The sequence below is a fragment of the Streptomyces sp. SA15 genome (assembly GCF_002291145.1).
Classification (GTDB): domain Bacteria; phylum Actinomycetota; class Actinomycetes; order Streptomycetales; family Streptomycetaceae; genus Streptomyces.
The window spans coordinates 114,549-171,233 of sequence record NZ_NTGE01000211.1 but is presented as its reverse complement, the minus strand read 5'-3'; the positions used below and the strand labels follow the sequence as shown (position 1 = coordinate 171,233).

Sequence of the window (56,685 nt, the reverse complement as noted above, 5' to 3'; positions counted from 1 at the left end):
GCGCACGTCCTCGGCGGCCGCGGCATGCAGTGGCCCCCCGGGTGACCCGAAGGACGTAAGCCACCGTGTCCGTACGTGAACTGGTCGTCCTCGGCACCGCCAGCCAGGTCCCGACCCGGCACCGCAACCACAACGGCTACCTGCTGCGCTGGGACGGCGAGGGCATCCTGTTCGACCCCGGCGAGGGCACGCAGCGGCAGATGCTGCGCGCCGGGGTCGCCGCCCACGACCTGAACCGGATCTGCGTCACGCACTTCCACGGCGACCACTCCCTGGGCCTCGCGGGCGTCATCCAGCGCATCAACCTCGACAAGGTCCCGCACGAGGTCACCGCCCACTACCCGCGCTCCGGGCAACGCTTCTTCAACCGGCTGCGGTACGCCACCGCCTACCGCGAGACGGTCGAGTTGGTCGAGGCACCGGTGGCGTCGGACGGGGTGATCGCCGAGACCGGCGGCTACACCCTGGAGGCCCGCAAGCTGTCCCACCCCGTCGAGTCCTACGGCTACCGCCTCATCGAGCCCGACGGCCGCCGCATGCTGCCCGACCGCCTCGCCGCGCACGGCATCAAGGGCCCGGACGTCGGCCGTCTCCAGCGCGAGGGCGTACTCAACGGCGTCTCCCTCCAGGACGTCAGCGAGACGCGCCTCGGCCAGCGGTTCGCCTTCGTCATGGACACCCGGCTGTGCGACGGCGTGCACGCGCTGGCCGAGGGCTGCGACATGCTGGTCATCGAGTCGACGTTCCTCGACGAGGACGTGGCACTGGCCGTGGAGCACGGTCACTTGACGGCCGCTCAGGCGGCCCGCGTCGCCCGGGACGCCGGCGTACGGCACCTCGTGCTCACCCACTTCAGCCAGCGCTACTTGGAGCCGGACGAGTTCGAGCGACAGGCGCGGGCCGCCGGGTTCCAGGGCGAGCTGACCATCGCGCACGATCTGCTGAGGGTGCCGGTCCCGAAGCGTCGGTGAAACCGCCGTACGATGCTTCGATGCCCCTCCCCAAAGCAGAACTGCACCTCCATATCGAAGGCACGCTGGAGCCGGAGCTGGCCTTCGAACTGGCCGCCCGCAACGGCGTCGAGCTGCCGTACGCCGACACCGACGAGCTGCGCAAGGCGTACCAGTTCGAGGACCTCCAGTCCTTCCTGAACCTGTACTACGAGCTCATGGCCGTCCTGCGCACCGAGCGGGACTTCGAGGACCTCGCGAACGCCTACCTCGCCCGCGCCGCCGCGCAGGGCGTCCGGCACGCGGAGATCTTCTTCGACCCGCAGGCCCACATCGCGCGGGGCGTCGGCATGGGCACGGTCGTGGAAGGACTGTGGCGGGCGCTGGGGAACAGCGAGGCCGCGCACGGCGTCTCCACCCAGCTGATCATGTGCTTCCTGCGCGACGAGTCCGCCGCCTCGGCCATGGAGACCCTTCAGGCGGCCCGGCCGTACCTCGACCGGATCGTCGGCGTCGGCCTCGACTCGGCCGAGGTCGGGCATCCGCCGGTGAAGTTCCGCGAGGTGTACGAGGCCGCCGCCGCCCTGGGCCTGCGGCGCGTGGCGCACGCCGGTGAGGAGGGGCCGCCGGAGTACATCACCGAGGCGCTGGACGTGCTCGGTGTCGAGCGGATCGACCACGGGCTGCGGTGCATGGAGGACGAGGCGCTGGTCGCCCGCCTGGTCCGGGACCGAGTCCCGCTGACCCTGTGCCCCCTCTCCAACGTCCGGCTCCGCACGGTCGACGTCCTCGCCGACCACCCGTTGCCGGCCATGCTCGACGCCGGGCTGCTGTGCACGGTGAACTCCGACGATCCGGCCTACTTCGGCGGGTACGCCGGGGACAACTTCGACGCGGTGCGGCAGGCGCTGGGCCTGGACGAGGACGGGTTGCGTGAACTGGCCCGCAACTCCTTCGTCGCGTCCTTCCTGGAGCATGACGAGGAGCGGCGGGGGAGGTACCTCGCCGAGGTGGAGGCGTACGAGTTCGGGTAGCCCGTCGCGCTGCGCGGCACGCCCAGCGGACGGGGCCACGTTCGCCTATCTAATCTCAATCTTCATACATGGATGACGTCTACATGGGGAGATGACACCTGGCCGACCTGAAGCGGCTGCTGACCACCGGACTCGACCTCGTAGGAGCCGCACTGTGAACCTCGCCATTACGGACGTACGGCTGACCCCGATCCTGGTCGCCGACCCGCCGCTGCTGAACACGCAGGGCGTGCACCAGCCGTACACGCCCCGGCTGATCGTGGAGGTCGTGACGGCGGAGGGGATCACGGGGGTCGGGGAGACGTACGGGGACACGAAGTACCTGGAGCTGGCCCGGCCGTTCGCGGAGAAGCTCAAGGGACGCCAAGTCAGTGATCTGAACGGCCTGTTCCTGATCGCCGACGAAGTCTCCGTGGACGACTCCCGCGTCTTGGGCCAGGTCGACGTCGGCGGACTGCGCGGCGTCCAGACCGCCGACAAGCTGCGGCTGTCCGTCGTCTCCGCCTTCGAGGTCGCCTGCCTCGACGCCCTCGGCACGGCGCTCGGCCTGCCCGTGCACGCGCTGCTCGGCGGCAAGGTGCGGGACGCGGTCGAGTACAGCGCGTACCTGTTCTACAAGTGGGCCGACCACCCTGAGGGCGTGACGGCGGAGAAGGACGACTGGGGTGCCGCCGTCGACCCGGCCGGGGTCGTCGAACAGGCGCGGAAGTTCAAGGAGCGGTACGGCTTCACCTCCTTCAAGCTCAAGGGCGGTGTCTTCCCGCCGGAGGAGGAGATCGCGGCCGTACGGGCGCTGGCCGAGGCGTTTCCCGGGCATCCGCTGCGGTTGGACCCCAACGGCGCCTGGAGTGTGGAGACTTCCCTGAAGGTGGCGAAGGAGCTCGGGGACGTCCTCGAATACCTGGAGGACCCGGCGCTCGGCACGCCCGCCATGGCCGAAGTGGCCGCCGGCACCGACGTGCCGCTCGCCACCAACATGTGCGTGACGACCTTCGCCGAGATCAAGGAGGCGTTCACCCGCGATGCCGTCCAGGTGGTGCTCTCCGACCACCACTACTGGGGCGGGCTGCGCAACACCCAGCAACTGGCCGCCATCTGCCGCACCTTCGGCGTCGGGGTGTCCATGCACTCCAACACCCACCTGGGGATCAGCCTGGCCGCGATGACCCACGTCGCGTCCACCGTCCCCAACCTCCACCACGCCTGCGACTCCCACTACCCCTGGCAGTCGGAGGACGTCCTCACCGAGCGGCTGACCTTCGACGACGGCAAGGTCACCGTCTCCGACGCGCCCGGCCTAGGCGTCGAACTCGACCGCGACAAGCTGGAGTTCCTGCACCGGCGGTGGCTCGACGACGACGGTTCGCTGCGCGAGCGCGACGACGCGGCGGCGATGCGGGTCGCCGACCCGGAGTGGGTCACGCCGTCGGTCCCTCGCTGGTAGCGGGGCGGCTCCGGGAGCTGCCGGGACCCCCGCCCGGGCCCTGCGGCGACCTCACGCGAGGTGCGGTTCGGTAATGAGCGCGGCACTGTTGTCAGTGGTGTGGTGCAGACTGACCTGATCGGCACCACGTCATGGGAGCGCACCGTGATCGCGTCCACCGCATCCCTCGGAGAGGACCACCGCAACCGGCCCCAGGTCGACCCGCTGGCCGCCCTGCGCAGGCCGGACGATCCGCCCTGGGACGTGTATCTCACGGGCACGGTCTTCCTGGACATCATCTTCACCGGGCTCGACTCCGCCCCGGTGCGCGGGACCGAGTCCTGGGCGCGCGGGATGGGGTCGAGCCCCGGCGGCGTGGCCAACATGGCGACCGCGCTGGCGAGGCTCGGCCTGAGAACCTCGCTGGCGGCCGCGTTCGGCGACGACCACTACGGCGACTACTGCTGGGACGCGCTGGAGACCGGCGAGGGCATCGATCTCGCCCCGTCCCGCACGGTCCCCGGCTGGCACTCCCCGGTCACCGTCTCCATGGCGTACGAGGGCGAGCGCACGATGGTCTCGCACGGCCACGAGCCGCCCCCGGAGGAGCCCGCGCCCGACTGCCCCCCACGCGCGCGTGCCGCCATCGCCTCCCTCACGCCCGGCACCAGCGCCCCCTGGATCGCCCAGGCCGCGAGCAAGGGCGCCCGGGTCTTCGCCGACGTCGGCTGGGACGACACCGGGGCGTGGGACCTGGCGAGTCTGGCCGACCTCGCCCACTGCGAGGCGTTCCTGCCGAACGCGGAGGAGGCGATGCGCTACACGGGCGCGACCTGCCCGCGCGCCGCCGCACACGCGCTCACCGAGCACGTACCGCTCGCGGTGGTCACCCTCGGCGCGGAGGGCGCGTACGCGGTGGACCGGCAGACCGGCGAGGCCGCCTCGGTACCGGCCATCGCCGTAGAGGCCCTCGACCCGACCGGCGCGGGGGACGTCTTCGTGGCGGGCTTCGTCACCGGCACGCTGGCCGGCTGGCCGCTGGCCGACCGCCTGGCCTTCGCGGGCCTGACGGCCGCGCTCTCCGTCCAGGAGTTCGGGGGGTCACTGTCGGCGCCGGGTTGGTCCGAGATCGGCGCGTGGTGGCGCAAGGTCCAGTCCCTGGACCAGCAGGATCCGGCGGCCCTCAGGCGGTACGCGTTCCTGGCGGGACTGGTACCGCAGGAGGAGGCGGCGCGGCCGTGGCCGCTCAGGCGGGCGGTGCCGACGATCGGGTTCCGCAGGTCGGCCTGAGGAGGCCGTGAGAAGTCCGGCGTGAGGAGGCCATGAAAAGGCCTACGGCGTTGTCAGTCCCCCGGCGTACTCTGGAAATCACCAAGCCCCCAGTGGCGGGGGAGTCGATCGAGGAGGACGAGCAAGGCCTACAGAGCCGGCCCATGACTCAGACATCCACAGCTCACACACCCGCGCAGGGGCAGGCGAGAGTGCAGTTCACCGTCCCCGCCCAGCACCCCATGGTGACCGTGCTGGGGTCCGGCGACTCCCTCCTGCGCGTGATCGAGAAGGCCTTCCCGGCGGCCGACATCCACGTCCGGGGCAACGAGATCAGCGCGGTCGGCGAACCCACGGAAGTCGCCCTCATTTCGCGCGTGTTCGACGAGATGATGCTGGTGCTCCGCACCGGGCAGCCGATGACGGAGGACGCAGTGGAACGCTCGATCGCCATGCTGAAGGCGAGCGAGAACGGGGAGAGCGACGGCCAGGAGACCCCGGCCCAGGTGCTCACGCAGAACATCCTGTCCTCGCGCGGCCGCACGATCCGCCCCAAGACCCTCAACCAGAAGCGGTACGTCGACGCCATCGACAAGCACACGATCGTCTTCGGCATCGGCCCCGCCGGAACCGGCAAGACCTACCTCGCCATGGCCAAGGCGGTGCAGGCCCTGCAGTCCAAGCAGGTCAACCGCATCATCCTGACCCGTCCGGCGGTGGAGGCGGGCGAGCGCCTGGGCTTCCTGCCCGGCACGCTCTACGAGAAGATCGACCCGTACCTGCGCCCGCTGTACGACGCGCTGCACGACATGCTGGACCCGGACTCGATCCCGAGGCTGATGGCGGCGGGAACCATCGAGGTCGCACCCCTCGCCTACATGCGAGGCCGCACCCTCAATGACGCCTTCATCATCCTGGACGAGGCCCAGAACACCAGCCCCGAGCAGATGAAGATGTTCCTCACCCGCCTCGGCTTCGACTCGAAGATCGTGATCACGGGCGACGTGACGCAGGTCGACCTGCCGACCGGCACCCATTCGGGTCTGCGCCAGGTCCAGGACATCCTGGAGGGCCTGGACGACGTCCACTTCTCCCGGCTGTCGTCCCACGATGTCGTACGGCACAAGCTGGTCGGCCGTATCGTCGACGCATACGAGGAGTACGACAACAAGCACGGCACCCAGAACGGCACGCACAAGGGCCGGGGCAAGTCCGGGCACAAGGGGAAGTAGACCGAGCACCACCATGTCGATCGACGTCAACAACGAGTCCGGAACCGAGGTCGACGAGCAGGCGATCCTCGACATCGCCCGCTACGCGCTCGCGCGGATGCGCATCCACCCGCTCTCCGAGCTCTCGGTGATCGTCGTGGACGCCGACGCCATGGAACAGCTGCACATCCAGTGGATGGACCTGCCCGGCCCGACCGATGTCATGTCCTTCCCCATGGACGAGCTGCGCCCGCCGTCCAAGGACGACGCCGAACCCCCGCAGGGGCTCCTCGGCGACATCGTGCTCTGCCCCGAGGTCGCCGCCAAGCAGGGGACGGAAGCGCCCACGCAGCACTCCATGGACGAGGAGCTCCAGCTCCTGACCGTCCATGGAGTGCTGCACCTGCTGGGCTACGACCACGAGGAGCCGGACGAGAAGGCCGAGATGTTCGGCCTCCAGGCGGCCATCGTGGACGGCTGGCGTGCGGAGAAGGGCCTGACCGGCCCGTCCCCGGCCCCGACCGTGTCATGAGCCCGACCCTCGTCTCGGGCGCGATCGCCCTGGTCGTCGTCGCGTGGCTCGCCGCCTGCGCGGAGGCGGGCCTCGCGCGCGTCTCCAGCTTCCGCGCCGAGGAAGCCGTACGCACCGGCCGCCGGGGCAGCGCCAAGCTGGCCCAGGTCGCCGCCGACCCGACCCGCTACCTCAACGTGGCGCTGCTGGTCCGCGTCGCCTGCGAGATGGCGGCGGCCGCCCTCATCACCTACGCCTGCCTCCAGGAGTTCGCCGGCACCACCGAGGCCCTTCTGATCGCGATCGGGGTCATGGTCCTGGTGTCGTACGTCGCGGTCGGCGTCTCCCCGCGCACCATCGGCCGCCAGCACCCGCTGAACACGGCGACGGCGGCCGCGTACATCCTGCTGCCGCTGGCCCGTGTCATGGGCCCGATCCCCTCCCTCCTCATCCTCATCGGCAACGCGCTGACCCCCGGCAAGGGCTTCCGCCGCGGCCCGTTCGCCTCCGAGGCGGAGCTGCGCGCGCTGGTCGACCTCGCCGAGGCCGAGTCCCTGATCGAGGACGAGGAGCGCCGCATGGTGCACTCGGTCTTCGAGCTGGGCGACACGCTCGTACGGGAGGTGATGGTCCCGAGGACCGACCTCGTCGTCATCGAGCGCTACAAGACCATCCGCCAGGCCCTCACCCTCGCCCTGCGCTCCGGCTTCTCCCGCATCCCGGTGACCGGCGAGAACGAGGACGACGTCGTCGGGATCGTGTACCTGAAGGACCTGGTCCGCAAGACGCACATCAGCCGCGACGCGGAGTCCGAACTGGTGTCGACGGCCATGCGCCCGGCCGCCTTCGTCCCCGACACCAAGAACGCCGGCGACCTGCTGCGCGAGATGCAGCAGGACCGCAACCACGTCGCCGTCGTCATCGACGAGTACGGCGGCACGGCCGGCATCGTCACCATCGAGGACATCCTCGAGGAGATCGTCGGAGAGATCACCGACGAGTACGACCGCGAGCTGCCGCCCGTCGAGGACCTCGGGGAGGACCGCTACCGGGTCACCGCCCGCCTCGACATCACCGACCTCGGCGAGCTGTACGGCCTGGAGGAGTACGACGACGAGGACGTGGAGACGGTCGGCGGCCTGCTCGCCAAAGCCCTTGGCCGGGTCCCGATCGCCGGCGCCTCGTCGGCGGTCGGCCTCCCGGACGGCCGGGAGCTGCGCCTGACGGCGGAGGCCGCGGCGGGCCGCCGGAACAAGATCGTGACGGTGCTGGTGGAGCCGGTGGGCCAGCTGGATCCGCCGGAGGACGAGGACAAGGAGGCGGAGTGACCCCGCAGGAGCTGCGCGCGTTCTGCCTGTCCTTCAACGCGGCCGTGGAGGACTTCCCGTTCAACCCGGAGACCTCGGTCTTCAAGGTCCAGGGCAAACTCTTCGCCCTCACGAACCTGGACGCCCGCCCGCTCACGATCAACCTCAAGTGCGCCCCGGAGGACGCGATCCGCCTGCGCGGCGAGCACCCCGGCCTGATCATCCCTGGCTGGCACATGAACAAGCGCCACTGGAACACGGTGACGGTAGACGGCGACCTCCCGGACCGGCTGGTCCGCGAGCTCATCGAGGACTCGTACGACCTGGTGGTGGCGGGCCTGCCGAGGGCCGAGCGGCTCCGCCTCGACCGGCCCTGAGGGCGGCGCGGGACACCCCTGGGACCTCCGGGAGTGCGGCTACGTATGCTCGGGGCATGACCGACAGCAGCGCGCTTGACCCCGAGGACCGCAAGATCATCACTCTGGCCCGTTCCGCCCGGGCCCGTAACGGTGTGCCGGAGGGGGCGGCCGTGCGGGACGAGACGGGCCGTACGTATGTCGCCGGGACCGTTGCCCTTGAGTCGCTGCGCCTGAGCGCGTTGCGTACGGCGGTGGCGATGGCGGTGGCTTCGGGGGCGAAGTCGTTGGAGGCGGCGGCGGTGGTGACCGAGGCGGAGGAGGTTTCGGCCGAGGACCGCGCTGCGGTACGGGACCTTGGGGGGCCGGGGACGCCGGTGCTGGTGGCCGGGCCGGACGGGGTGGTACGGCTGACGGTCACGGCGGACTGAGGTTCCTGGGGGATCCGCTTTCGGCCTCCGGCCGAACCGTGGGCAAAAACAGCCCTTGTCAGCTGTCGGCACTCGCGCATCAATGGAATCGGTAGTTCCGACGGGTCGTCAGATTCGTGCCTCGCCCGGCGCTCCGCACCGCGCCCGCGAGGCAGTCGTCCGTCGGAGCTTTCCTCTCCCGTCCATCCCCACATGGCAATCCTGGGAAGGGAATCGGATCCCATGAGACACAAGCGAACGACATCAGGTGCGGCACTCGCCGTCGGCGCCCTCGCGATCGCCGGACTCGCCCTCGCCCCCACCGCCGTGGCCGTCACCCCGGACACCGCGACGATCACCGCCGACTGCGGCACCTTCGGCGGCGGCGAGGCCACGCTGACGGCGACGCAGGACGGCACCGCCGCCACGATCACCGTCAACTCCTCCGCGATCACCGCGCCGATCGCGCTGGGGGAGGACTCGATCTCGTCGACGCTCACGCTGGTGACGGCGGGCGGCGGCACCACCGCGTTCACCGGCACCGAGAACCCGGCCATGGCCGCCGGCGACCCCGTCACCGTCGGCCCGCTCGCCGGGACCGTCGCCTCCGGGGACAGCCTGGAGGCGTTCGGTGGTTCCCTGCGCATGACCGTCATCGGGATCACCATCACCTGCACGGCGACCGGACCGCAGTCGCCGGGCCCGTTCGTGTTCGACTGACGTCCTGACGCGCGCGGTCCCGGCGTCGCCTACAGCGCGTAGGGGCCGCGCTCGCCCGTCCGCACCCGTACGACCGTCTCCACCGGCAGCACCCACACCTTCCCGTCCCCGATCTTCCCCGTCTGCGCGGCCTTGACGAGCGCGTCGATGACGGCGTCCGAGTCGGCGTCCTCGACGACGACCTCGATACGGACCTTGGGGACCAGGTCGACCTGGTACTCGGCGCCGCGGTACACCTCGGTGTGGCCGCGCTGACGGCCGTAGCCACTGGCCTCGGTCACGGTCAGGCCGTGCACGCCGAGTTCCTGGAGGGCGGTCTTGATCTCGTCGAGGCGGTACGGCTTGACGATCGCGGTGATGAGCTTCATGCCTGGTCTTGACCTTCTGGGGGGAGGGGACGGGGAGGCGGTGACGGGCGCCGTGGCCCAGGACGCCGTGATCGTATGACGGTCTCGGCGTGCTCCGTAAGGTCCGGGCCGGTGTGCTCCCGCTCCGCGCGGCGAGGGGCACGGTCGGTCTGTTGTACGGCGGGGCTCTGTGGATCAGGGAGAATGGGCGCCATGAGCGTTCGCAGCCAGTCATCCGAGCCGTCGGAATCGTCGGAGGCCGTCCACCGGGCGGGCTTCGCCTGTTTCGTCGGCCGCCCCAACGCGGGCAAGTCCACCCTCACGAACGCTCTCGTCGGGCAGAAGGTGGCGATCACGGCGAATCAGCCGCAGACGACGCGGCACACGGTACGGGGGATCGTGCACCGCCCGGACGCGCAGCTGATCCTGGTGGACACCCCGGGTCTGCACAAGCCGCGCACGCTGCTGGGTGAGCGGCTGAACGACGTGGTGCGGACGACCTGGGCAGAGGTGGACGTCATCGGCTTCTGTCTGCCGGCGAACGAGAAGCTGGGTCCCGGCGACCGCTTCATCGCCAAGGAGCTGGCGAGTATCCGGAAGACCCCCAAGGTCGCGATCGTCACGAAGACGGACCTGGTGGACTCCAAGACCCTCGCCGAGCAGCTGATCGCGATCGACCAGCTGGGCAAGGAACTGGGCTTCGAGTGGGCGGAGATCGTCCCGGTGTCGGCGGTCGGGGACAAGCAGGTGAGCCTGCTGGCGGACCTGCTGGTCCCGCTCCTCCCGGAGGGCCCGGCCCTCTACCCCGAGGGTGATCTGACGGACGAGCCCGAGCAGGTCATGATCGCGGAGCTGATTCGCGAGGCGGCCCTGGAGGGCGTACGCGACGAGCTTCCCCACTCCATCGCGGTCGTGGTGGAGGAGATGCTGCCCCGCGAGGACCGGCCGGCGGACAAGCCGCTCCTCGACATCCACGCCAACCTCTTCATCGAGCGGCCCAGCCAGAAGGGGATCATCATCGGCCCCAAGGGCAAGCGGCTGAAGGACGTCGGCATCAAGTCCCGTAAGCAGATCGAGGCGCTGCTGGGGACGCCGGTGTTCCTCGACCTGCATGTGAAGGTGGCGAAGGACTGGCAGCGGGATCCCAAGCAGTTGCGGAGGCTGGGGTTCTGACTCTCCGGCGCGTCAGACGGGGCGGAGTGGCGGGGCGGACGCTGTCAGCTGCCCGGTGGCCGTGAGGGCGAGCCGGGAGAACAGCGTGCCGGAGAATCCGAACAGCAGGGCCATGGCCAGGGCGATCGGACGCTCGGGTGCGCCCCAGGAGTTCTCCAGGAACACCTGGCCGAGCAGGTTCAGCTCGGGGTCGGCGAGCATGCGGACCAGCAGGAGGCCGCCGACCGCGGCGAGCGCGCCGCCGACCGGTGCGAGGACGAGCACGCCCCAGGACGACGGCCGCTGCGAGCGCATCACTCCGATGGCCGGTGACAGGAAGCCACCCAGCGCACCGAGGAGCATCGTCTCCCGGTGGTCCAGCACGGTGCCGATCAACAGGACCGAGCCGAGGCCGATCGTGGCCAGCCAGAGGGCGATGCGCTGTTGTTCGTAGTCCTGCTCGGAGACGCTGTCCTCCAGGTCGTGGACGTGTTGGGCGGCGGCGAGCAGGAGGGCACGCGCCTCGGGCGTGTCCGGATCAGCGGCCGGTTCCGCGGCGAGTTTCTCGGCCAGCTCGGTGTCGGCGGGGTCTGAGGAGGCAGCGAGCCGGTGCAGCAGCCACTGGCGCTGGGCGAGGGCCTCTGTCGGAGGCTCGACGCCGAGCAGCCGACGTTCCGCGACGTGCAGGGCCCGCCATGCGGCGGCCAGCTTCGACAGCGGGATCGCGATCACCCCGAAACGGGAGTTCAGCCGCCAGACCACCGTGCCGCCCCGTTCGAGGTCGTCGAGCCGGGTCGTCACGGCGGTGAGAGCCGCTTTCCGGGCCGGATCGTCATCGTGGAGGGCGGCCAGGGCCGTCGCCCTGGCGCGGCAGTCGCGCAGACGTGCCAGCAGCAGACGGTAGCGCGGGGCGGCGATCAGGCCTCGGCTGGTGATGTAGACGATCAACAGGTAGCAGGCGCAGACCAGTTCGAGTCCCCAACCGCTGTCACGCATCATGTCCTCCCCGGTTGTGCCACGATGCGTGGATCATCTTCCCCCATCACCCGGCCGGAGGCGTGGCCAACGCCGCACTGAGCACAGGGCTCAGCGCGGCGGCCCGGTCGGGGCGGACGGCGAGCAGCGCGGCGATCTCGGACACGGCGAGGTTGCGCTCCTCCGCGCTGGGCTCCCGCTGCTGGGCCGCGGTGGCGAGGACGGCCGCGGGGGCGGAGGCCGCCTGGCCGTCGGATCCGTCGGACCCGTCCGACCCGTCGAAGCCCTCGGACCCGTCCGACAGGGCCTGCGCGGTCAGCCGGTGCACGGCGGATGCCCACGGTGCCCCGAACACACCCTCCTCGATCACCGCGAGCCACCCAAGGACTTCTCCATCCGCGGCGCTCACCGCGTCCCGCACACCTCCCAGAAACGCCCGCCGGTCCATGACGAGGCGGTAGGCGGCTTCGATTCCGTCCCGGGTGGCCAGCGCCAGGATGGCCCGGTGCACCTGGACCAGCAGATCCATGCCGGGCCCGGATGCCGTCGCGTCGGCCAGTACCAGGGCGGCGTCCGGCGTGAGGAGGTCGGTGGCATGCGCTGTCAGGCAGGCCGCCGAGCCGGCCCAGTCGGTTCCTTCGGCGCTGCTTCGGAACCACCGCTTGAGGCAGTCCTGCAGGATCAGCGGACGGTACGCCGTGTCGATCGGCGTGCCGCCCGCGATGTGCTCCAGCAGCTCCGTGTGGAGGTCGGCAGTCGTGTCGAGCAACGCCCATTCCCGTAGCGCCGGTACGGCTTCGCCGTCGAGCAGACCGGGATGGGCGTGCAGAAAGACACGGGAGTCCTCCCAGGTCGGGGCGGCGAGCCAGGCATGCGTCAGTTCCAGTGCCGCATCCGTGACCTCCAGCCACTCCGGTGCGTGGTCCCCGTCGCCGCACAGGCGCACCACGGTCGCACGCTGATCGGGGTGGGACCTCGTTGCCTGGCGGAGGAGCTGGTGGGACCGGACGACGATCGGCGCGTCGTCGGGTTCGGGGCAGGCGACGAGCGAGCACAGGAGGTGCACGGCCGCGCCGTGAGCTTCGCGGCCCAGGAGGAATACGGCGAAATCGTAGGAGAGTCGCGCGGCGACAGGCGGTTGGGCTCTGAAGGCGTCGATCGTCTCCTCGTACCTCCGCCGGGCCTGTTCCTCCTGTCCGCTCTCGACCAGTCGACGCGCGAGGTGGACGAGTGAGTCGGCGAGGTCGGGTGCGTGGGCGGCGGGGTTGGCGCGGGTGAGATCGCGGCGGATGCGGACGGCCTCTTCCGCCGGTTCGACGGCTTCCTCCCTCCGTTCGACCGCCGCCAGGTGCACTCCGAGGTTGTTGAGTGCCATGGCGAGTCCGGGCAGGAAGGCGTCGGGGCCGGCATGGGCGAGTTCGCGGTAGATGCGGACGGCCTCTTCGGCCGGTTCGATGGCTTCCTCGAGCCGCCCGACCGCTGACAGTTGGCTGGCGAGGTTGTTGAGCGCCAAGGCGAGCTTGGGGCGGTAGGCGGCTGGGTTGTCGTGTGCGAGTTCGCGGCGGAGGCGGACGGCTTCCTGGGCCGGTTCCATCGCTTCCTCCGGCCGTCCGACGTTCCCCAGCCCCCGGGCGAGGTTGGTGAGTGCCATGGCGAGGTCGGGGAGGTGGGCTGCGCGGTTCTTGCGAGCGAGGTCGTGGTAAAGGGAAGCGGCTTCCTGGGCCAGTTCCATGGCATCGCCCCACCGTCCGACATCCCCCAGCCGCAGGGCGAGCGTGTTGAGCGAGTCTGCCAGGCCGGGGGTGTGGGCGGCCGGGTTCTTGCGGGTGAGGTCGCGGCGGAGGCGGACGGCTTCTTCGGCCAGGTCCACGGCCTCCTCACGCCGCCCGACGGCTGCCAGCCGCAGGGCCAGGGTGTCGAGCGTGTCCGCCAGGCCGGGTGTGTGGGCGGCGGGGTTGTCCCGGGCCAGCTCGCGGCGGATGCCGACGGCTTCTTCAGCCAGGTCCACGGCTTCCTGCCGCCGTCCGACCTCCCCCAGCCGCAGGGCGAGGTTGTTGAGCGAAACCGCGAGGCTGGAGAGGTGGGCGGCTGGGTTGTCGTGTGCGAGTTCGCGGCGGATGCGGACGGCTTCTTCAGCCAGGTCCACGGCCTCCTCACGTCGTCCGACCGCTGCCAGCCGCAGCGCGAGGTTGTTCAGCGAGTAGGCGAGGCCGGGGGTGTGGGTGGCGGGGTTGTCGTGTGCCAGTTGGCGACGGATGCGGACGGCTTCCTGGGCCGGCGCCACGGCTTCCTGCCGCCGCCCCACCGCCCTCAGCCGGTTGGAGAGGTTGCTGAGGGCCATCGCCAGCTTCGGTTGGTAGGCAGCCGGACTGGTACGCGCGAATTCCCGGTAGAGGAAGGCGGCTTCCTGGGCGGGCGCCACGGCTTCCTCCCGTTGTCCGACTTCCGCCCGTTGCGCTGCGAGGTTGTTGAGTGACGCCGCGAGGTCGGGCAGATGGGCGGCCGAACTGGTCATGGCGAGTTCGCGGTAGAGGGAGGTGGCTTCCTCGACGATGTGCACCGCTTCTTCCCGCCGCCCCGCTTCCGAGAGCTGTCTGGCGAGATTGTTGAGTGTGGCCGCCAGATAGGGGGTGTGGGCGGCGGGGTTGTCGCGGGCGAGTTCGCGGTAGAGGGAGGTGGCTTCCTGGACCGGTTCCAGGGCCTCGTCCAGGCGTCCGACGTCCGATGCGCGACTGGACAGAGTGTTGAGTGAGATCGCCAGGTCGGGCCGGTGGGCTGAGGGGTTGTCGTGGGCGAGTTCGCGGCGGATGCGGACGGCTTCCCGGGCCGCTTCCAGGGCTTCGTCCCGCCGCCCGGCCTCCCCAAGCTGGGCTGCGAGGTTGTTGAGCGAGGCCGCCAGGTCGGGCCGGTGGGCTGAGGGGTTGTCGTGGGCGAGCTCACGGTGGATGCGAACGGCCTCGTCGGCCAGCTCTACCGAGTCCAGAGGCAGTCCGGCCAGCCGGCAGTACACGGAGAGAGCGTGCAACGCGGACGCGAGAACGGGAACATACGCGGCGGAATTGACCGCCACGAGTTTCCTCAGCACGGCGATCCCGACGTTCGCCGCCGGCAGGGCGTGATCCGCCAGGTGCCGCCGCAGATAGCCGTTCGCCTCCTCCGGCTGCCTCCCACCCCCGGTCTGCCGCAGGACGAGCGCCACGAGCGCATCGATGACGGCCCACGGAGCCGGTGTCCTGCCCTCCGGCAGATCTCTCGCCCCGAAGCTCTGGAGATGAGCGACGAGCTCCCGGTGATAGAGCCGGTACACGGCCTGCTGCCCGTCGCTGTCCTCCACGATGTACCGGCCGTAGTGCGCCAGTACCCAGTCGATGTCCTCGGGCCCGTAGGCCGTACCGTCCCGGCTCACGGCTTTCGCCACCGTCTCCCACACACCGTGCGCGGGCATGCCGTTGCCGGCCGCCCAGGCCAGAGCGGTCAGCAGGTCGTCGGCCGCGTGCGGCACCCGGTGGCCGTCGCGGTGCCGCACCGCGCCGGCCGCGAGGTCGCGGTCGAGGGCGTCGGTGATGCCCTCCGGGATCTGCTCGCGCCAGGACCGGGTGGGATCCGAGGCGAGATGGCGGGCCAGCGCGGAGGCGACGATACGGGCGAAGAGGAATCCGCCCTTGCTGCCGACGGCTCGTTCGGCCACTACGGGAGCGATGTCGTCGGCCGTGCCCTCAGGAATGTCGTCGGCCACCAGCCGTCGGCGTACATACGCGGCGATGTCCTCGGTGGTGTCCTCCTCCTCGTCGAGGTCCAGCACGCGCACTGTGGCTCCGATGGTGCGGGTCAGTGCCGCGTTCAGGGTTTCGCCGGGCTCGCGGTGGGGCTGGAACGGGCGGTCGCGCGAGGCCAGAAGTACGGTGCACAACCGGCTCAGGGGGACGAGGAGCCGGTCGGCGATCGGACCGGCCTGGTCGGGGGCAGCCTCGTCCAGGCCGTCCAGCACCAGAACGTGGCGGCGTGCACCGCGGGCCTCCAGGCCCTCCAGTTCGGCGATCAGACCGGCCGGCGTCTCCGGCGCGGGCAGACCCAGCTGCTCGGCCAGCGCCTCGGCAAGGTCCTGCACGTGCATGCCCCGCAGGTGCAGAGCCGCCTCGACACTGCCCTCACCCGGGTCCGGATCGTCGTCGCCCAGAGGAGCATGGACGAAAAGGGCTCGGCGTTCCTCCGCGTGGGACAGAGCGGCGATACGTCCCGCCACCGCGGACTTGCCCGAGCCCGCGCTGCCCGTCAGCAGCAGCAGGCCCGCCTTCCCCTCCGCCAGCCAGTCCGTGATCTCCCGCAGGATCCGGTTGCGGCCGGTGAAGAACCAGCCCTCCTCCGTGGGGTCGATCCCCTTCGCCGCGAGGACCAGGTGTTCCACGAGGGCCTCGCCCGCGTTCGGGCGCCAGAGCGGGTTGCGGAAGATGCGTTCGGGGCGGCCGGCCGAGGCCCGTACGGGGATCTGTCCGCTGTCGGGCCAGTCCTCCATCACGGCCAGCGCCAGTGTCTCGCCGCTGATGCCCTGGTTGCGCACGCTCCACTCGTGCCGGTACCCGCCCTCGAGACGCGCGCTGCCCCGCGCCGGGCCGTGGCGCAGCACCCGCAGCACCGTCTCCAGCAGGAGGCCCCGGGCCCCTTCGGCCGGCTCGTGGGCCTGGCAGGCGGCGAGGATACCCAGCCAGGCCCGGCGGGGCTCCGGCAGAGTCCGTTCGGCCATGGCGTTCAACGCCTCTTCCAGGGCGGCCGGGGCACCCGCACCGGCGTAGCACGTGTCCAACAGGATCAGGATCTGGTCGGCCCCGGCCGACAGCGCACGGCCCGCGAGGCGTTCGGCCGTGAAGTACTGCTCCGCGTCCCGGAGATCCCTCGTCGCGCGGGTCACCAGACGCAGTTCGCCCTGACGGGTGATCTCGCCGTGCCCCGACCAGGCCGCCACGGCAGGCCCGTGGCCTCCGTCCGTCTTCCATGCCCCGGCCCAGTCGGTGAGTTCGTCGGACAGGGCTCGCTGCCCCAGATCGGCCAGCACGGTCGGCCGGAAGCCGAAGGGGCCCAGCGCACCGGCCAGATCGTCGATCTGTCCGACCGCGCCGTCCAGGGGCTGGAAGCGCGGATCGTCGTAGGCCTGGTACACGACGGCCAGGAACGTGCCCGTGGCGGCCTGTGGGTCGTTGGGAAAGCTGCTCATACGTCCCCCACCAGGACCAGCACCGTCACCCCACTGTCCGCGTCGTCCGCCACCGCGTGCACCGTGACGCTGTACGGCCCTGGGGCGAGGTCCGTGAACCGGCCTCCGTAGCGGCCGTCGCCGAGATTGCGCAGCGTGCGCTGCTGCTTGAAGCGATTCGGGCCCTTCAGCAGCGCCTGGACGGCCAGTTCGTCCGCTCCTTCCCGAGCCGTGGCGGCTTCCGCCCGTACGGTCAGCGGCTCGCCGGCGGGCACCTGATCCGGAACGCGCACGCTCATCGGGTAGGCGGGCTCGGCTCCACGCCAGACCCGTGGCTTGGGGGACAGATACTTGAGCAGGTCCCTGCGTACCTCCTTGTGGGCCTTGAGGGCACCGTGCGTGGCGTAGGACTCCCCGACGGCCGCACTCTCCAGGGAGACCTCGGCGGGGTAGGCCGCGAACCGTGGTACGCGCCCATCGCCGCCCTCCTCCACGCCCTCGATGGTTTCGCACAGCCGTAGCCGCTCACCGTCCAGGGCGGCGGTCGTCGGAGTCGGCTGACGTACCCCCACCACGGGCAGGCACAGCTGGTCGCTGCCGCCTTGCTCGACCCGGGCCTCGGCGGCCGTACGGATCTCCGTGTGGAAGTCGCCCGCGTCCCGCATGAGGTGCGGGTCCACCCCCGGCAGGCCACCGGCGACCTCACGGGGGTACACCAGCCCGGCGGGGCCCTCCAGGCAGGCGTAGTCGGGGATGAGCTGGTGCAAGGAGGGGAGGCTGCGGGCGAAGTCCGTCAGGATGCCCACCCTCGGTCCCCGCCCGCCGATACGGTGACCGCTCACCAGGGAGTCCAGCGCGCCGATCGAGCCCCGGTGCGGCGTGCCCAGGGTGATCAGAGTGCGGGTGACCTCCGCGCCGCCCAGGCACTCGACGTAGTAGCGGCCCACCAAGCCGCCCATCGAATGGCAGATCAGCCGCACCTGCGCGTTCGCGCGCCCGGGGGCCGATGCCCGCCACCGGCCCAGCGCCTCGTCGATCCGGCGGTGCAGGAGGCGGGCGTTGTAGCGGCACGACAGACGCCAGTCATAGGCGAATTCCACCAGGTTCCCCGGCGCGTCGGGCGTCGTCTCCCGCAGCGTGAACGTCCCCCGCAGCCACTCGAGCAGGCCGTCGTACCCGGCGATCAGCGGCCACACCCCGGGTAACGCGTGCAGTGAGCCGAACAGCCCGACCGGCTCGACGCCGTCCCCGGGATGGTCGTCGCCGATGTCCTTCGGCAGCCCGAGGTCCCGCACCGAGCCCGCGAACGTCCTGATGACCTCCCACACCGCCCCGGGCGAGGGACTCCACACCTCGCGTCCCGCCACCGCCAGGCGACTGCCCATGATCCCCGGGACGACCACCACCAGGTCCTCGACCGTGTTGTTCCGCACCGCGCCGCCCCCCGGTTCGCCGTGCGAACTGTCTAGCAGGCAGGTGATGCCCAGCGGAGCCACATGAGCAAACAGTGACAAGAGGGTAAGGCTGGACGGCGGTCGGTGCCCCGGCCGTTCAGTCCCGGCCCGCCCCACTCCCGCTGGGGGACATGTCCTGCAGGCCCACCACCCGCAGCAGTTGGAGGCGCTCGTAGGACTCCGTGCCCGGGCAGGCCGTGTGGACGATCAGCAGGTGATGGTGCTCGTGGCTGAGCAGGACCTCGCACTCCAGCTCCAGCAGGCCCACCGAGGGATGCCGGAAGCGCTTCGTCGACGGGCGGCGCAGCGACACCTCGTGCTTGTCCCACAGCCGCGCGAACTCCTCGCTGGCCGCGCGCAGTTCGGCCACCAGCGCGGCCGGATGCGGGTCGTCGGGACGTGCGGCCGCCACCGCCCGCAGGCTCGCCACGTGGTCGCGTGCATGCCGCGGCCGGTCCTCGGGCGGGAACAGGTCGCGCGCCGCCGGGTCCAGGAAGAACAGACGGGTCAGGTTGCGTTCCCGGGGCGGGCGTGCGAAGACGTCCCCGACGAGCGCCCGCGCCATCGCGTTCTGCGCCAGCACGTCACCGCAGTCCGTGACCACCTGCGCGGGGCAGTCGTACAGCCGGTCCAGGAGCAGCAGCAGGCCCGGGCGCACATGCGCCGTCGTGGGCTCGCGGCGCGGGGGCTCCTCGCCCACGAGGTGGAAGAGGTGGTCGCGTTCGTCGTCCGTGAGCCGCAGGGCGCGGGCCAGCGCCGTCAGCATCTGGCGGGACGGGCGCGGGCCGCGGGACTGCTCCAGACGCGTGTAGTAGTCCACCGACATCCCGGTCAGCGCCGCCACCTCCTCCCGGCGCAGCCCCGGCGTACGGCGGCGGGCGCCGGCCGTGAGGCCCACGTCGGCCGGGTTGAGGCGGCCACGGCCGCGGCGCAGGAAGTCGGCGAGTTCGGCTCGGTTCACCCCTCCAGGCTCCTGTACACCGCCCGGCTTATCCAGGGACTGCCGATCCCCTGATCCACGGGTCTCTCCCGCTCGTACCGGCTCCGTTCGAGGGTGGTCGGCGACGAGAGGAGCAGATCATGCTGACATTGGTGACAGGGACGACGGGTCAGGTCGGCCGGCGCTTCGTGCCGAGGCTGCTGGCGCAGGCCCGGCCCGGGGAGCGGGTGCGGGTGCTGGTGCGCGATGCGGCCCGGGGCGAGCCGCTCGCGGGGCTGGGCGCCGAGGTCGTCGTCGGGGATCTGCGGGACGCCGAGGCGCTCGGCAAGGCGGTCGCCGGGGTGGACGCGGTCGTGAACGTCGCGGCCTCCTTCCGCGGGGTCCCGGACGAGGAGGCGTGGGCCGTCAACCGGGACGCGGCCGTGGAGCTGGGCCGTGCCGCGGTGGCCGCCGGTGTGCAGAGGTTCGTGCAGGTCAGTACAGGCCTGGTGTACGGCGTCGGACGGGGCCGCCCGCTGACCGAGGACGACGAGAGCAGGCCCGGCGGGGCGATGTGGGGCGCCTACCCCGAGTCCAAGGCAGCGGCCGAGCGGGAGCTGCTCGCCTTGGAGGGACTGGACGTGCGCGTCGGGCGGCTGCCGTTCGTCTACGGCGAGGGCGATCCGCATCTCGCCCAGTCCCTGATGTGGGCGGGGAGCTGGGCGGCGACGCAGCGGCTGCAGATGGGCCATCACGCGGATGTCGCCCAGGCGCTGCTGCGGATCCTGCACGCGCCGGGGATCGCCGGCCGTGTCTACAACATCGCCGACGATGCGCCTGTTACGGCGGTTGAGCTGCACCAGCTCAACGGGGTTGAGGTGCCGGACGAGCTGTATGCGCGTACCGATCCTGACCCGTGGTTGGTGATCACCTCCACCGAGCGGATCCGCCGGGAGCTGGGGTATCGGCCGTTGTACCCGAGCGTCTATGCGGCCCGGGACGCAGGAGCGCTCTGAGGGGGTGCCGCGATGGTAGTCGGGCGTCTGCGGGGCCGTTGTGGCTGGTCGCGCCCACGCGGCGGTAGCCGCATATCGATACAGCCCCGCACCCCTTGGGGGCGTTTCCGAACCGCGGCTGACTAGTCCATCCCCTTGATCCGCCCCACCAGCACCGCCCCCGCCAACCAGGCCACCGCCGCCACCGCGTACAGCACCCGGTATCCGCCCAGGTAGGTGACGATCGGCGCGGCGAGGGCGGGCGCTGCCACCTGGGGCAGGGCGTTGGCCACGTTGATGACGCCGAGGTCCTTCCCGCGGTCCCGCGCCTCGGGCAGGACGTCCGTCATCAGCGCGAAGTCGACCGACATGAACACCCCGACAGTGCGCCGCCCGCCGCGCCGGCCACGATCCATGGCGTACGGCGGCCCCAGCGGGCCGTGGTGCGGTCCGACAGTGCGCCGAAGAACGGGTTCGCCGCCAGCGACACGACCGCGCCGATGCCGGTCACCCACGCCAGCAGCGTCTCCTTCGACATCCCGGTGCCGGGCGCGAAGTCCTCCGCCTGCTGGGCCAGCAGGATCTGCAGCGGGCCGTACCAGCCGACCCAGATCGCCACGTTGGCCAGCGACAGCGCCGCCGTCCAGCCCCGGCCGACCCGGTCGACGGGTTCGGCGAGGGCGCCCGAAAGACGGGCGGTAGTCACCTCTGCGCCCGGAGCACGTCCCGCAGCCAGCCGTACGACGCCTTCGGGGTCCTGGCGAGCGTCTCGTAGTCCACATGCACCAGCCCGAACCGCCGCGCGTACCCCTCCGCCCACTCGAAGTTGTCGAGCAGCGACCAGACGAAGTACCCGCGTACGTCCACCCCCGCCTCCACCGCCTTGTGCAGCGCGCGGAGGTGGCCGTCCAGGTAGGCGATCCGCTCCTGGTCGTCGATGCCCTCGTAACTGCAGCCGTTCTCGGTGATGACGACGGGCGGCAGCCGGTCTCCGTACCGCTCCCGGAAGCCGGTGAGCAGCTCCGTCAGGCCCTCGGGGACCACCGGCCAGCCGAAGTCCGTCGTCGGCACGCCCTCGATCTCCCGTACGGAGAAGGGCAGTTCGGCGGGCATGGTCACCCCGCCGAACTCGATCTCCGTTCCCTGTGGGGCGCCCACGCGGGTCGGCGCGTAGTAGTTGATGCCGTAGAAGTCCAGTGGTTCGGAGATGACCTTCAGGTCCGACTCGACATCCCCGGGCATCAACTCGCCGATGCCTTCCGGGTAACGGCCCAGCAGCAGCGGGTCGGCGAACAGCCGGTTGAGCAGTACGTCGTAGAAGTCCGCCGCCTCCACATCCGTCTGTTCCTCCGACGCCGGCCAGGTCGGCCCGTGCGAGTTGGCGATCCCGATGTCCGTGGCGCCGACCGCGCGCAGGGCCCGTACGGCGAGACCGTGGGCCAGCAGCTGGTGGTGGGCGGCGGGCAGCGCGTCGAACAGGAGCTGCTTGCCCGGCGCGTGGGTGCCGAGGGCGTGGCCCAGCAGGGTGTGTTCGGCGGGTTCGTTGATGGTGATCCACTTCTGGACGCGGTCGCCCAGGCGCTCGGCGACCACGGACACGTACTCGGCGAAGCGGGCCGCCGTGTCCCGGTCGAGCCAGTCCAGCGAGACCGGCAGATCCCAGTGGAACAGCGTCGGCACCGGCCGTACGCCCGCCGCGCACAGCTCGTCCACCAGGCGGTCGTAGAAGTCGAGGCCGCCCTCGAAGCGCGCTCGCGGCCAGGAGATCGAGAAGCGGTACGCGTCCACGCCCAGGTCGGCCAGGAGCGCCACGTCCTCGCGGTAGCGGTGGTAGTGGTCGCAGGCCACCGCCGCCGTCGAGCCGTCCTTCACCCGTCCGGGCTCGGCCGTGAAGGCGTCCCAGACGGACGGCTCGCGCTCGTCCGCCGCGCCCTCGATCTGGTGGGCCGAGGTCGAGACGCCCCACAGGAAGCCGTCGGGGAAGTCGGGGAACGCCGGGAGCTCAGGTACGGGTATCGGGTTCGTCGCCATGCGCCGGATCATCCGTATCGGCGGTAACGGAAGTCAACCGGCAGGCGTGAACAGCGAGTTACGCGCTCTCCTTTTACGCGCCCTCCTTCAAGACCTTCGAGATCAGCTTCCGCTGCTCGTCCGTGAGCCGGGGATCGGCCGCGTAGACCGTCTTACCGTCCACGGTGATCTGGTAGCTGAAGCCGTCCGGCACCCCGATGGGGGGCGTGCCCCGGCCGGACGCCACCGCGCTTTCGGCCAGGGCGTGCCACTCCTGGGCATCGGGCCGCCCCGAGGTGTCCACCTCGGCGTGCCGCTCGATGCCCGCGAATCCGCCCGTGCGCCTCACCTGAATACGCATGGGTTCCTGTCTAGTACGGAGTCAGAGGATGCGCACCCCGACTTGCTCCCATGCCTTCTCCACGGCCTGGAGCTCCTCGCCCCCGTCGCCGTACCGCTCCCGCGCCGCCTTCACCGTCAGCTTGGCGAAGTCGGTGAACAGCGCCCGCTCCGTCAGCTCGCCGCCGGTCAGGACGTCGTACCAGATCTGGCCGGCCTTCTCCCAGGCGTAGCCGCCGAGGGCGGTCGCGGCCAGGTAGAACGCGTGGTTGGGGATGCCGGAGTTGATGTGGACGCCGCCGTTGTCGCGGCCGGTGCGGACGTAGTCGTCCATGGTCGCGGGCTGCGGGTCCTTGCCGAGGACGTCGTCGTCGTACGCGCTGCCCGGCTCCTTCATGGAGCGTAGGGCCTTGCCGGTCACGCTCGGGGCGAGCAGGCCCGCGCCGATCAGCCAGTCGGCCTCGGCGGCGGTCTGGCCGAGCGTGTACTGCTTGATGAGCGCGCCGAAGACGTCGGACATCGACTCGTTGAGGGCGCCGGGCTGGCCGTAGTAGGTGAGGTTGGCCGTGTACTGGGTGACGCCGTGGGTGAGTTCGTGGCCGATGACGTCGATCGGGATGGTGAAGTCGAGGAAGACCTCGCCGTCGCCGTCGCCGAACACCATCTGCTCGCCGTTCCAGAAGGCGTTGCCGTAGTTCTCGTCGTAGTGGACGGTGGCGTCCAGGGGCAGGCCGTCGCCGTCGATGGAGTGGCGGCCGTAGGCCTTGAGGAAGAGGTCGAAGGTGGCGCCGAGACCGGAGTAGGCGCGGTTGACCGTGGCGTCCTGTCCGGGTTCCGTGCCCTCGCCGCGGACCTTGGTGCCGGGCAGGTCGGTCTTGTGCTCGGCGTCGTAGATGGTGCGCAGCGGCTGGTCCGACGGTGCCTTCGCCGTCGGGGCAGCGGCCAGGCGGAACTCGGTGGTCACGCGGCGACGGCCGCGCAGCTCGCTGTCGCGCATCAGGGTGCGCCGGGCGGGACCGGAGAGTGCGGGGTCGTCGTTCCGTGCCAGTTTGTCGAGGACGTGTGGCGGTACGACGGTGCAGAAGACGGGCTCGAAGCCCCCGTTGGTCGTCATGCCCGGCACCCTTGCACCGAGTTATTCCGCTGTCATTACCCGCAACCATGATTGGTGAAATGTGCGGACAAGAGGGGTGGAGACGGGTGCGAAAGTGGTATGGAGCACTTTTTGTCCCGTTGATCCCTCCGGTCCCGCATACTGATACGCACCCGCGCAACCGGAGTGGCTCCGCTACGCTACGGAGCATCATGCGTTTCGGGCTGCTTCTCCTTAGCTGCCGCGGCGAGGGCCTGTAGTCGAGGCCGACTCCCTCCCCGCGGAGCTTGGCGTTGCGTCGTCGGCCGTCCTTCCGGACATCCTGAGGAGCCCGAAGCCTTATGGCGAAGCGCCAGAACCGCCAGCAGCCCAGCCGCATGCCGATCCACAAGTACGGCCAGTACGAGCAGGTCGACATCCCCGACCGCACCTGGCCTCAGAAGCGGATCACCGCCGCCCCCCGCTGGCTCTCCACCGACCTGCGCGACGGCAACCAGGCCCTGATCGACCCGATGTCGCCCGAGCGCAAGCGCCGGATGTTCGACCAGCTGGTCAAGATGGGCTACAAGGAGATCGAGGTCGGCTTCCCCGCCTCCGGCCAGACCGACTTCGACTTCGTGCGCTCCATCATCGAGGAGCCGGGCGCCATCCCCGACGACGTCACCATCTCCGTACTGACCCAGGCCCGCGAGGACCTGATCGAGCGGACCGTGGAGTCGCTGAAGGGCGCCAAGCGCGCCACCGTGCACCTGTACAACGCCACCGCGCCCGTCTTCCGTCGCGTGGTCTTCCGCGGCTCCAAGGACGACATCAAGCAGATCGCCGTGGACGGTACGCGGCTGGTGATGGAGTACGCGGAGAAGCATCTGCTGGGCCCCGAGGCCGGCGGTACAGCGTTCGGCTACCAGTACAGCCCCGAGATCTTCACCGACACCGAGCTGGACTTCGCGCTGGAGGTCTGCGAGGCGGTCATGGACGTCTGGCAGCCCGGTCCGGACCGCGAGATCATCCTCAACCTGCCCGCCACGGTGGAGCGTTCGACGCCGTCCACGCACGCCGACCGCTTCGAGTGGATGGGCCGCAACCTGTCCCGCCGCGAGCACGTCTGCCTGTCCATCCACCCGCACAACGACCGCGGTACGGCCGTCGCGGCGGCCGAGCTGGCCCTGATGGCCGGCGCCGACCGCGTCGAGGGCTGTCTGTTCGGGCAGGGCGAGCGCACCGGCAACGTCGACCTGGTCACCCTGGGCATGAACCTGTTCTCCCAGGGTGTCGACCCGCAGATCGACTTCTCCGACATCGACGAGATCCGTCGTACGTGGGAGTACTGCAACCAGATGGAGGTCCACCCGCGCCACCCGTACGTGGGCGACCTGGTCTACACGTCCTTCTCCGGCTCCCACCAGGACGCCATCAAGAAGGGCTTCGACGCGATGGAGGCCGACGCGGCCGCCAAGGGCGTCACCGTCGACGACATCGAGTGGGCGGTGCCGTACCTGCCGATCGACCCCAAGGACGTCGGTCGTTCCTACGAGGCGGTCATCCGGGTCAACTCGCAGTCCGGCAAGGGCGGGATCGCGTACGTCCTGAAGAACGACCACAAGCTGGACCTGCCGCGCCGGATGCAGATCGAGTTCTCGAAGATCATCCAGGCGAAGACGGACGCCGAGGGCGGCGAGGTCACCGGCAACGACATCTGGGCGACCTTCCAGGACGAGTACCTGCCCAACCCCGACAACCCCTGGGGGCGTATTCAGGTCAAGAACGGTCAGTCGACCACGGACAAGGACGGCGTCGACACGCTGACCGTCGAGGCCGAGGTGGACGGCGTCGAGACCACCCTGGTGGGCACCGGCAACGGTCCGATCTCCGCGTTCTTCCACGCGCTGCAGGGCATCGGCATCGACGCCCGCCTGCTGGACTACCAGGAGCACACGATGAGCGAGGGTGCCTCCGCGCTGGCCGCCTCGTACATCGAATGCGCGATCGACGGCAAGGTTCTGTGGGGCATCGGCATCGATGCGAACACGACACGCGCCTCGCTGAAGGCGGTCGTCTCCGCCGTCAACCGGGCGGCTCGCTGACCAGCCTGACCGGCGGTTTGAAGACCCCGTTCGCCGATTCACGGCGGGCGGGGTCCCGTCGTATACCGGCCAATCCCTGTGCAGGTCACGGGTAGGTCTCGTCGCGGGTACTGACTACGCCTCCCAGATGTGGCTAACATCACGCAAGCGCGGCGATGTTGCCGCGTGGTTACGGAGGTGCGACGTGCTGCCAGGACGGGGACGAAACGGCCGTGCCGTCAGGCCTGTGCGCCTCCTGGGCACCCGTACCGCGTGGACGACCGTCGGCGACGGCGAGTTCTTCTGCCCCGGGTGCGGGGGCGACCGCAACTACCAGCGGCTGACCGGCCGCCGCCGCTTCACCTTCCTCAGCGTGCCCGTCGTCCCGCGCGGCGAGACCGGTCCCGTCGTGGAGTGCGCAGCCTGCCGCCACCACTTCGGCACCGATGTCCTCGACCACCCCACCACCACCCGCTTCTCCGCGATGCTCCGCGACGCCGTCCACACGGTCGCCCTCGCGGTGCTCGCCGCGGGCGGCACCTGCTCCCGTACGTCCCTGGAGACCGCCGCGGCCACGGTCCGCGCCGCCGGCTTCGACGACTGCACCGAGGATCAGCTCGACGCCCTGGTCGATGCCCTCGCCGCGGACACCGGCCGGGTCTACGACCGCCCCTGCGGAACCGGGCTGGCCATAGAGCTGCACGAGGCGCTGGACCCGCTCGCCCCGCACCTCGCCCCGGCCGGCCGCGAATCGATCCTGCTGCAGGGCGCGCGGATCGCCCTGGCCGACGGGCCGTACACCCCGGCCGAGCGGGACGTCCTCGCGACCGTGGGCGCCGCCCTGACCATCTGCTCGGACGACGTGACCCGACTGCTGGCGGCGGCGCGGACGCCGTCGTAATACCGGCCCCTCGTTCGCGGTCGTAGCACCGGCCCTGCGTTCGCCGTCGCAATACCGGCCCGCGGACGCCGTCGTAACACCGGCCCCGCGTTCGCGATCGCAGCATCGGCCTCGCGTCCGCCGTCGTAGCACCAGCCCCCGCATTCGCCGTCGCGGGCCCCGATCGGGATTACTCCCCAGGGAGTAACGGGCCCGACCGGTCACCCCTGGCAGTAACCCCCAACTCGCCCTCCCGCCCGACGAATCGGCCCCTCCCCGCCGGGAGTCTGGAACCGACCCAGACAACCCGACCGGAGGGAGGCCCGCCACATGGGGGCCGCAACGACAAGCACACGGCGACGGCGGGCCGTGCCCTGGCTCGTGCTCGGGCTGTGGATCGCCGTGCTCGCGCTCGCCTCGCCGTTCGCGGCGAAACTCTCGGACGTCCAGCGCGACCGGGCCGTCGACTACCTGCCGGCGAGCGCCGACTCCACCCAGGTCGCCGAGATCCAGGACCGGCTGCCCGGCGGCGAGACCACCGAAATGGTCGTCGTCTACCACCGGGACGGCGGACTGACCGCAACCGACAAGACGACCGCCGCGGAGCAGATCGAGCGGATCGCGGGCACGCACCGGCTCACCGCCGACCCGCGGGGCGTCCCGTCCCAGGACGGCACCACCCTGATGTACCCGGTCGCCAGCAACGAACCCGGCACGGACGAGGAGGCCCGTGACGCCCTCGTCAACGACGTACGGGACGTCGCCAAGGGCGGCGACGGGCTGAGCGTCGAGGTCGGTGGAGAGGGGGCGCTGGCCACCGACGCGAGCGAGGTCTACAACTCCCTCGACGGACCGCTGCTCTACACCACCGCCGCGGTCGTCGCGCTGCTGCTGATCCTCATCTACCGCAGCCCGTTCCTCTGGCTCGTCCCGCTCGCCGTCGCAGGCATCGCCGACTACCTGTCGATGGGCGTGGCGTACGGGCTCAACCAGGGGTTCGGGACCTCCGTGTCCGGCCAGAGCTCCGGCATCATGACCATCCTCGTGTTCGGCGCGGGCACCGACTACGCCCTGCTGCTCGTCTCCCGCTACCGCGAGGAACTACGACGCGTCGAGCGGCCGTACGACGCCATGGTGGCCGCCCTGCGCGGCTGCGGGCCGGCCGTGCTCGCCTCCTCCGGCACCGTCGCCGCTGGCCTGCTCTGCCTGCTCGCCGCCGACCTCAACAGCAGCCGGGGCATGGGCCCGCTCGGCACGGTGGGCGTGCTGTGCGCGCTCGTCGCGATGCTGACCCTGCTGCCCGCGATCCTCGTCCTGCTCGGCCGCCGCGTCTTCTGGCCGCTCGTGCCCCGTTACGGCAGCACGCCCAAGGCCCGCCGGTCGCTGTTCGCCGCGATGGGCAGCTCCGCCGGACGCCGGCCGCTCACCGTGCTCGCGGGCGGTGCCGTGCTGCTCGGCGCGCTCGCGCTGGGCGCGCTGAACCTGCCCGGCGGCATCAAGCAGGAGGACACCTTCACCAGCAAGCCCGACGCGGTCACCGCCATGGAGACCCTCGCCGCGGCCTACCCCGAGCGCGGCACCCAGCCCCTCACCGTCATCACGCCCACCGACCGCGCCGACACCACCCTCGCCGAGATCCAGGACACCCGCGGCGTCGACAGCGCGGAGCGCGGCCGCAGCGGCGACGGCTGGACCGAGATCTCCGTCCTGGCCACCGCCCCGCCCCAGTCGACGGGCGAGACCGCCACCATCGAGGCACTGCGCGACACACTCGACGGCTCCTATGTCGGCGGGCCGAGCGCCGAACAGATCGACCTCAAGGACACCAGCGCGCGCGACAGCAAGATCGTCGTACCCCTGGTCCTGGCCTCCGTCCTGCTGATCCTGATGGGCCTGCTGCGATCGCTCGTCGCCCCGTTGCTCCTGGTGGCCGCCGTGGTCGCCGTGTGGGGCGCGGCCCTCGGCATCGGCGGACTCGTCTTCGGGCCGGTCTTCGGCTTCGAGGGCACGGATCCCGGGCTTGGCCTGTTGTCCTTCGTGTTCCTGGTCGCGCTGGGCGTCGACTACGGCATCTTCCTGATGCACCGGATGCGCGAGGAGTCCCTGAACGGCGCCGAACCGGTACCGGCCGCACTGACGGCGCTGCGCACGACCGGCGGGGTCATCGCCTCCGCCGGACTCGTCCTCGCGGCCACCTTCGCGGTGCTCACCAACATGCCGATGGTGCAGCTCGTCGAACTCGGCTTCGTCATCGCGGTGGGCGTGCTGCTGGACACGTTCCTCGTCCGCACGTACCTCGTCACCAGCGCGGCCGTCGCGCTGCGGCGGAAGCTGTGGTGGCCGGGCCCGCTGTCGCGCGCGCCGGAACCGGAGCCGGAGCGGGCGGAACGACAGCCGGAACCCGTGTGACCGGAACCGGTGTGAGGTGACGGTGACACGTAGGGCGTCCCTTCGCTCCCGAAGGGGCGCCCCCGTGACGGAGGATGAGCGCGTGCAGGCAACCACCGCGCCCGTCCGGGCGACCACGTCGGCGGCCCGGCCCCGCCGCGGTGAGCGGATCATGGCGGCGATCAACCGCGATCCCCGCACCGCCCCGCACGGCACCCGCAACGACGCGCTGCTGGCCGTGGCGATGGCCGCCCTCGCCACGGCCATCGCCCTGCTCGGCGGCCATGGGCGCCGGCCCGACGAGCTCGGCTGGACCCTGCTGCTCATCGCCCACGTGCCCCTGGTGTGGCGGCGCCGGCGTCCTGTGCTGGTCCTGCTCGCGGTGCTGGCCTGCGTCGCCCCGTACCACGCCCTCGACAACAACCACACCGCGCCCATCCCCGCGACCATGACGGTGCTCTACACGATCGCGGCGACCGGCACGGCGCGCCGTGCGCTGCTCACCGGCGGCACCATCCTCGGCGTGACACTGATCGTCAACGCCGTCACCAACCCCGATGGTGTGCGCGAGATCCTGCGGATCTCCGGCTGGGTCATCGCCGTCCTCTTCTGCGGCATGAGCACCCGCTTCTACCGCCAGTACGTCGCCGCCATCGTCGGACGCGCCGAACGCGCCGAACGCACCCGCGAGGAGGAGGCGCGGCGCAGAGTCGCGGAGGAGCGCCTGCGGATCGCCCGCGACCTGCACGACCTGCTCGCCCACAGCATCACGCTCATCGGCGTCCAGACCTCCGTCGCCGCGCACGTCCTGGCCGCCGACCCCGAACGCCTGGACCGCGAGACGGTCGCGAAAGCCCTCGACGACATCGCCGAGACCTGCCGGACCGCGCGCGGTGAACTCCGTACGACGCTGGAGGTGCTGCGCGCCTCCGAACACGGGGACCCGCGCGGCCCGCTGCCCGGCCTCGACGGCGTGACCGACCTCGTGGAGACCGCGCGGCTCGCGGGCGCCCGCGTCGAACAGGACATACGGGTACGGCAGGCGCCGCCCGCCGTGGGCGCCGCCGCCTACCGCATCGTGCAGGAGGCGCTGACGAACGCGGTACGGCACGCGGGGCCCGAACCGGCCGTATCGGTCGACCTGTACGAGGAGGACGGCGCCCTGCGCCTCTCGGTCACCGACGACGGCACCGGACCCACCCCCGGCGGCACCCCCGGCTTCGGGCTCGTCGGCATGCGCGAGAGGGCCCGCAGTGTCGGTGGCACACTCGACGCCGGACCACGGGCCGGGGGCGGCTTCGAGGTGACCGCCGTACTGCCGCTCACGTCCGTACTGCCTGGAGGGGGAACCGGATGACCATCCGCGTACTGCTCGCCGACGACCAGACCCTGGTACGGGAGGCGTTCGCGATGCTCGTCGAGTCGGCGCGGGACATGGAGGTGGTCGGGCAGGCGGCCACCGGGCGGGAGGCGCTGGAACTGGCCCGCGGCGAGCGCGCCGACCTGGTGGTGATGGACATCCGCATGCCCGACCTGGACGGCATCGAGGCGACGCGTCTGATCGCCGCCGACGAGGACCTGGCGGGCGTGAAGGTGCTGGTCCTCACCACCTACGACACCGACGAGAACATCGTCGAGGCGCTGCGCGCCGGGGCCTCCGGGTTCCTGGTGAAGGACACCCGTCCGGCCGAACTCCTCGACGCGATCCGCACGGTGGCGGCAGGGGAGGCGCTGCTGTCGCCGGGGCCGACGGCTCGGCTGATCGAACGGTTCCTGCGCAGCCCGTCGCCGGCCATCACCGGGCGTGGGCCCGAATGCCTGTCGGAGCGTGAGCGCGAGGTGCTGACGCTGGTCGCGCGCGGCCTCAACAACACCGAGGCCGCCGAGGCGCTGGGGCTGAGCCCGCTGACCGCGAAGACGCACGTCAGCCGGATCATGGGGAAGCTGGGGGCCCGGGATCGGGCGCAGTTGGTCATCGTGGCGTACGAGTCGGGGATGGTCACGCCGGGCAGCATGTGACGGACAGTCAGTCACTCTGTCAGTCACTCTGCAAAGGTTCTCTGTAAGGGGAGCGATGACCCTTCTGTGCCGTACCCTCCTCGCCACCGCGGTGCTTCTCACCCCGCTCACGGCGGCCGGCCATGCCTCGGCCGCCGCCTCTCGGTGCGTGTCCTCTGTGCCGTACGTCTCGGGGCAGGGTGGCTACGCCACCTACCGCATCCCCGCCACCGTCACCACCCGCCGGGGTACCGTCCTCGCCTTCGCGGAGGGCAGACACGACGGGGCGGGCGACTCCGGGGACATCGACGTCGTGCTGCGCCGGTCCGAGGACGGGGGTTGTACGTGGGGTCCGCTCACGGTCGTCGCGGCCGGGGAGGGGAACACGCGGGGCAATCCGGCGCCGGTGGTCGACCCGCGTACCGGGGAGGTCGTCCTCGTCACCTCCTACAACGGTGGTGGGGTGACCGAGGCGCAGATCATGCGGGGGGAGGTGACGGCGGAGCAGAGTCGGCGGGTGTTCGTGCAGCGCGGCGGTGACGACGGGCGGCGATTCTCGGCGCCGCGCGAGATCACCGGGGCGGTGAAGCCGGCGGGGTGGCGGTGGTATGCGACCGGGCCCGGGCATGCGGTGGCGCTGACGCGGGGGCCGTATGCGGGGCGGTTGGTGGTTGCGGCGAATCACTCGGTGGCGCCGGGGGCGGGCTCGGGGGATACGGGGGAGGAGGCTCGGTACTACGGTGCGCATGCGTTGTACAGCGACGACGGGGGTTACAGCTGGCGGCTGGGGTTCGTCGACGACTCCTACGACGGTGTCGACAACGCGAATGAGTCGACGGCGGCGCAACTGGGGGACGGGCGGTTGTACTTCAGCTCGCGGGACCAGCACGGGTCGAGTGTGGGGAACCGGCTGGACACGTACTCCAGTGACGGGGGGTCGACTGTGGACCGGCCGTATGCGGTGCAGGCCACGTTGAACGATGTGCCGGTGGTGCAGGGGAGTGTTCTTCAACTGCCGGGTGTGGGCGGCCCGTTGCTGTTCTCCGGTCCTTCTGTTCCCACGGCGCGACGGGGGATGGCGGTGTGGCGCAGTGACGATGCGGGGGTGACCTTTGAGAAGGTGCTGGCGCTGTCGGGGCGGTGGGCCGCGTATTCGGATCTGGTGCGGGTGGATGGGGGGACGGTCGGGGTGTTGTACGAGACGGGGGTGACGGGGCCGTACGAGACGATCGAGTTCCGTCGGGTGCCGGTGGCTGAGCTCGGGTAGGGGGCCGGCAGGCCAGCCCGTCTGGGGGTATCCCCTCTGGGGGAGTTTGAGGACGAGGCCGTTCAGGCCGATGGGGGTCCAGGGGGCGGAGCCCCCTGGCGGGGTCGAAGGGGCGGAGCCCCTGGGGATGGGACGGGTAGGGGCGGCGGGGGCGAGGAACCCCTTACAGCAACCCCGCCGCCGCCAAGAACTTGCCCACCCTCTCCACCTCGGCCCCGTCCAGCGGCACCTGCGGCTCCGCCGTAGCCGGGCAGTCGATGACCCCCCGCAGATGCAGCGCGGCCTTGAACGCGCCGATGGCCGACGAGCTGCCCCCCATCCGCCCCGGGTCACCGACCCCCACCATCCCGAACAGAGCACACAGACGCTCCTGTTCGACCCGCGCCCCCGCCCAGTCCCCGGCACGACACAGCGCGTCGAGACGGACGTACCCCCGCGGATCCACGTTCGCCAGCCCCGGCACCGCCCCGTCCGCCCCCACCGCCAACGCCGCGTCGACGATCAGCTCGGAGCCGGTCAGCACGCTGAAGCCGGTGATGTCCGGGTGCTCACGGGCGCCGGTCACCACCTCCCGGAAGGCGCCGAGGTCGCCGCTGGAGTCCTTCAGCCCGGCCACCACCCCCTCGGCGGCCAGCGACAGCACCAGATCGGCGGGGAGCTTGGTGTGCACGGCCACCGGAAGGTCGTAGGCGAGGACCGGCACCGGGGACGCGGCCGCGACCAGACGGTAGTGGCGGGCGATCTCCGCCGGGTGGGTACGGGTGTAGAAGGGCGCGGTGACGACCACCGCGTCCGCGCCCACCGCCGCGGCGGACGCGATGCGGTCCAGGACCCGGGGCGTCGTCATGTCGATCGCCCCGGCCAGCACCGGCACCCGCCCGGCCACGTGGGCGACCGTCGTCTCCACCACCAGCCGGCGCTGCCGGTCCGTCAGATACGCCGCCTCCGACGTCGTACCGAGCACGAACAGGCCGTGCACCCCGCCGTTCACCAGATGATCGATCAGCCGGTGGAGTGAGGGGACGTCCACCTCGCGGTCCGATGTCATGGGCGTGCAGACGGGCGGAACGACACCGGTCAGCGGGGCGGGGAAGGTCATCAAGGCTCCTTGGACTCACTGTGACGTACGAGGTCGCGCGTCGATTCGTTCTCCTCCACCGGATGGTGACACCGGAAGCGGTGCCCGGCCGCCGACGCGGCCGAGAAGGCGGGCATCGCCCGCGCGCACACCTCGTCCGCCTTCCAGCATCGCGTACGGAACGGGCACCCGCTCGGCGGACGGGTCGCCGACGGGACCGGTCCGACCAGCGGGATCGGGTCGATCGGGTGCAGCAGGCCGGGCGTCGCGGAGAACAGGGCCCGGGTGTACGGGTGCCTGGCCCGGTCGGTGACCAGCCCGGCCGGGGTCTCCTCCACGATCCGGCCGAGGTACATGGTGATCACACGGTCACTCATCCGCCGTACCGTCTGGATGTCGTGCGAGACGAAGACGAGCGCCAGCCCCAGCCTCTCCTTCAGGTCCAGCAGCAGGTTCAGGATCTGCGTCCGGACGGAGACGTCCAGCGCGCTCGTCGGCTCGTCGGCCACCACCAGGTCGGGATCGAGGGCCAGCGCCCTGGCGATGGCGACCCGTTGGCGCTGGCCGCCGGAGAGCGCGTCGGAGAGAGCCCGGGGGAGCCCCACCAACGACATCAGCTCCCTTACCCGGTCCTCGCGTTCAGCCCTCGAACCCCGGTCATGCACGTCCATCGGATCCCGCAGGATCTGCCGGATCGTCAACCGTCGGTTCAGCGCCGTCGACGGGTCCTGGAAGATCATCCCGATGCTGCCGCCGACGGCCGCACGGCGTTCGGCGGACGGCATGGTCCACAGGTCGCGGCCCCGGAAGGCCACCGTCCCGGACGTCGGCCGCTCCACGCCCACCAGCACCTTCGCCAGCGTCGACTTGCCGCACCCGGACTCGCCGACCACGCCGACCGTCTCGCCGGGCGTGATGGCGAGGTCGGCGCCGGTGAGGGCGTACACCTTGTCCCGCGTGAACAGCCCGCCGCTGCGGGCCTTGTGCACCACGTGCGCGTCCGACAGCTCCACCAGGGCGCTCATGTCACGGCCTCCGTGCTCTCCGGGCTCTCCGGGCTCTCAGGGCTCCCCGGGCCTTCTGCGCTCCCCAGGTCGACCGCCGGATGGTGGCAGGCCGCCGTGTGCGTCCCCGTCCCCGCGAGGACGGGTGTCGTCGTACGGCACACCTCGTCCGCCGACGGGCACCGGTCCGCGAAGCGGCAGCCGGCCGGGAAGGCGGCGGGGGACGGGACGACGCCCTTGATCTGCGTCATCCGTTCCTGGGACGACTCCAGCGACAGCACGCTGCCCAGCAGCCCGCGCGTGTAGTGGTGGGCCGGCGCCTCCACCAGGTCGGCGGTCACGCCCGTCTCCACGATCTGCCCGCCGTACATCACCACCACCCGGTCGGTGACGTCCGCGACCAGCGCCAGGTCGTGCGAGACGAGGATCAGCGCGAAGTCCAGTTCCTCCCGCAGCCGGAGCAGCAGCTCCATGATCTGCGCCTGCACCGTCACGTCCAGGGCCGTCGTCGGCTCGTCGGCGACGATCAGTTTCGGGTCGCGGGACAGCGCCATGGCGATCAGGACGCGCTGACGCTGGCCGCCGGACAGTTCGTGCGGGTAGCTGCCCAGGGTGCGGTCGGGGTCGAGGCCCACCATGGTCAGGAGTTCGGCGGGCGTACGGCGGCCTCCGCGGCGTACGAGCTGCTTCAGCTGGGCGCGGATCGTCATCGCCGGGTTGAGGGAGGACAGGGCGTCCTGGTAGATCATCGCCATCTCGTGGCCGAGCAGCCGGCGCCGTACCCGCATCGGCTCCGCCAGCAACTCCCGCTGGTTGAAGCGCACTTGGCCGCTCACCCGCGCTCCCTTCGGCGCCAGGTCCATGATGGTCAGCGCGGTCAGCGACTTGCCGCAGCCCGACTCGCCGACCAGGCCGAGGACCTCACCGGGCCGCACCTCGAAACCGATGCCGTCGACGATGTCCACGCCCTGGTGGCGGCCGTCGAAGCCGATGGCGAGGTTCTCCACCGCGAGCACCGGCTGCTGCCCTCGGGGGAGAGGGCGAGCGCGGGAGCGCAGTCGAAGCGCCGCCTCCGCCAGGCCCGGCAGTCGCAGCACCTCGCCGCTGCCGGGCTCGGGGGTCTCCAGGCGGTCCTCGTCGCGTACCTCCACCTCCCGCGCCGACGGGGCCGCCCACGCGTCCGACACGCCCTCGGAGAGGACGTTCAGCGACAGCACGGTGACCAGCATGAGCAGGCCCGGGAAGACGGTCGCCCACCAACCCCCGGTCAGCACCATGTTCTTGCCGTCCGCGATGACACTGCCCCAGGAGGGATCCGGCGGCCGCACACCCGCGCCGATGAAGGACAGCGACGCCTCGAAGACGATCGCCTCCGCCACCTGGACCGTGCAGAACACCAGCACCGGGGCGGCACAGTTGATCGCCACGTGCTTCAGCACGATGTGCGGCGTCCGCGCCCCGATCACCCGTTCCGCGGTCACATAGTCCTCGCCGTACTGGTCGAGGACGTTCGCCCGTACGACCCGGGCGATCGGCGGCGTGAACAGGAACGCGATCGCGCAGATCAGGACCGTGATCCCGCCGCCGAACACCGCCACCAGTACGGCGGCCAGCGCGATGCCGGGGAACGCCATGACGACGTCCAGACAGCGCATCAGCGTCTCGTCGACCGCCTTGCGGGAGGTCGCCGCGATCGCCCCCAGCAACGCGCCCACGAGCAGGGCGAGCACGGTCGCGCCGAGCCCGATGGCCAGGGACCAGCGGGCCCCGTACATCAGCCGGCTGAGGATGTCCCGGCCGAGGCTGTCCTGGCCCATCCAGTGCTCGGCGGACGGATGCCCGGTGTCGTCGACCAGGGGCTGCTGGTCGAGCGGGTCGTCCGGCGCGAGCAGCGGCGCCAGCAGGGCGGTGAGCACGACCACCGCCAGAAAGCAGACCGCGACCTTCGACAGCGGCGGCAGCCTGCGCCGGCCGCGCAGCCGGACGCCGGGCCGGGACAGCGCCTCGGTGAGGCTCTTGCGCGTGAACAGCGTGAACAGCGTGTTCGGGGTGTTCGTCGTTTTCGGCGCGTTCGTCGTTTTCGGCTTGTTCGGCGTTTTCATGGGGTCGCGTCCCTCAGTCGGGGGTTGACCAGCAGATAGAGGACGTCGATGACGAGGTTCACCACGACGAAGCCGATGGCCGTGGTCAGGACGACGCCCTGGACGACGGCAGGGTCGCCGTTCTTCACGGCGTCGATCATCAGCTTGCCCATCCCCGGCAGGGAGAAGATCGTCTCGATGACGACCGCGCCGCCGAGGAGATAGCCGACGCGCAGACCGAGGACGGTGAGCGGATTGATGAGGGCGTTGCGCAGCACGTTCCGCCCGACCACCACCCGCGGCGGCAGCCCGTTGCCGATCGCCGTCCGTACGTAGTCCTTGTCCAGCTCCTCCACCACCGACGTCCGCACGATCCGCGTCAGCTGCGCCGCCACGGGGAGGGACAGCGCGAAGGCCGGCAGGGTCATCGTCTTCAGCCAGCCGGTGAAGGAGTCCGCCGGGTTGATGTAGCCGCCGGTCGGGAACCAGCCCAGGCCGACCGCCAGATACTGGATCATCAGCAGCGCCAGCCAGAAGCCGGGGGCCGCGACGCCGGTCAGCGACACGACCCGGATGATCTGGTCGGGGAGGCGGTCGCGGTAGATGGCCGCGGTCACGCCGCCGATCAGTGACAGGACGACCGCGATGCCGAGGCCCAGGAAGGTGAGCTGGAGGGTGAGCGGCAGCGCGGTGGTGACCTGGTCGACGACCGGCGCCCGGGTCAGGGCGCTGATGCCCAGGTCGCCGTGGAGCAGGTCGCCGACGAAGTGGACGTAGCGGACGGGGAACGGGTCGAGCAGGCCGTTCTGCTCGCGGAAGTCGTGCAGTTGCTCGGGTGTCGGGTTGGCTCCCTGGAAGAACGCGGACGCCGGGTCGACGTCGGAGAACCGCATCACCAGGAACACGAACAGCACGATGCCGAGCATCAGCGGGAGGAGCAGGGCGATACGGCGGAGCAGGATCCTGGCGATGGCTACCACGTGCCGACAACTCCCTGGTTCTGGACTGGCCTAGACGGATCTAGACGGATCTAGATGGATCTAGACGGATCTAGAGGTACCTAGACGGACCTAGACGGGTCTGGACGGATCTAGACCCACTTGGCCTGAAGGAGATTGATGCCTGGATACGGCTGTGCCCTTGTCCCGGACAGGCTCCTCGGATCCCAGGCGGTCATCAGCTCGTTGTGGACGACCGGGTAGAGCACGGCCTGCTGGGCGACGACGTCGATGTAGTCCTGGATCATCGTCGTCTTCTTCTCCGGGTCCGGCTCCCGGGTCGCCCGGTCCATGTCCCTGAAGAGCTGCTTGGCGACCGGGTCACCGGCCCAACGGGTGTAGCCCATCCAGAGGTTGGTGGGGCCGTAGTTGTAGCGCATGATCAGGTCGGCGTCCAGGCCGAACTGGTTGGGGTTCGAGGCGGCGGCGACGACCTGGTAGTCCTGCTTCTGGTCCATCTTGGTGAAGACGGCCGTGGTCTCCTGCGGCGAGAGGGTCGTCCGTACGCCGATCGCGTCCCAGGACTGCTTGATGGTCGGCAGGCAGTCGACGATCCAACTCACGTTGACCGCGAGGATGTCGACCTTCAGCCCGCTGACCCCGGCCTCCTTCAGGAGCGCCTTCGCCTTCTCGGGGTCGTGGTCGTAGACCGTCTTCGCCCGCCGGTAGGACGGGTTGCCCTCGTTGAGGAAGGACGAGGCCGGGGTGCCGTGGCCCTTGAGCGCGACCTCCACCATCTTCTCGGTGTCGATGGCGTAGTGCAGCGCCTGCCGCACGCGCACGTCGTCGAAGGGTTTGTGCCGTGTGTTGAACATCAGGAACAGGTTGTTCATGCCGGCCGCGCCCGCGACCGACAGCCCGCCGCTCCTGAGCTGCTCGATGTTGGCGTACGGGATGTTGTCGGCGATCTGCGCGCCCGCGCTCGACCCCGAGATCCTGGCGACGCGCGGGGCGGCGTCCACGATCGTCAGCCAGTTCATCTTCTTGAAGGCGGGCCCGCGCGGGCCGTTGTAGTCGGCGAACGCCTCGAAGGTGGTGTTCGACTTCGGATGGTGCGCGGTCTGCCGGTACGGCCCCGAGCCCACCGCAAGACCCTTGATCGCGTCGTCCCACGCGCCCGGCCGGGAGAAGACGTGCTTCGGCATGATCTTGGCGAGGGTCAGCCGCGAAACTCCTTCCGGAAAGGGGAACCTGAGCACCAGCTCGACGGTTCGCGCGTCGATCTTCCGGACCTCCTTCAGCCAGCTCGCGAAGAAGCCCTTGGCGAGGGTCTGGGTGCCGGGGTCGAGGATCCGGTCGAAGACGAAGACCACGTCGTCGGCGGTGACGGGTTTGCCGTCGTGGAACGTGGCGCCCTGACGCAGCGTGAACCTCCAGGACGTGCCGTCGAGATTCCCCGGCACCCGGGTGGCGAGCGCGGCGTACGGCTCGCGGGAGATCGGGTCGGTGTCGAGCAGCCCCTCGTAGATGTGGTGGTTGGCGGCCATGCTGAAGGCGGACGCGGTCTGGGTGGGATCCCAGGTGCCGTCGTTGCCGTAGCCGATGACCGCGGTGAGAGTCCGGTCACCGCCCCCCGAACCGCCGGGGTCGATGGTGGACTCGGGGCCCCACGAACAGGACGACAGGGACGCGACCGCCATCCCCAGCACCCCGGTGCGCTTCAGGAAGGTCCGACGGTCCGGCGCCGGCACGTCGTGGGTCACGTCGCGCACGGGTCCTCCAGGTGGGGGCTGGAAAGCATGCGGTTACGAGGCACTACGAGGCACTACGAGGCACTACGAGGGATTACGAGGGATTACGAGGGATTACGAGGGAGGAGATACGACGTCCTACGCCCTGACAACAGCGTGACCATAGGTGGGGCCGTGAGAGTGGTCAAGGGAACACGCAGCGTGAGATCCTCCCCGGTGTGGAGGGTGTCTTGGGGAGCGCGGAGTTGTGGGAGGAGCGGGGCGCCGGTGTGCTGCGGCTGCCCTCCGGGCGGCTGGTGAGGGGCCGGGGCCTGCGGCGCCCCCTGGAACCGGGGGCGCCGATTCCGTCGTACGGCGTCTACCTCCTCGGAAAGCCGCCCCCGGATGTCCCCTGGGAGTCCCGCTGGCTCCGCTGGCCCGACTTCCGCCTTCCGGCCGACCGCACGGAGGCCCGCGCGGTGCTCACCGAGGCCTGGGAGCGGGCCGCCGGTGAGCGTGTGGAGGTCGCCTGTGGTGGCGGGCGGGGACGTACGGGGACGGCGCTGGCGTGTCTGGCGGTGCTGGACGGCGTACCGCCCGAGGAGGCCGTCGCGTACGTCCGCGGGCACTATGACCGGCATGCGGTGGAGACGCCTTGGCAGGGGAGGTATGTGCGGCGGTTCCAGGTTTCTAGGGCCGCCGGGCGCGGAAGCGCAGGCCACCGCTCGGGTGCAGGTCGACGGTCACGTCCGTGAAGCCGGCCTGCTTCAGGCGGGCCGGCAGGGTCGCCGGGTCGAGCGTGTTCATCGTGTCCCGGAAGTGCAGGATGCGGAAGCGGAGGTTCGGCTGGCTGTCGCTGCCGGCGAAGGTGCCGCCGGGGCGCAGCACGCGGAACGCCTCGGCGAAGATGCGGTCCTGGTGGGCGGCCGTGGGCACGTGGTGCAGCATCGTGAAGCAGACGACGGAGTCGTACGACGCGGAGGGCAGCGGCAGTTCCGCGCCGTCCGCGAGGACGATGCGGGCGCGGTCGCCCCACTGGTCCTGCAGTAGACGGACCGTGTCGGCGTCGATCTCCGCGGCCGTCAGACGCGGCACCAGGTCGACGAGGACGCGGAGGTTGGCGCCGTAGCCCGGGCCGATCTCCAGTACGTCCTTGCCGAGGTCCACGTGTTCGAGGGCCCAGGGAAGGATCAGGTCCTTCGTCTTCTGCGCCCAGTTCTCGGAGCTGCAAATCCTGCGGTGGGCTCGGTTCATCGGCATGCCGTCGACGCTAGGCCGCGCGTGCGGCTGTCCACCACGCGCTAGGCTGCCGTCCCATGTCGCGGAACGGACAGTACCGCACGTACGACATGGCCGGTACCGGCATCTTCGTCGGCCACTTCAGCATGCCCCGCGGCAGCGCCTTCGCCCTGCACTGGCACGACCTCCACCAACTCGCCTGGTCGGCGAAGGGGTTGCTGCGGGTGGGCAGCGAGCAGGGCGTGTGGCTGCTGCCGCCGTCGCTGGCCCTGTGGATTCCGGCGGGGATTCCGCATACGACGGAGTCGGCGGGCGACGCCGTCATGCGCAGTCCGTACGTCGATCCGGCGTGCAGCGAGCACATCGGCTGGCCCGAGCCGACCGTCGTGGAGGTGACCGGCCTGCTGCGGGCGCTCATCGATCATCTGATCCGTACGGACCTGGCGCCGGACGCCCGTTCGCGCGCCGAGGCGGTGCTCCTCGACGAGCTGCGTCCGGTGCCGGTGACGAGCGTCTCCGCGCCCCTGCCCCGCGATCCGCGCGCCCGCACGGTGGCCGAGGCACTGCGGGCCGACCCCGCGGACGCCCGGACCCTGACCGACTGGGGCGCCCAAGCCGGAGCCAGCAGCCGGACCCTGGCCCGCCTCTTCGTCGCCGAGACCGGTCTCGCCTTCGGGCAGTGGCGGGAGCGGGCACGCATGCAGGCCGCGATGCCGCACCTCGCGGCCGGCCTGCCGATCGAGTCGGTGGCCCACCGGGTCGGCTATGCGACGGCCAGCTCCTTCACGGCCGCGTTCCATCGGCTGGTGGGGGTGACACCCAGGCAGTACTTTCCGGTGCGCGACTGAGCCGATCCGTGCTGTGGGCCATGCCGTGGGTAACGCCATCACCAAGCCCCTCAAGGACCGTCCCGACGACCCGAACCCCGACTGGCACTGGGAGCCGAAGGAGGCGTTCCACGCCCTGGCGCAGCGCTACGCCAGGGCATGCCGGTCACGTCACTCGCGTCACTCGCAGTAGACGTCCTCGTCCGGCCGCTCTCCCGTGGCCAGGAAGCGGGAGACGGTCCGGTCGCCGCAGGCGTTGCCGTTGGCGAGGTAGGCGTCATGGCCGGTGGAGTTCACGGTGACCATGACGGCACGGTCACCGAGGGCCTCCCGGAGCTTCAGGGCGCCGCTGAGGGGCGTGGCGACGTCCCGTTCGTTCTGCACCATCAGGATGTTGGACGCCCCGCTGTCGGTGATGTGCACCGGTGCCTTCGGCTGATACGGCCAGGCGGCGCAGACCATCGCGTTGCGCGGCATGCCGGCGGTCAGCGGGTACGTGGCCCGGCTCTCGGCGACCCCCTTCTGGTAAGCGGCGGCCGACCTGGGCCAGGCGACGTCGTTGCACAGCGTGGCGGCGCCGACGGCGGCGACGTTCTGCAGCGCGGACTGCGGCGGGGAGGCAGGCGCGGGCGGCACGGTGCCGTCCTGTGCGGCGAGGATCAGCTTGGCCAGGTTGGGGTAGCTGTCGGGTTCGTAGAGGGTGTTGAGGAGGCTCTGGCGCAGCACATTGCCGTTCAGTTCCGCGGGGTTGGCGCCGGGCCACGGGATCGGATCGTGGTCGAGGCGCGCGGCCAGGCGCAGGAACAGCGGCCGTACGTCCGCCGCCGTCTCGGCCAGCCGGTACGGATTGCCGGGCGCCGCCGCCCAGGCCGCGAAGTGGGGGAACGTGTCCTCGACGCCCTGTTCGTGCGCGGCGAGCCAGGCGCGGTTGACCCGGGTGGGGTCGGGGTTGTCGTTGCTGTCCAGCACGATGCGGTCGGTGCGGAACGGGAACAGCTGGCTGTAGACCGCGCCGACATACGTGCCGTACGAGACGCCCCACACGGAGAGCTTCCGCTCACCGAGGGCGGCCCGGATGCTGTCGACGTCGCGGGCGTTGTCGACGGTGCTGATGTGCCGGATCAGCTCGTCGCCGTTCCGCGCGCAGGCGTTCGCCATCCGGCGCGCGGCGGCCATGTTCCCGGTGACCGAGCCGTCAGGGGCAGGCCAGGGGCGCAGTGTGGTCGTGGCGAGGTCGCCGGTGGCGAGGCCGCAGCTGACGGGGCTGGAGGGGGCGTTCCCGCGCGGCGCGAACCCGATCAGGTCGTAGGCGTCCCGCACGCTCTGCGGTAACTTCTGCCCCTTCCCGGAAGGCGCGTTGAGGCTGGAGCCACCCGGCCCGCCCGGAATCATGAGCAGCGCCCCTCGGCGGGCGTCCGGCTTCTCGCTGGGGATGCGGGAGATGGCGAGATCGATCGTCCTGCCGTCCGGGTCGGCGTAGTCCATGGGCACTTCGAGGGTCGCGCATTGCTGACGCGGGTCGGGCGCGTTGCCCTCGCACTTGGTCCACTTGGGAGAGGGGGTGGATGCGGATGCGGATGCGGATGCGGATGCGGTCAGCGGGCCGGTGAGGCCGAGGAGGAGGGCGGAGGCGGCGATGACGGGGGCGTGGCGCGTGATGGGCTTTATACGGTTCATACCGCTCGTGCGGTTCATGGAGTTCATGCGAACGAGCCTCGCGGAACTCCGGCATCCTCCACATCCGGGAAACGGCCCTGATTCCCCGGGGGTTTACCCCAGCACCACCCCTGGTCGCGCCCCTGAGGCCACTTGTCCCACCGACCGTTTGGACGGCACCGTCGGGCCACCCGCTTCTTTGCCAGTGTCGTGCTTCCACGACCCGAGTAAAGGGCGCTTCGCGTCGGCTACGCCGATGGCCCTTCGGGCCACCCTTGACTCGGCTCGCTCCAGCACGGGGGAGAAGCGAGCGGGCGGCCGGGGGAGAGCGGGGGGCCAGGTGGGCGGTCCCTGGGGTTGGTTGGGGGGTGGGCTGGGGCCCGGGGGCGCGGTCGCGCCTCGCCAGCACGCCGGGTGGGCTTAGCGGCTATCGGTGAGTGGGGGAGTGGTGGTGCCGCCGGTGGTTGAGGTGGGGCTCGCCTCGGCTCAGCGGTGATCGGTGATCGGCGATCGGCGATCGGCCCGTCTGTGGCTTGGGGGCGGGGCGCACCGGCTGGGCGGCGGCACGCCGGGCCGGCTGGGCGGCTTGCGGTGAGTGGATGGTGGCGGTAGCGCGTCGGTGGGGCGGGGGCACCCCGCCCCGGCTCATCGACTGCGGCCAGCGAGGCGACGACCGCCCCATCCGGAGCTTCCGCACCCCGGGCCTCGAGAGGGACGGCCCCGAGCAGTAATTGGCAGATCTGTTCCACCCCCGCGAAGGAAAACCCCAGGTCACGCGCCCGCACCGGTGGAACAGATCTGCCAATTACTGGGTGAGTGTCCGTTTTGTTCCCTACCTCCCCTGTCGTCAGTCGCCGAGTCGGCCGGAAGGGCCCGGCCGGCCGTCGCAGCTGCGCACCCGCGCACCGCCACCGGCCCGCTATCCGCTGATCCGACCGAGCGTCCCGCCACTCCCCGCGCGTCCCCGGCCGCCGCTCGCCAAACCGCCCCGGCGTGCCGCCACTCGGTCGGCGCGCCCCCAGCCGCCCACCGGCCGCACGCCGCTGAACCGACCCGGTGTCCGGGTCAGGGGGAGGCGAGTACACCAGTGATCTCCCGCAACTGGGCAGCGGTCAGGGAAGGTTGGGCAACGGCGTCGGCTGCCTCCCTCCGGTGTGGCGAACTGCTCGCGGGCGGCGGGTCCGAGGACACCGGTGTCGGCCAGTTGAGGCCGCTTCACTCCAGTACGCGCAGCATTTCGGGGGTGTCGATGTGCGACTGGAAGCTGACTACCTTGTCGTTGCGCAATTCCCACACATGGACTTCGCGAACGTCGAATTCGCGCCCGGTTCCCTTCACGAGACCGCGGCTGCGCCCAATCTCGACAACTCGCTCGCCCGCTTCGACCAACTCTTCTGGCTCGACCGCTGAATCGATGTGTGAGACCAACTTGCCCAAGAACTCCTGGGCGCCCTCGAGGCCTCGATAGCGACCACCCCACGGCAGCTGGTCGGTTTGATAGATCTCCACCGTGGGGTCGAGGAGGCCCATGAGGCCGTCGATGTCTTTACGCCCGAATGCGTCGTAGATGGAGCGCACCACGTCGATGTTGGTCACCAGGCCTGCCTCATTGATCGAGAACGTAGGTACTCGGACGCACGGTACGGCTGTTGGCAGACGGCGAGGCTGAGCCGCTGACCGGTGCAACTCACTCAGCTCATAGCGCTACTGGATGACCTCGTAGATCTCCTTGTAGCCGGATTTCGCGTTGCTGTTGAAGGCGTCGATCAGAGCCCGTGCTTCCGCGTCCGGGTTCTTGAAAAACTCCCGCTCCAGGGTGAAGTACTGGTCGAGGCTGTCGAACTCCCACTGGGCGAAGACGGTGTCCATGGGACCCGCGTAATCGACGTAGATCCTCCGGTTCGTGCACCCGGCCTTCTCCAACACGCCGGAGAGCGTCTTGAACGCCGCCACGATCTCCGGCGCCTTTCCGCGCTCGGCCTGGTAGACCTCGCGAAGCATATACATGCCGTTACTCCCGCCTGACCAACACTCAAAGAGACTGAAGCCACGCTAGGCCGGCCGAGCCGCGGTCGCAGTCCGAGCGCGGCATCCGGGTCACCAGATCGCTCCAAGGGGTTGCCGGATACTCTCCTCTCTCGTTGGCTGGGAGGAGTTGCCGAGTGGATCGGTTACATGGACCTGTTCTGCGCACTCAGAGGCTGGTGATGGAGCCGATCCGCCGTGAGGACAGCGACGATCTCTTCGAGGCTGTGGTCAGTCAGGACAGCGTCATGCGGTGGCTGGCGACCGGGCGGGCGGACAGCCGGTCTGCGGCCGAGGCGATGTGCGACGATCACGTCGCACACTGGGCCAGGCACGGCTACGGCGACTTTGCGGTCAGGGACGCGGCAACCCGTGCCTTTCTCGGGCGGGTGGGACTGCGTAACCGGGCCCGGTACGGAGCCGACCTCGGCTTCGCCGTGCATCCACGGGCGCAGGGCCGCGGCATCGCAGGAGAGGCAGGCCGTGCCTGCTTGGACCTGGCGTTTCGTCGACTCGCGCTCCCGGCCGTCTTCGCGTTCGTCCTGCCCGGCAACACGGGCTCGATCGCGGTACTGCGCCGCCTGGGTGCTCAGGCAGCCGGGACCGTCCAGTCCAGCGGACTGCACTGTCTGCGGTACCGGTTTGACCCCACCGCCAGCCCGACCGCAGCGGAGCATGCGGTGGACGACGGTACTGACGGTGATGCAGACCTCCGACTGCGCTATGCGCCCGGCCCCGGCGATCGGGAGGACTACGCCTCACTCCGCGACGGTCTGCCCGACCCCTTCGGAGTCAACGGGCCCGGTCTGGTCTGGGCGGACAAGGAACACACGCTCACGGCCGTCTGTGACGGGCGGCTGGTGGCTGCTACCGGGTGGCTGCTGCGGGAGATGGCATTCGATGGGGCACCGCGCCGTGTCGCCGGGCTGGGTAATGTGCTGGTGCACCCTGCCCATCGGGACCGGGGCATCGCCAGGACCATGATCAGCGTCGCGGTCGAACACGCACGGGCGGCCGGTGCCGAAACGGCGATGCTGCTCTGCCGCCCGGAGCTGGTCCCGCTCTACACGCAGCTCGGATGGCGCCAGACATCCGCGCCGGTCACCTTCCGGCAGCCTGCCGGCACCCGGCTCTGCCCGCTGGCCACCATGACCTACGACCTGGCCGAGCTGCCCCAGCCCACCGTCGGCGTGGACCTACAGGGCCTGCCTTTTTGACGCACTGGTTTGACGCACTGGGCAGGAGTTCACCGGTGGGATCAGGCTGCCCCGACAAGAGGGCGTCCTCCTCAGCGGATGCCCTTTTACCTGCGGACACGGGCGCGCTCACGGCGCTGCGCGGCCAAGACGTCGGGGTGGCGAGCGTTGGCGTTGCGGCGGCGCAGGTAACGCTGGAGCTCGCGGGTCTGGACGGCGCGTCCCCAGCCGCTCACTCACCGATCGCCGCTGAGCCGGCCCGGCGTGCTGGCGAGGCGCGAGCGCGCCCCCGTCTCCGGCCCACCGCTCAACCAACCCAAGGGATTGCCCACCTGGCCACCCGCTCTTTCCGGGCCGCTCGCTCGCTTCTCACCCGTGCTGGAGCGAGCCGAGTCAAGGGTGCCCGAAGGGCCATCGGCGTAGCCGACGCGAAGCGCCCTTTACTCGGGTCGTGGAAGCACGACACTGGCAAAGAAGCGGGCGGCCCCCACGGTGCCGATGAACTCCGTCCAGGCGGCCGACCCGATGAGCAGAGCAGGACCGCCGGGCACCTTGCTGTCACGGACCGGGACGACGCCGGGGACTCCGTCGGCTACCTCGACGCAGTTGCCGCCCTCGCCGTTGCTGTACGTGCTCTTGCGCCAGCGGGCGGCGCCTGGGAAGTCGTACGCGACCTCGACGCACTCCTCGCCCCCGCTGCCGCCGCTGTAGGTGCTCTTGCGCCAGCGGGCGTTGGTCAAGTTGTACCCGCGCATCGTCTGTAGTCCTCCGCCGCCGATTCGATCAGGGCCAGGGACGCCTCCAGTGGCAGAGCGGCGGCCCTGAGGTGATCGTAATCCGCCTGTGTCCGCTTCACTACGGCCGGATCATCCAGCAGGTTCCCCGAAAACACCCCCTCTGTATAGACGGTTGGCGGGGCGTCTTCGAACTCCATGAGCCTCATCAGCTTGCCCATCTGCGGATGTGCCCCCGCAGAGAACGGCAGTACCTGCACCAGTACCTCGCGGCTGCGCACCATCGCCGCGATGTGGTCCAACTGCTGGGCCATCACTGCGGGGGAGCCGACCGGGACGCGCAGTACTACTTCGTGCAGGAGCGCCCAATACACGGGCCGTGTAGCGTCCTTGAGGAGCTGGGCGCGCTCCATGCGGAGGCTGACCATCTCCTCGATGTAGCCGTCCGTGGCAAGCGGGTTGCTCGCCAGGTAGATCGCACGGGCGTACTCGGGTGTCTGCAGGAGGCCTGGGACCACGGCGGGCGCCCACTCGCAGATGCTCGTCGCCAGCCGCTCCAGCTCAGCCGCATGCGCGAAGTAATCCGCGTACCGCTGTTCTTTGATGAGCTTCCGCCACATCCGCTCGAAAAAGCCGTCGGTTTGTAGCTCATCGTCAATCCGCTTTGCCACATCCAACTGTGGTCTTCGGATCGCCTGTTCGAACTGACCGATATACCCACCGGAAACGAAGACCCGCTCCCCCAGCCCCACTTGAGTGATCCCCGCGTCCTCCCGCCTCCGCTTCAACTCCGTCCCGAAGAACTCCCAGGCCGCCTGTCGTGAACCGTTGGCCACGGCCAACCCCCTTGCGCTGACCCGCACTTGTAGTGCACAGACTCCTGCCGAGTGTAGTTGCGGAGGGGCATCGTGGAGACACGAAGAGTGAAACCCGGAAAGAAGGGGAGCACGGTGGAGGCACAGCACTCGGCGCTCTGCGTCGAAGAAGCGGAGGACGCGGTGAAAGAATTGCGCGCGGCGCTCAGGAAGGCCGGAATTATTCTGCCGTCACTCGGGCTCGACCCGGTGAGTCTTGCGCGGGAGGCACCGTGTCCACTCGTCGAATTGGGCCGATGTTCCGTCGAGACCGCGCAGCGACTCGCGGCGGTGCTGCGATGAAACCGCCGGTCGGGTCGTATGTCGTGGACACCCGTACGGGCAGGCTCGGGATCGTCATGGGGCACGAAGGGCCCTACGTACAGCTGAGACCGTACGGCGGCGGGCGGGAGTGGGACGCCGAGCCGGGGGCCGTGCGCCGCGCCACCCAGGCCGAGCGTCTCAGCGCGGCGACGGCGTACGCCAACGCCCGCAGCCGAGGTGAGGTCCCTTGAAACCCGCGGTCGAAGCACTCGAAACACGGCGCGCACCTGCCGTAGGCGAGAATGGCTTCATGAGTCTGTTCCGCGACGACGGCATCGTGCTGCGCACCCAGAAGCTGGGTGAGGCGGACCGGATCATCACGCTGCTCACGCGCGGTCACGGTCGGGTACGGGCCGTGGCCAGGGGTGTGCGGCGGACCAAGTCGAAGTTCGGGGCGCGGCTCGAACCCTTCTCGCACGTGGACGTGCAGTTCTTCGCGCGGGGGAGTGAGCTGGTCGGGCGCGGGCTGCCGCTGTGTACACAGAGCGAGACCATCGCGCCGTACGGGGGCGGGATCGTCGCCGACTACGCGCGGTACACCGCCGGGACGGCCATGCTGGAGACCGCCGAGCGGTTCACCGACCACGAGGGCGAGCCGGCGGTGCAGCAGTATCTGCTGCTCGTCGGCGCCCTGCGGACGCTCGCCCGGGGTGAGCACGCGCCGCACCTTGTTCTGGATGCCTTTCTGCTGCGCTCCCTCGCCGTCAATGGGTACGCCCCCAGCTTCAGCGACTGTGCGAAGTGCGGTATGGCCGGGCCGAACCGGTTCTTCTCGGTGGCGTCCGGGGGGTCCGTCTGCGTGGACTGCCGGGTGCCGGGGAGTGTCGTACCGTCGCCGCAGACCCTGGAACTCCTCGGCGCGCTGCTTACGGGAGACTGGGAGACCGCGGACGCGTGCGAGCCGCGGTACGTCCGGGAGGGGAGCGGGCTGGTGTCCGCGTACCTGCACTGGCATCTGGAGCGCGGGCTGCGCTCACTTCGGTACGTAGAGAAATAAGCACTGACAAATAAGCTGAGAAATAAGCACACGCTTAGGGAGACGAGAAACACATGGCCACACGCGGGTTCCTGGGGCGCCAGCGCCGCGAGTACAAGACGCCGGAGCCGCACCCGTCCGGTGCCCGCGCGCCGAAGCTGCCCGGCGAGCTGGTCCCGAAGCATGTGGCGATCGTCATGGACGGGAACGGGCGGTGGGCGAAGGAGCGGGGGCTGCCGCGTACCGAGGGGCACAAGGTCGGTGCCGAGCGGGTGCTGGATGTGTTGCAGGGGGCGATCGAGATGGGCGTGGGGGCGATCTCGCTGTACGCCTTCTCGACCGAGAACTGGAAGCGGTCTCCGGACGAGGTGCGCTTCCTGATGAACTTCAACCGTGACTTCATCCGTAAGACCCGGGATCAGCTCGATGAGCTGGGGGTTCGGGTGCGGTGGGTGGGGCGGATGCCCAAGCTGTGGAAGTCGGTGGCCAAGGAGCTTCAGGTCGCGCAGGAGCAGACGAAGGGGAACGACAAGCTGACCCTGTACTTCTGCATGAACTACGGCGGCCGGGCCGAGATCGCCGATGCGGCGCAGGCGCTGGCGGAGGACGTACGGGCCGGGCGGCTCGATCCGTCGAAGGTCACGGAGAAGACCTTCGCGAAGTACCTTTACTACCCGGACATGCCGGACGTCGACCTGTTCCTGCGGCCGAGTGGTGAGCAGCGTACGTCCAACTATCTGCTGTGGCAGAGCGCCTATGCCGAGATGGTGTTCCAGAACGTGCTGTGGCCGGACTTCGACCGGCGTGATCTGTGGCGGGCGTGCGTGGAGTTCGCTTCGCGGGACCGGCGGTTCGGTGGGGCCATTCCCAACGAGGAGCTGTTGGCCATGGAGGGCAAGCAGGAGTAGTGGGTCCTCCCGGGGAGAACCGCGTCAGGTGGCGCGCGTGGCACGGATGTCATGGTTGTCCGCCGTCAGGCAGCGGCCGAGGGGAAGGTGGTAGCGCCAGCCGTGCATGGTGCAGGTGAGGACGTCGTTTTCGATGCGTCCGAACCGGCTGAGGTCGGCCTGCTGATGCGGGCAGCGGCGCTGTACCAGCCAGCCGTCGAGCTCGATGTCCTCGTCCTCCTCCTGGGCGGCGGCGTAGTAGTTCTCCACGTAGTCGATGCGCTCGGCGGACAGGCACTTGAAGAACGTGTACACAAACTCGTTGTAGGGCCCGATCCGGCTCGCGCGGAACCGCAGCGAGAGCAGGAGGCTGTTGGACCAGTCGACCTCGCGCCGCGTGATGTTGGTGGCCACCAGGTCGCCGGTGGTGGACAACGTGTAGCGGCAGGCTTCTCCGTCCCACGGGCGGACCTGCCGCGCGGGGAAGTCGATCACGATCGGGATGTCGTCGACATCCAGCCGCAACGGGCCGCCGACGCCGGCACATATACGGTCCGCACGGGCGAGCAGCGGTTCCCACCACTGTTTCAGCGCCGCGACGAGTCGTTCCCGAGGCAGGGCCGGGGCACGCGACGCGCGTTCGGCTGCGAGGCTGGGCTGCTGCCTGCGGGCGTAGTCCCGCAGGTACTCGCGCTTGTTGCCGAAGATGTGGTCGATCTGCCCTGCGGTGCGGCTGTGGATGACCTTGCAGTCGCTCCCGCTCACTTCGGCCACGCTGCCCGGCAGCATCAGGTGCGCCGATGTCTCGGGCCGTGCCTCGGCGAGTTGCTCAAGGAACTCCCGCTGGTCGGTGAAGATGCTCTCCCCGTCGAGTCCGGTGCCGTTGAAGTCGAACAGGTCGTCGTCGAGGAAGCACGGCGGCCCGGAGTTGGGGAACACATGCTTCGCCTGCACCGCATCGATGTAGCGCACCGCCCGCTCGAACTGCCCTTGGCGTTTGCGGGCGGCGAACTCCCGCTTCGCCTTCTGCGGCATCTGGTACACCATGGGGTACCAGATCGCGCCGGAGAACTGCACGAAGTACGCGTCGACCTCGCCGAACTCCCGGATCGCCGGAATGTCGAGCGGGTGAGCGTCGTTCTGGTTCAGCAGTACCGTCTCGCCGTCGTCCAGTGACAGCGCGGAGTCCCCGATGGGGCCGTCGCCGGGTCCGGTCAGAGCGGTGATCATGATCCGCAGCCCGTCCCGCTCGACAGGGGAGCCGCTGCGCGTGCGCAGGAAGTCCGTGAACCCCAGTTCACACAGCTCGCGCTCCAACTCTTCGGTGGCGAACGCGGGCAGCAGCACGGTGACGTCCTTGCGCACGTTCTCGCTCAGGTTCTTCGCGTCGAAGTGGTCCCTGTGCAGGTGCGATATGTAGAGGTAGTCGGCTGCGTGCCCGTAGTACGCCCAGTCCAGATCGCTGTTGTCCGGAAAGGGGAACCACGACCCGAAGAAGGCCGGGTTGACCCAGGGGTCGCACAGCACTGATCCCGCGGCCGACTCGATGAACAGTCCCGCATGTCCTAGCCCAGTCACTCGCATGTCCGTCAGCACCCCAATGCGTCTGAAGCAGTTCACTCGCCCCGGTGTCACGGGACGGTGGGTCGACGGCTTCAACGCTGGCGGGATTTCCGCGAGAGCGCACCCGCTGCGCGCGGCTGCCTCACCGGCGGCAGACACGGATCGGCTGGTCAGAACGATTGCGGGGCCGACGAAGGCTTCCTTCGCTGCCATCCCCCGGACAGCCGAACCACTGCCGGAGCGGCCCGCACGACCGTGTTTCGAGATCGCCCGCTGCGGCACGTCACCGCCCGGCCGGTACGCAGGGCGTCCCGCACTTGATCATGACTGGAGACAGGCCTGGGCGGCACGAATGTCCGCAGCCGGGCCTATGCCGATGCCGCCGCGCAGTCCTCGCACGTCCCGAAGATCTCCACCGTGTGCGCCACGTTCACGAACCCGTGTTCCGCCGCGATCGCGTCCGCCCACTTCTCCACCGCCGGGCCCTCGACCTCGACGGCCTTGCCGCAGACGCGGCAGACGAGGTGGTGGTGGTGTTCGCCGGTGGAGCAGCGGCGGTAGACGGACTCGCCGTCGGACGTGCGCAGGACATCGACCTCGCCGGCGTCGGCGAGGGACTGGAGCGTGCGGTAGACCGTGGTCAGGCCGACGGAATCGCCCTTGTGCTTGAGCATGTCGTGCAGATCCTGCGCACTGCGGAACTCGTCGACCTCGTCGAGCGCCGCCGCCACGGCGGCCCGCTGCCGGGTCGCGCGGCCCTTCACTGGCGGTCCAGCGGTCGTCACCGGTTGCCTCCTCACGTCTGCACTTGCCGGGCCATTGTGCCAGCCCGGCCTGTGGGCGGTCAGACGCCGACCTTCCCGTCGGCCTCCCGGGTGGCCGGAATCGCACACTCCGCCGGGTCCCCGGTGGTGTGTTCGGCGGTCATCGCCCGTGCGCGGCGCCGGGCCAGCGGGGTCGCCAGTGCGGTCAGGACGATGAACGCCCCGATGGTCAGGAGCACGATCGTCGCGCCGGGCGGCACGTCCTGGTAGTACGAGGTGACCGTCCCGCCGATCGTCACGCTCACGCCGATCGCCACCGCGATCGCGAAAGTGGCCGCAAAGCTGCGGGTCAGCTGCTGGGCCGCGGCCACCGGTACCACCATCAGGGCGGACACCAGCAGCAGGCCGACCACCCGCATCGCGACCGTGACCGTCACCGCCGCCGTGATCGCCGTCAGCAGGTTCAGCACGCGCACCGGCAGGCCCGTGACCCGCGCGAACTCCTCGTCCTGGCTCACCGCGAAGAGCTGGCGGCGCAGGCCGAGGGTGACCAGGACCACGAAGGCGGCGAGCAGGCAGATCGCCGTGACGTCCGACTCCGACACCGTCGACAACGAGCCGAACAGGTACGACGTCAGGTTCGCGTTCGAGCCCGTCGGCGCGAGGTTGATGAACATCACGCCGCCGGCCATGCCGCCGTAGAAGAGCATCGCGAGGGCGATGTCGCCGCGTGTCTTGCCGTACCAGCGGATCAGCTCCATGAGGACCGCGCCGAGGACGGAGATCAGCGTCGCCATCCACACCGGGGACCAGGAGAGCAGGAAGCCGAGGCCTACTCCGGTCATCGCCACGTGGCCGATGCCGTCGCCCATGAGGGCCTGGCGGCGCTGGACGAGGTAGATGCCGATCGCGGGGGCCGTGATGCCGACCAGGACGGCGGCGAGCAGGGCCCGCTGCATGAAGGCGTAGTCGAGGATCTCCATCAGCTCAGCAGTCCCGTCCGGATCGGTTCGGCGTCGTGAGCCGCGTGCGGGTGGACGTGGTCGTGGCCGGGCAGCGCGTGCTGGCCGACCGCCTCCGGGGGCGGGCCGTCGTGCGTGACGCAGCCGTCGCGGAGCACGATCGCGCGGTTGATCAGGGGCTCCAGGGGGCCCAGTTCGTGCAGGACGAGCAGGACGGTCGTACCGGAGGCCACCTGGTCCCTGAGCGTGCGAGCCAGGACCTCCTGGCTGGCCAGGTCCACGCCCGCCATCGGCTCGTCCATGATCAGCAGTTCGGGTTCGGAGGCCAGGGCGCGGGCTATCAGGACGCGCTGGTGCTGGCCGCCCGACAACGCGTTCACGGAATCCTTCGCCCGGTCGGCCATCCCCACCAGCTCCAGGGTGCGTCGTACGGCCTCGTGGTCCGCCTTGCGGAGCATGCCGAAGCGGGCCCGGGACAGGCGGCCGGAGGAGACGACCTCCGTCACCGTGGCGGGCACGCCGCCCGCGGCGGTGGTGCGCTGTGGGACGTAGCCCACGCGCGCCCAGTCGCGGAAACGGCGCCGCGGGGTGCCGAAGAGCTCTATCTCGCCGACGCTGACCGGCACCTGGCCGATCAGGCTGCGCACGGCCGTCGACTTGCCCGAGCCGTTCGCGCCGAGCAGCGCGACGACCTCACCGCGGTGGGCGGTGAGGTCGATGCCGCGCAGGACGGGGCGTGAGCCCAGTTCGGCGCGGACACCGCGCATCGATATGACGGGCTCACCCATGGGTCGTCCTCCGAACTGCTGATGGTCACTTGGCTCCCAAGGCCGTCTCCAGGGACTTGAGATTGGACTCCATGACCTGGAAGTAGTCGTCGCCCTTGGACTTGTCGGTGATGCCCTCGAGCGGGTCGAGAACGTCGGTCTTCAGGCCCGCGTCCTTGGCGAGGGTCTTCGCGGTCTTGTCCGACACCAGTGTCTCGTAGAAGACGGTGGTGACGCCGTCGGCCTTGGCCTCGGTCTGGAGTTCCTTGATCCGGGCCGGGCTGGGCTCGCTCTCCGGGTCGAGACCGGAGATGGCCTCCTGGGTCAGGCCGTAGCGCTCGGCGAGGTAGCCGAAGGCGGCGTGGTTGGTGAAGAAGACCTTGGTGTCGGTGGTCTTGAGGCCGTTCGTGAACTGGGTGTTGAGGTCGTCCAGCTTCTTGACCAGCGCGTCGGTGTTCTTCTTGTAGTCGTCCGCGTGGTCCGGGTCGGCCTTCTCGAAGGCGGCCCCGACGCCCTTGGCGACCTCGGCGTACTTCACCGGGTCCAGCCAGATGTGCGGGTCGAGGGCGTGCTCCTCCTCCTCGGCGTGCTCTTCCTCGGCGGGTGCCTCCTCACCCTCGTGTTCGTGCTCGGTGCTGCCGTGGTCCTCGAGCTTCGTCAGGGTGGCCGCGTCGATCTTGTTCTTGACCTGGGACTGGGAGACGGCCTCGTCGACGGCCGGCTGGAGGGTCTTGAGGAAGAGCACCGCGTCCGCCTCGCCGAGGTCGGCGGTCTGCTTGGTGCTGAGCTCCAGGTCGTGCGGCTCCTGACCGGGCTCGGTGAGGGTGGTGACGTTGACGTGGTCCCCGCCGATCTGTTCGGCGAGGAACTGCATCGGGTAGAACGACGCGACGACGTCGAACTTGTCCGTGTTGCCCGCAGCCTCGCTGTCGCTGCCGCAGGCGGAGAGGGCAGCGAGACCGAAGGCGGTCACCGCTGCGGTGGGTATCAGGCGACGTCGTACGTTCATGACAGTCATTTTCAACGAATCTGGAAACGATTGTCAACAAAGGTCCAGAGTGAGCCGAAGGGCAGCCCGATTTGGTCGAGGGGGAGCCTGCGCCGGTAACCTGAAGCATTCGCTGGAAGCACCTCGCTTCGTCGCCCGTCGTCGTAATGAAGAGAGCACCGTGGCCGCCGACAAGATCGACACCATCGTCAGCCTGAGCAAGCGCCGTGGCTTCGTATTCCCTTGCAGTGAGATCTACGGCGGACAGCGCGCCGCCTGGGACTACGGGCCGCTGGGTGTCGAGCTCAAGGAGAACCTCAAGCGCCAGTGGTGGCGCTACATGGTGACCTCGCGCGAGGACGTCGTCGGTATCGACTCGTCCGTGATCCTGGCCCCCGAGGTCTGGGTCGCCTCCGGCCACGTCGCCACCTTCACGGACCCGCTCACCGAGTGCACCTCCTGTCACAAGCGGTTCCGCGCGGACCACCTGGAAGAGGCCTACGAGGCCAAGCACGGCCGCCCCCCGGAGAACGGCCTGGCGGACGTCAACTGCCCGCACTGCGGCAACAAGGGCCAGTTCACCGAGCCCAAGCAGTTCTCGGGTCTGCTCTCCACCCACCTCGGCCCGACCCAGGACTCCGGCTCCATCGCCTACCTGCGTCCCGAGACCGCGCAGGGCATCTTCACCAACTTCGCCCAGGTGCAGACCACCTCGCGGCGCAAGCCGCCGTTCGGCATCGCCCAGATGGGCAAGTCGTTCCGCAACGAGATCACGCCGGGCAACTTCATCTTCCGCACCCGTGAGTTCGAGCAGATGGAGATGGAGTTCTTCGTCAAGCCGGGCGAGGACGAGAAGTGGCAGGAGTACTGGATGGAGCAGCGCTGGAGCTGGTACACCGGCCTGGGTCTCCGTGAGGAGAACATGCGCTGGTTCGAGCACCCGAAGGAGAAGCTCTCCCACTACTCCAAGCGCACCGCCGACATCGAGTACCGCTTCAACTTCGGCGGCAACGAGTGGGGCGAGCTGGAGGGTGTCGCCAACCGCACGGACTACGACCTGGGCGCCCACTCCAAGGCCTCCGGCCAGGACCTCTCCTACTTCGACCAGGAGGCCGGCGAGCGCTGGACGCCGTTCGTCATCGAGCCGGCGGCCGGTGTCGGCCGGGCGATGCTCGCCTTCCTGCTCGACGCCTACATCGAGGACGAGGCCCCGAACGCCAAGGGCAAGATGGAGAAGCGCACGGTGCTGCGCCTCGACCACCGCCTGGCGCCGGTGAAGGTCGCGGTGCTGCCGCTGTCCCGGAACCCGGAGCTGTCCCCGAAGGCCAAGGGTCTCGCCCAGGCGCTGCGGCAGAACTGGAACATCGAGTTCGACGACGCGGGCGCGATCGGCCGCCGCTACCGCCGCCAGGACGAGATCGGTACGCCGTACTGCGTGACGGTCGACTTCGACACGCTGGACGACAACGCGGTGACGGTACGCGAGCGTGACTCGATGAAGCAGGAGCGGGTGTCGCTGGACCAGATCGAGGGGTACCTGGCGAGCCGACTGATCGGCTGCTAGGCACCAAAGCCACCAAAGGCACCACGGCACGCCCAGGCGCCAAAGGCACACCCCAGGTACCAAAGGCACGCAAGACCCAAGGGCACCAAGGGCACCAAGGGCACGTCACCAAGGACACACGAAAACCCCGGTTCCGTAACAGATGTAACGGAACCGGGGTTTCGCCCATCCAGGACACATGTGGCTCCGAAGGGGAGGTCATACGCGGCTCGCAGGGTGCGAGGCGCGGTGACCTTCACGGGGGCATCATGCGCAAGCAAGCAGTCATC

52 protein-coding genes and 3 pseudogenes (2 of these 55 running past the window's edge) are annotated in these 56,685 nt (G+C 70.1%); 29 read left to right on the top strand and 26 right to left on the bottom strand.

From position 1 onward, the window contains the following. The 11 genes from CLM62_RS45555 to CLM62_RS45505 form a co-directional block, all read left to right on the top strand. A protein-coding gene (locus CLM62_RS45555) for a histidine triad nucleotide-binding protein (RefSeq protein ID WP_095755777.1) crosses the window boundary here: on the top strand, positions 1-45 show its 3' portion. Its footprint begins 309 nt before the window's first position; the window shows 45 of its 354 coding nt (coding positions 310-354); the start codon falls outside the window, past its left edge; it ends in the stop codon at positions 43-45. A 20-nt stretch (positions 46-65) separates the two neighbouring features. Beyond that, on the top strand, positions 66-971 hold the full coding sequence (locus tag CLM62_RS45550) for a ribonuclease Z (protein ID WP_095755776.1): 906 nt from the start codon (positions 66-68) through the stop codon (positions 969-971). Between the two features lie 20 nt (positions 972-991). Continuing rightward, positions 992-1,984, top strand: coding sequence for an adenosine deaminase (locus CLM62_RS45545; protein WP_095755775.1), 993 nt, complete (start codon positions 992-994; stop codon positions 1,982-1,984). A gap of 91 nt (positions 1,985-2,075) precedes the next feature. After that, the gene (locus CLM62_RS45540; protein WP_373559247.1) at positions 2,076-3,428 is read left to right on the top strand and encodes a glucarate dehydratase family protein; all 1,353 of its coding nucleotides are present in this window, start codon (positions 2,076-2,078) and stop codon (positions 3,426-3,428) included. 144 nt (positions 3,429-3,572) lie between these two features. Then, the gene (locus CLM62_RS45535) at positions 3,573-4,697 is read left to right on the top strand and encodes a carbohydrate kinase family protein (protein ID WP_095755801.1); all 1,125 of its coding nucleotides are present in this window, start codon (positions 3,573-3,575) and stop codon (positions 4,695-4,697) included. Between the two features lie 143 nt (positions 4,698-4,840). Further along, positions 4,841-5,908, top strand: coding sequence for a PhoH family protein (locus CLM62_RS45530; protein ID WP_095755773.1), 1,068 nt, complete (start codon positions 4,841-4,843; stop codon positions 5,906-5,908). 13 nt (positions 5,909-5,921) lie between these two features. Continuing rightward, positions 5,922-6,419 (top strand): rRNA maturation RNase YbeY, encoded by a 498-nt coding sequence (gene ybeY / locus CLM62_RS45525; RefSeq protein ID WP_095755772.1) that lies wholly within the window; start codon positions 5,922-5,924, stop codon positions 6,417-6,419. Further along, complete coding sequence (locus CLM62_RS45520) at positions 6,416-7,726, top strand: hemolysin family protein (protein WP_095755771.1); 1,311 nt, start codon at positions 6,416-6,418, stop codon at positions 7,724-7,726. Before ybeY ends, CLM62_RS45520 begins: the two co-directional genes overlap by 4 nt. Next, positions 7,723-8,082: an MmcQ/YjbR family DNA-binding protein gene (locus CLM62_RS45515; protein WP_095755770.1), complete on the top strand. Its 360-nt coding sequence runs from the start codon at positions 7,723-7,725 to the stop codon at positions 8,080-8,082. The genes CLM62_RS45520 and CLM62_RS45515 overlap by 4 nt, the downstream gene beginning before the upstream one ends. 56 nt (positions 8,083-8,138) lie before the next feature. After that, the gene (locus CLM62_RS45510; protein WP_095755769.1) at positions 8,139-8,492 is read left to right on the top strand and encodes a cytidine deaminase; all 354 of its coding nucleotides are present in this window, start codon (positions 8,139-8,141) and stop codon (positions 8,490-8,492) included. 222 nt (positions 8,493-8,714) lie between these two features. Further along, entirely contained in the window at positions 8,715-9,191 is a 477-nt protein-coding gene (locus CLM62_RS45505; RefSeq protein ID WP_095755768.1) for a hypothetical protein, read from the top strand. A gap of 29 nt (positions 9,192-9,220) precedes the next feature. Here the strand turns inward: CLM62_RS45505 and CLM62_RS45500 are convergent, their stop codons facing one another. Continuing rightward, positions 9,221-9,559, bottom strand: a complete 339-nt coding sequence (locus CLM62_RS45500) for a P-II family nitrogen regulator (protein ID WP_095755767.1) — start codon at positions 9,557-9,559, stop codon at positions 9,221-9,223. A 183-nt stretch (positions 9,560-9,742) separates the two neighbouring features. On the opposite strand from CLM62_RS45500, the gene era reads away from it, so the two are divergent. Further along, a complete protein-coding gene (era, locus tag CLM62_RS45495) occupies positions 9,743-10,711 on the top strand; it encodes a GTPase Era (RefSeq protein ID WP_095755766.1) in 969 nt (322 codons plus the stop codon). Between the two features lie 12 nt (positions 10,712-10,723). Here the strand turns inward: era and CLM62_RS45490 are convergent, their stop codons facing one another. Genes CLM62_RS45490 through CLM62_RS45475 form a run of 4 tightly spaced genes read right to left on the bottom strand, consistent with a single transcriptional unit; the run spans position 10,724 to position 19,268 of the window. Beyond that, on the bottom strand, positions 10,724-11,686 hold the full coding sequence (locus CLM62_RS45490) for a hypothetical protein (RefSeq protein ID WP_143659277.1): 963 nt from the start codon (positions 11,684-11,686) through the stop codon (positions 10,724-10,726). Positions 11,687-11,732: 46 nt separating this feature from the next. Then, a complete protein-coding gene (locus tag CLM62_RS45485) occupies positions 11,733-16,874 on the bottom strand; it encodes a tetratricopeptide repeat protein (RefSeq protein WP_095755764.1) in 5,142 nt (1,713 codons plus the stop codon). Continuing rightward, positions 16,871-18,367 (bottom strand): hypothetical protein, encoded by a 1,497-nt coding sequence (locus tag CLM62_RS45480; RefSeq protein WP_143659276.1) that lies wholly within the window; start codon positions 18,365-18,367, stop codon positions 16,871-16,873. Before CLM62_RS45480 ends, CLM62_RS45485 begins: the two co-directional genes overlap by 4 nt. A gap of 37 nt (positions 18,368-18,404) precedes the next feature. Further along, the gene (locus tag CLM62_RS45475; protein ID WP_095755762.1) at positions 18,405-19,268 is read right to left on the bottom strand and encodes a helix-turn-helix transcriptional regulator; all 864 of its coding nucleotides are present in this window, start codon (positions 19,266-19,268) and stop codon (positions 18,405-18,407) included. A gap of 119 nt (positions 19,269-19,387) precedes the next feature. Here CLM62_RS45475 and CLM62_RS45470 point away from each other — a divergent pair, with 119 nt between their 5' ends. After that, complete coding sequence (locus CLM62_RS45470; protein ID WP_095755761.1) at positions 19,388-20,242, top strand: NAD(P)-dependent oxidoreductase; 855 nt, start codon at positions 19,388-19,390, stop codon at positions 20,240-20,242. Positions 20,243-20,364: 122 nt separating this feature from the next. On the opposite strand, the pseudogene CLM62_RS45465 reads toward CLM62_RS45470, so the two are convergent. The 4 genes and pseudogenes from CLM62_RS45465 to CLM62_RS45450 form a co-directional block, all read right to left on the bottom strand. Further along, positions 20,365-20,927 (bottom strand): annotated as a pseudogene (locus tag CLM62_RS45465) (MFS transporter). Next, the gene (locus tag CLM62_RS45460) at positions 20,924-22,264 is read right to left on the bottom strand and encodes a GH1 family beta-glucosidase (RefSeq protein WP_095755760.1); all 1,341 of its coding nucleotides are present in this window, start codon (positions 22,262-22,264) and stop codon (positions 20,924-20,926) included. The pseudogene CLM62_RS45465 and the gene CLM62_RS45460 overlap by 4 nt, the downstream one beginning before the upstream one ends. Positions 22,265-22,325: 61 nt before the next feature. Then, positions 22,326-22,592: a protealysin inhibitor emfourin gene (locus CLM62_RS45455; RefSeq protein ID WP_095755759.1), complete on the bottom strand. Its 267-nt coding sequence runs from the start codon at positions 22,590-22,592 to the stop codon at positions 22,326-22,328. A gap of 21 nt (positions 22,593-22,613) precedes the next feature. Further along, positions 22,614-23,684, bottom strand: a complete 1,071-nt coding sequence (locus tag CLM62_RS45450) for a M4 family metallopeptidase (RefSeq protein WP_095755758.1) — start codon at positions 23,682-23,684, stop codon at positions 22,614-22,616. Between the two features lie 320 nt (positions 23,685-24,004). Here CLM62_RS45450 and leuA point away from each other — a divergent pair, with 320 nt between their 5' ends. The 6 genes from leuA to CLM62_RS45415 all read left to right on the top strand — a co-directional run bounded on the left by leuA (position 24,005) and on the right by CLM62_RS45415 (position 32,259). Beyond that, the gene (gene leuA, locus CLM62_RS45440) at positions 24,005-25,747 is read left to right on the top strand and encodes a 2-isopropylmalate synthase (RefSeq protein ID WP_095755757.1); all 1,743 of its coding nucleotides are present in this window, start codon (positions 24,005-24,007) and stop codon (positions 25,745-25,747) included. A 184-nt stretch (positions 25,748-25,931) separates the two neighbouring features. Next, on the top strand, positions 25,932-26,627 hold the full coding sequence (locus tag CLM62_RS45435; RefSeq protein ID WP_095755756.1) for a TerB family tellurite resistance protein: 696 nt from the start codon (positions 25,932-25,934) through the stop codon (positions 26,625-26,627). A gap of 309 nt (positions 26,628-26,936) precedes the next feature. Continuing rightward, positions 26,937-29,015, top strand: a complete 2,079-nt coding sequence (locus CLM62_RS45430) for an MMPL family transporter (protein ID WP_095755755.1) — start codon at positions 26,937-26,939, stop codon at positions 29,013-29,015. Positions 29,016-29,031: 16 nt separating this feature from the next. After that, positions 29,032-30,351 (top strand): sensor histidine kinase, encoded by a 1,320-nt coding sequence (locus tag CLM62_RS45425; protein ID WP_095755754.1) that lies wholly within the window; start codon positions 29,032-29,034, stop codon positions 30,349-30,351. Further along, on the top strand, positions 30,348-31,013 hold the full coding sequence (locus tag CLM62_RS45420; protein WP_095755753.1) for a response regulator transcription factor: 666 nt from the start codon (positions 30,348-30,350) through the stop codon (positions 31,011-31,013). Before CLM62_RS45425 ends, CLM62_RS45420 begins: the two co-directional genes overlap by 4 nt. 55 nt (positions 31,014-31,068) lie before the next feature. Beyond that, on the top strand, positions 31,069-32,259 hold the full coding sequence (locus CLM62_RS45415; RefSeq protein ID WP_095755752.1) for an exo-alpha-sialidase: 1,191 nt from the start codon (positions 31,069-31,071) through the stop codon (positions 32,257-32,259). Between the two features lie 163 nt (positions 32,260-32,422). On the opposite strand, the gene CLM62_RS45410 is transcribed toward CLM62_RS45415, so the two are convergent. From CLM62_RS45410 to CLM62_RS45390, 5 genes are all read right to left on the bottom strand, one after another. After that, the gene (locus tag CLM62_RS45410) at positions 32,423-33,358 is read right to left on the bottom strand and encodes a dihydrodipicolinate synthase family protein (RefSeq protein WP_095755751.1); all 936 of its coding nucleotides are present in this window, start codon (positions 33,356-33,358) and stop codon (positions 32,423-32,425) included. Then, complete coding sequence (locus CLM62_RS45405) at positions 33,358-34,362, bottom strand: ABC transporter ATP-binding protein (protein ID WP_095755750.1); 1,005 nt, start codon at positions 34,360-34,362, stop codon at positions 33,358-33,360. Before CLM62_RS45405 ends, CLM62_RS45410 begins: the two co-directional genes overlap by 1 nt. Beyond that, positions 34,359-36,443 (bottom strand): dipeptide/oligopeptide/nickel ABC transporter permease/ATP-binding protein, encoded by a 2,085-nt coding sequence (locus CLM62_RS45400; RefSeq protein ID WP_257004475.1) that lies wholly within the window; start codon positions 36,441-36,443, stop codon positions 34,359-34,361. Before CLM62_RS45400 ends, CLM62_RS45405 begins: the two co-directional genes overlap by 4 nt. Continuing rightward, positions 36,440-37,402: an ABC transporter permease gene (locus CLM62_RS45395; protein ID WP_095755749.1), complete on the bottom strand. Its 963-nt coding sequence runs from the start codon at positions 37,400-37,402 to the stop codon at positions 36,440-36,442. The genes CLM62_RS45400 and CLM62_RS45395 overlap by 4 nt, the downstream gene beginning before the upstream one ends. A 110-nt stretch (positions 37,403-37,512) precedes the next feature. Continuing rightward, the gene (locus CLM62_RS45390) at positions 37,513-39,132 is read right to left on the bottom strand and encodes an ABC transporter substrate-binding protein (protein ID WP_095755748.1); all 1,620 of its coding nucleotides are present in this window, start codon (positions 39,130-39,132) and stop codon (positions 37,513-37,515) included. A 197-nt stretch (positions 39,133-39,329) separates the two neighbouring features. Between CLM62_RS45390 and CLM62_RS45385 the strand changes: the two genes are divergently transcribed. Further along, positions 39,330-39,845: a protein phosphatase gene (locus CLM62_RS45385; RefSeq protein ID WP_257004474.1), complete on the top strand. Its 516-nt coding sequence runs from the start codon at positions 39,330-39,332 to the stop codon at positions 39,843-39,845. Here the strand turns inward: CLM62_RS45385 and CLM62_RS45380 are convergent. Then, positions 39,781-40,350 (bottom strand): class I SAM-dependent methyltransferase, encoded by a 570-nt coding sequence (locus CLM62_RS45380; RefSeq protein WP_095755747.1) that lies wholly within the window; start codon positions 40,348-40,350, stop codon positions 39,781-39,783. The genes CLM62_RS45385 and CLM62_RS45380 overlap by 65 nt on opposite strands. A gap of 56 nt (positions 40,351-40,406) precedes the next feature. Here CLM62_RS45380 and CLM62_RS45375 point away from each other — a divergent pair, with 56 nt between their 5' ends. Then, positions 40,407-41,177 carry a helix-turn-helix domain-containing protein gene (locus CLM62_RS45375; RefSeq protein ID WP_095755746.1) on the top strand — a complete coding sequence of 257 codons (771 nt, stop codon included), beginning with the start codon at positions 40,407-40,409 and terminating at the stop codon, positions 41,175-41,177. A 37-nt stretch (positions 41,178-41,214) separates the two neighbouring features. Then, positions 41,215-41,349: pseudogene (locus CLM62_RS50540) on the top strand (abortive phage infection protein); the annotation flags it as partial. On the opposite strand, the gene CLM62_RS45370 reads toward CLM62_RS50540, so the two are convergent. From CLM62_RS45370 to CLM62_RS45355, 3 genes are all read right to left on the bottom strand, one after another. Next, positions 41,337-42,833, bottom strand: coding sequence for an alpha/beta hydrolase (locus tag CLM62_RS45370; RefSeq protein WP_095755799.1), 1,497 nt, complete (start codon positions 42,831-42,833; stop codon positions 41,337-41,339). The pseudogene CLM62_RS50540 and the gene CLM62_RS45370 sit on opposite strands and share 13 nt — an antisense overlap. Positions 42,834-44,027: 1,194 nt before the next feature. Continuing rightward, positions 44,028-44,408, bottom strand: a complete 381-nt coding sequence (locus tag CLM62_RS45360) for a nuclear transport factor 2 family protein (protein WP_179382496.1) — start codon at positions 44,406-44,408, stop codon at positions 44,028-44,030. 108 nt (positions 44,409-44,516) lie between these two features. Continuing rightward, on the bottom strand, positions 44,517-44,819 hold the full coding sequence (locus CLM62_RS45355) for a hypothetical protein (protein ID WP_095755744.1): 303 nt from the start codon (positions 44,817-44,819) through the stop codon (positions 44,517-44,519). Between the two features lie 200 nt (positions 44,820-45,019). On the opposite strand from CLM62_RS45355, the gene CLM62_RS45350 reads away from it, so the two are divergent. Beyond that, a complete protein-coding gene (locus CLM62_RS45350; protein WP_095755743.1) occupies positions 45,020-46,054 on the top strand; it encodes a GNAT family N-acetyltransferase in 1,035 nt (344 codons plus the stop codon). 86 nt (positions 46,055-46,140) lie between these two features. Here the strand turns inward: CLM62_RS45350 and CLM62_RS52520 are convergent. The 3 genes and pseudogenes from CLM62_RS52520 to CLM62_RS45340 all read right to left on the bottom strand — a co-directional run. Then, positions 46,141-46,248: pseudogene (locus CLM62_RS52520) on the bottom strand (IS630 family transposase); the annotation flags it as partial. Between the two features lie 225 nt (positions 46,249-46,473). Next, positions 46,474-46,788: a DUF397 domain-containing protein gene (locus CLM62_RS45345; RefSeq protein ID WP_095755742.1), complete on the bottom strand. Its 315-nt coding sequence runs from the start codon at positions 46,786-46,788 to the stop codon at positions 46,474-46,476. Further along, entirely contained in the window at positions 46,770-47,603 is an 834-nt protein-coding gene (locus CLM62_RS45340; protein ID WP_095755798.1) for a helix-turn-helix transcriptional regulator, read from the bottom strand. The genes CLM62_RS45345 and CLM62_RS45340 overlap by 19 nt, the downstream gene beginning before the upstream one ends. Positions 47,604-47,717: 114 nt before the next feature. Between CLM62_RS45340 and CLM62_RS45335 the strand changes: the two genes are divergently transcribed. Genes CLM62_RS45335 through CLM62_RS45320 form a run of 4 tightly spaced genes read left to right on the top strand, consistent with a single transcriptional unit; the run spans position 47,718 to position 49,829 of the window. Further along, entirely contained in the window at positions 47,718-47,924 is a 207-nt protein-coding gene (locus CLM62_RS45335; RefSeq protein ID WP_095755741.1) for a hypothetical protein, read from the top strand. After that, entirely contained in the window at positions 47,921-48,136 is a 216-nt protein-coding gene (locus CLM62_RS45330) for a hypothetical protein (protein ID WP_095755740.1), read from the top strand. Before CLM62_RS45335 ends, CLM62_RS45330 begins: the two co-directional genes overlap by 4 nt. Before the next feature lie 59 nt (positions 48,137-48,195). After that, entirely contained in the window at positions 48,196-48,942 is a 747-nt protein-coding gene (gene recO, locus CLM62_RS45325) for a DNA repair protein RecO (RefSeq protein ID WP_095755739.1), read from the top strand. Positions 48,943-48,995: 53 nt separating this feature from the next. Further along, positions 48,996-49,829, top strand: a complete 834-nt coding sequence (locus tag CLM62_RS45320) for an isoprenyl transferase (RefSeq protein WP_095755738.1) — start codon at positions 48,996-48,998, stop codon at positions 49,827-49,829. A 24-nt stretch (positions 49,830-49,853) separates the two neighbouring features. Here the strand turns inward: CLM62_RS45320 and CLM62_RS45315 are convergent, their stop codons facing one another. The 5 genes from CLM62_RS45315 to CLM62_RS45295 form a co-directional block, all read right to left on the bottom strand. Then, a complete protein-coding gene (locus CLM62_RS45315) occupies positions 49,854-51,392 on the bottom strand; it encodes a Rieske 2Fe-2S domain-containing protein (protein ID WP_095755797.1) in 1,539 nt (512 codons plus the stop codon). Positions 51,393-51,739: 347 nt separating this feature from the next. Further along, positions 51,740-52,156 carry a Fur family transcriptional regulator gene (locus CLM62_RS45310; RefSeq protein ID WP_095755737.1) on the bottom strand — a complete coding sequence of 139 codons (417 nt, stop codon included), beginning with the start codon at positions 52,154-52,156 and terminating at the stop codon, positions 51,740-51,742. 59 nt (positions 52,157-52,215) lie between these two features. Beyond that, positions 52,216-53,118 (bottom strand): metal ABC transporter permease, encoded by a 903-nt coding sequence (locus CLM62_RS45305; protein WP_095755736.1) that lies wholly within the window; start codon positions 53,116-53,118, stop codon positions 52,216-52,218. Beyond that, positions 53,118-53,885 (bottom strand): metal ABC transporter ATP-binding protein, encoded by a 768-nt coding sequence (locus tag CLM62_RS45300; protein ID WP_095755735.1) that lies wholly within the window; start codon positions 53,883-53,885, stop codon positions 53,118-53,120. The genes CLM62_RS45305 and CLM62_RS45300 overlap by 1 nt, the downstream gene beginning before the upstream one ends. A gap of 25 nt (positions 53,886-53,910) precedes the next feature. Further along, positions 53,911-54,873, bottom strand: coding sequence for a zinc ABC transporter substrate-binding protein (locus CLM62_RS45295; RefSeq protein ID WP_095755734.1), 963 nt, complete (start codon positions 54,871-54,873; stop codon positions 53,911-53,913). A 160-nt stretch (positions 54,874-55,033) separates the two neighbouring features. Here CLM62_RS45295 and CLM62_RS45290 point away from each other — a divergent pair, with 160 nt between their 5' ends. After that, the gene (locus CLM62_RS45290) at positions 55,034-56,416 is read left to right on the top strand and encodes a glycine--tRNA ligase (protein WP_095755733.1); all 1,383 of its coding nucleotides are present in this window, start codon (positions 55,034-55,036) and stop codon (positions 56,414-56,416) included. A gap of 248 nt (positions 56,417-56,664) precedes the next feature. Continuing rightward, positions 56,665-56,685: the start of a DUF4394 domain-containing protein gene (locus CLM62_RS45285; protein ID WP_095755732.1), read on the top strand. The gene runs 909 nt beyond the window's last position; the window shows 21 of its 930 coding nt (coding positions 1-21); its start codon is at positions 56,665-56,667; the stop codon falls past the right edge of the window.

Bases quoted from the DNA above. Each gene is read 5' to 3' on its own strand.
- CLM62_RS45350 (WP_095755743.1), top strand. From the start codon at position 45,020: ATGGAGCCGATCCGCCGTGAGGACAGCGACGATCTCTTCGAGGCTGTG.
- CLM62_RS45420 (WP_095755753.1), top strand. From the start codon at position 30,348: ATGACCATCCGCGTACTGCTCGCCGACGACCAGACCCTGGTACGGGAG.
- CLM62_RS45460 (WP_095755760.1), bottom strand. From the start codon at position 22,264: ATGATCCGGCGCATGGCGACGAACCCGATACCCGTACCTGAGCTCCCG.
- CLM62_RS45370 (WP_095755799.1), bottom strand. From the start codon at position 42,833: ATGAACCGTATAAAGCCCATCACGCGCCACGCCCCCGTCATCGCCGCC.
- CLM62_RS45545 (WP_095755775.1), top strand. From the start codon at position 992: ATGCCCCTCCCCAAAGCAGAACTGCACCTCCATATCGAAGGCACGCTG.
- CLM62_RS45345 (WP_095755742.1), bottom strand. From the start codon at position 46,788: ATGCGCGGGTACAACTTGACCAACGCCCGCTGGCGCAAGAGCACCTAC.
- CLM62_RS45405 (WP_095755750.1), bottom strand. From the start codon at position 34,362: ATGAGCGCCCTGGTGGAGCTGTCGGACGCGCACGTGGTGCACAAGGCC.
- CLM62_RS45485 (WP_095755764.1), bottom strand. From the start codon at position 16,874: ATGAGCAGCTTTCCCAACGACCCACAGGCCGCCACGGGCACGTTCCTG.
- CLM62_RS45295 (WP_095755734.1), bottom strand. From the start codon at position 54,873: ATGAACGTACGACGTCGCCTGATACCCACCGCAGCGGTGACCGCCTTC.
- recO (WP_095755739.1), top strand. From the start codon at position 48,196: ATGAGTCTGTTCCGCGACGACGGCATCGTGCTGCGCACCCAGAAGCTG.
- CLM62_RS45505 (WP_095755768.1), top strand. From the start codon at position 8,715: ATGAGACACAAGCGAACGACATCAGGTGCGGCACTCGCCGTCGGCGCC.
- CLM62_RS45540 (WP_373559247.1), top strand. From the start codon at position 2,076: ATGACACCTGGCCGACCTGAAGCGGCTGCTGACCACCGGACTCGACCT.
- CLM62_RS45380 (WP_095755747.1), bottom strand. From the start codon at position 40,350: ATGCCGATGAACCGAGCCCACCGCAGGATTTGCAGCTCCGAGAACTGG.
- CLM62_RS45315 (WP_095755797.1), bottom strand. From the start codon at position 51,392: ATGCGAGTGACTGGGCTAGGACATGCGGGACTGTTCATCGAGTCGGCC.
- CLM62_RS45510 (WP_095755769.1), top strand. From the start codon at position 8,139: ATGACCGACAGCAGCGCGCTTGACCCCGAGGACCGCAAGATCATCACT.
- CLM62_RS45410 (WP_095755751.1), bottom strand. From the start codon at position 33,358: ATGACCTTCCCCGCCCCGCTGACCGGTGTCGTTCCGCCCGTCTGCACG.
- CLM62_RS45415 (WP_095755752.1), top strand. From the start codon at position 31,069: ATGACCCTTCTGTGCCGTACCCTCCTCGCCACCGCGGTGCTTCTCACC.
- CLM62_RS45530 (WP_095755773.1), top strand. From the start codon at position 4,841: ATGACTCAGACATCCACAGCTCACACACCCGCGCAGGGGCAGGCGAGA.
- CLM62_RS45500 (WP_095755767.1), bottom strand. From the start codon at position 9,559: ATGAAGCTCATCACCGCGATCGTCAAGCCGTACCGCCTCGACGAGATC.
- CLM62_RS45355 (WP_095755744.1), bottom strand. From the start codon at position 44,819: ATGTATATGCTTCGCGAGGTCTACCAGGCCGAGCGCGGAAAGGCGCCG.
- CLM62_RS45400 (WP_257004475.1), bottom strand. From the start codon at position 36,443: ATGAAAACGCCGAACAAGCCGAAAACGACGAACGCGCCGAAAACGACG.
- CLM62_RS45450 (WP_095755758.1), bottom strand. From the start codon at position 23,684: ATGACGACCAACGGGGGCTTCGAGCCCGTCTTCTGCACCGTCGTACCG.
- CLM62_RS45320 (WP_095755738.1), top strand. From the start codon at position 48,996: ATGGCCACACGCGGGTTCCTGGGGCGCCAGCGCCGCGAGTACAAGACG.
- CLM62_RS45470 (WP_095755761.1), top strand. From the start codon at position 19,388: ATGCTGACATTGGTGACAGGGACGACGGGTCAGGTCGGCCGGCGCTTC.
- CLM62_RS45375 (WP_095755746.1), top strand. From the start codon at position 40,407: ATGTCGCGGAACGGACAGTACCGCACGTACGACATGGCCGGTACCGGC.
- leuA (WP_095755757.1), top strand. From the start codon at position 24,005: ATGGCGAAGCGCCAGAACCGCCAGCAGCCCAGCCGCATGCCGATCCAC.
- CLM62_RS45330 (WP_095755740.1), top strand. From the start codon at position 47,921: ATGAAACCGCCGGTCGGGTCGTATGTCGTGGACACCCGTACGGGCAGG.
- CLM62_RS45455 (WP_095755759.1), bottom strand. From the start codon at position 22,592: ATGCGTATTCAGGTGAGGCGCACGGGCGGATTCGCGGGCATCGAGCGG.
- CLM62_RS45305 (WP_095755736.1), bottom strand. From the start codon at position 53,118: ATGGAGATCCTCGACTACGCCTTCATGCAGCGGGCCCTGCTCGCCGCC.
- CLM62_RS45520 (WP_095755771.1), top strand. From the start codon at position 6,416: ATGAGCCCGACCCTCGTCTCGGGCGCGATCGCCCTGGTCGTCGTCGCG.
- era (WP_095755766.1), top strand. From the start codon at position 9,743: ATGGGCGCCATGAGCGTTCGCAGCCAGTCATCCGAGCCGTCGGAATCG.
- ybeY (WP_095755772.1), top strand. From the start codon at position 5,922: ATGTCGATCGACGTCAACAACGAGTCCGGAACCGAGGTCGACGAGCAG.
- CLM62_RS45490 (WP_143659277.1), bottom strand. From the start codon at position 11,686: ATGCGTGACAGCGGTTGGGGACTCGAACTGGTCTGCGCCTGCTACCTG.
- CLM62_RS45300 (WP_095755735.1), bottom strand. From the start codon at position 53,885: ATGGGTGAGCCCGTCATATCGATGCGCGGTGTCCGCGCCGAACTGGGC.
- CLM62_RS45430 (WP_095755755.1), top strand. From the start codon at position 26,937: ATGGGGGCCGCAACGACAAGCACACGGCGACGGCGGGCCGTGCCCTGG.